This is a genomic window from Dorea sp. AM58-8 (assembly GCF_003464045.1).
Lineage (GTDB): Bacteria > Bacillota > Clostridia > Lachnospirales > Lachnospiraceae > Claveliimonas > Claveliimonas ammoniilytica.
Genome location: NZ_QSDM01000011.1, coordinates 1 through 57,671, shown reverse-complemented (window position 1 = coordinate 57,671; position 57,671 = coordinate 1). Strand labels below are relative to the sequence as shown.

At 42.9% G+C, this 57,671-nt stretch carries 60 protein-coding genes and 4 pseudogenes (1 of these 64 running past the window's edge); 61 read left to right on the top strand and 3 right to left on the bottom strand.

What is annotated here, in order from left to right; translation table 11 throughout:
* The 23 genes and pseudogenes from DXA18_RS09440 to rnfB form a co-directional block, all read left to right on the top strand.
* On the top strand, positions 1-317 hold the 3' end of the coding sequence (locus DXA18_RS09440) for a sugar ABC transporter ATP-binding protein (RefSeq protein ID WP_118383729.1). Its footprint begins 1,177 nt before the window's first position; the window shows 317 of its 1,494 coding nt (coding positions 1,178-1,494); its start codon lies beyond the left edge, outside the window; it ends in the stop codon at positions 315-317.
* A complete protein-coding gene (locus tag DXA18_RS09435; RefSeq protein WP_118383728.1) occupies positions 317-1,318 on the top strand; it encodes an ABC transporter permease in 1,002 nt (333 codons plus the stop codon). The genes DXA18_RS09440 and DXA18_RS09435 overlap by 1 nt, the downstream gene beginning before the upstream one ends.
* A 15-nt stretch (positions 1,319-1,333) precedes the next feature.
* Positions 1,334-2,317, top strand: coding sequence for an ABC transporter permease (locus tag DXA18_RS09430; RefSeq protein ID WP_118383727.1), 984 nt, complete (start codon positions 1,334-1,336; stop codon positions 2,315-2,317).
* Between the two features lie 15 nt (positions 2,318-2,332).
* Positions 2,333-3,343 (top strand): dihydroxyacetone kinase subunit DhaK, encoded by a 1,011-nt coding sequence (locus DXA18_RS09425; RefSeq protein ID WP_118383726.1) that lies wholly within the window; start codon positions 2,333-2,335, stop codon positions 3,341-3,343.
* Between the two features lie 18 nt (positions 3,344-3,361).
* Positions 3,362-3,985: a dihydroxyacetone kinase subunit L gene (locus tag DXA18_RS09420; RefSeq protein WP_118383725.1), complete on the top strand. Its 624-nt coding sequence runs from the start codon at positions 3,362-3,364 to the stop codon at positions 3,983-3,985.
* Between the two features lie 77 nt (positions 3,986-4,062).
* Positions 4,063-4,527, top strand: a complete 465-nt coding sequence (locus tag DXA18_RS09415; RefSeq protein ID WP_118383724.1) for an ureidoglycolate lyase — start codon at positions 4,063-4,065, stop codon at positions 4,525-4,527.
* A gap of 19 nt (positions 4,528-4,546) precedes the next feature.
* Entirely contained in the window at positions 4,547-6,097 is a 1,551-nt protein-coding gene (locus DXA18_RS09410; protein ID WP_118383723.1) for an FGGY-family carbohydrate kinase, read from the top strand.
* A 56-nt stretch (positions 6,098-6,153) separates the two neighbouring features.
* A complete protein-coding gene (rpe, locus tag DXA18_RS09405) occupies positions 6,154-6,801 on the top strand; it encodes a ribulose-phosphate 3-epimerase (protein WP_158567113.1) in 648 nt (215 codons plus the stop codon).
* A gap of 139 nt (positions 6,802-6,940) precedes the next feature.
* Entirely contained in the window at positions 6,941-7,207 is a 267-nt protein-coding gene (rpsO, locus tag DXA18_RS09400; RefSeq protein WP_118383721.1) for a 30S ribosomal protein S15, read from the top strand.
* Positions 7,208-7,471: 264 nt separating this feature from the next.
* A pseudogene (locus DXA18_RS17420) lies at positions 7,472-9,557 on the top strand (polyribonucleotide nucleotidyltransferase).
* Between the two features lie 247 nt (positions 9,558-9,804).
* Positions 9,805-9,963 carry a hypothetical protein gene (locus tag DXA18_RS15820; RefSeq protein WP_199665564.1) on the top strand — a complete coding sequence of 53 codons (159 nt, stop codon included), beginning with the start codon at positions 9,805-9,807 and terminating at the stop codon, positions 9,961-9,963.
* Positions 9,964-10,136: 173 nt separating this feature from the next.
* Positions 10,137-10,640, top strand: coding sequence for an SEC-C metal-binding domain-containing protein (locus tag DXA18_RS09390; RefSeq protein ID WP_118383720.1), 504 nt, complete (start codon positions 10,137-10,139; stop codon positions 10,638-10,640).
* Positions 10,641-10,697: 57 nt separating this feature from the next.
* Positions 10,698-11,618, top strand: coding sequence for a MurR/RpiR family transcriptional regulator (locus DXA18_RS09385; protein ID WP_118383719.1), 921 nt, complete (start codon positions 10,698-10,700; stop codon positions 11,616-11,618).
* A gap of 2 nt (positions 11,619-11,620) precedes the next feature.
* Positions 11,621-12,850, top strand: coding sequence for an NAD(P)/FAD-dependent oxidoreductase (locus tag DXA18_RS09380; RefSeq protein WP_118383718.1), 1,230 nt, complete (start codon positions 11,621-11,623; stop codon positions 12,848-12,850).
* A 14-nt stretch (positions 12,851-12,864) separates the two neighbouring features.
* Positions 12,865-13,542: a (d)CMP kinase gene (gene cmk, locus DXA18_RS09375; protein ID WP_118383717.1), complete on the top strand. Its 678-nt coding sequence runs from the start codon at positions 12,865-12,867 to the stop codon at positions 13,540-13,542.
* Entirely contained in the window at positions 13,539-14,393 is an 855-nt protein-coding gene (ispH, locus tag DXA18_RS09370; RefSeq protein WP_118383716.1) for a 4-hydroxy-3-methylbut-2-enyl diphosphate reductase, read from the top strand. The genes cmk and ispH overlap by 4 nt, the downstream gene beginning before the upstream one ends.
* Complete coding sequence (gene rpsA / locus DXA18_RS09365) at positions 14,374-15,456, top strand: 30S ribosomal protein S1 (RefSeq protein ID WP_118383715.1); 1,083 nt, start codon at positions 14,374-14,376, stop codon at positions 15,454-15,456. Before ispH ends, rpsA begins: the two co-directional genes overlap by 20 nt.
* A gap of 213 nt (positions 15,457-15,669) precedes the next feature.
* Positions 15,670-16,992, top strand: coding sequence for an electron transport complex subunit RsxC (gene rsxC, locus DXA18_RS09360; protein WP_118383714.1), 1,323 nt, complete (start codon positions 15,670-15,672; stop codon positions 16,990-16,992).
* 24 nt (positions 16,993-17,016) lie between these two features.
* Positions 17,017-17,970 (top strand): RnfABCDGE type electron transport complex subunit D, encoded by a 954-nt coding sequence (locus DXA18_RS09355; protein ID WP_118383713.1) that lies wholly within the window; start codon positions 17,017-17,019, stop codon positions 17,968-17,970.
* Positions 17,970-18,554: an RnfABCDGE type electron transport complex subunit G gene (locus DXA18_RS09350; protein WP_118383712.1), complete on the top strand. Its 585-nt coding sequence runs from the start codon at positions 17,970-17,972 to the stop codon at positions 18,552-18,554. Before DXA18_RS09355 ends, DXA18_RS09350 begins: the two co-directional genes overlap by 1 nt.
* Positions 18,555-18,570: 16 nt before the next feature.
* Positions 18,571-19,287: an electron transport complex subunit RsxE gene (rsxE, locus tag DXA18_RS09345; RefSeq protein ID WP_118383711.1), complete on the top strand. Its 717-nt coding sequence runs from the start codon at positions 18,571-18,573 to the stop codon at positions 19,285-19,287.
* 5 nt (positions 19,288-19,292) lie between these two features.
* Positions 19,293-19,868, top strand: a complete 576-nt coding sequence (locus DXA18_RS09340) for an electron transport complex protein RnfA (RefSeq protein ID WP_118383710.1) — start codon at positions 19,293-19,295, stop codon at positions 19,866-19,868.
* A 12-nt stretch (positions 19,869-19,880) separates the two neighbouring features.
* Positions 19,881-20,678, top strand: a complete 798-nt coding sequence (gene rnfB, locus DXA18_RS09335; RefSeq protein ID WP_118383709.1) for an RnfABCDGE type electron transport complex subunit B — start codon at positions 19,881-19,883, stop codon at positions 20,676-20,678.
* 172 nt (positions 20,679-20,850) lie between these two features.
* Here the strand turns inward: rnfB and DXA18_RS09330 are convergent, their stop codons facing one another.
* A complete protein-coding gene (locus DXA18_RS09330; protein WP_118383708.1) occupies positions 20,851-21,840 on the bottom strand; it encodes an FAD:protein FMN transferase in 990 nt (329 codons plus the stop codon).
* Between the two features lie 157 nt (positions 21,841-21,997).
* Here DXA18_RS09330 and DXA18_RS09325 point away from each other — a divergent pair, with 157 nt between their 5' ends.
* The 20 genes and pseudogenes from DXA18_RS09325 to DXA18_RS09235 all read left to right on the top strand — a co-directional run bounded on the left by DXA18_RS09325 (position 21,998) and on the right by DXA18_RS09235 (position 39,062).
* Positions 21,998-22,378 (top strand): NusG domain II-containing protein, encoded by a 381-nt coding sequence (locus DXA18_RS09325; protein ID WP_243007079.1) that lies wholly within the window; start codon positions 21,998-22,000, stop codon positions 22,376-22,378.
* Between the two features lie 9 nt (positions 22,379-22,387).
* Positions 22,388-22,882, top strand: a complete 495-nt coding sequence (locus tag DXA18_RS09320; RefSeq protein WP_118383707.1) for a Gx transporter family protein — start codon at positions 22,388-22,390, stop codon at positions 22,880-22,882.
* Between the two features lie 32 nt (positions 22,883-22,914).
* Positions 22,915-23,523, top strand: a complete 609-nt coding sequence (ruvA, locus tag DXA18_RS09315) for a Holliday junction branch migration protein RuvA (RefSeq protein WP_118383706.1) — start codon at positions 22,915-22,917, stop codon at positions 23,521-23,523.
* 15 nt (positions 23,524-23,538) lie between these two features.
* A complete protein-coding gene (gene ruvB, locus DXA18_RS09310; RefSeq protein WP_118383705.1) occupies positions 23,539-24,537 on the top strand; it encodes a Holliday junction branch migration DNA helicase RuvB in 999 nt (332 codons plus the stop codon).
* 86 nt (positions 24,538-24,623) lie between these two features.
* Positions 24,624-25,037, top strand: a complete 414-nt coding sequence (gene zapA / locus DXA18_RS09305; RefSeq protein WP_118383704.1) for a cell division protein ZapA — start codon at positions 24,624-24,626, stop codon at positions 25,035-25,037.
* An 84-nt stretch (positions 25,038-25,121) separates the two neighbouring features.
* Positions 25,122-27,266 carry a U32 family peptidase gene (locus DXA18_RS09300; RefSeq protein WP_118383703.1) on the top strand — a complete coding sequence of 715 codons (2,145 nt, stop codon included), beginning with the start codon at positions 25,122-25,124 and terminating at the stop codon, positions 27,264-27,266.
* A gap of 7 nt (positions 27,267-27,273) precedes the next feature.
* Positions 27,274-28,758, top strand: coding sequence for an FtsW/RodA/SpoVE family cell cycle protein (locus tag DXA18_RS09295; RefSeq protein WP_118383702.1), 1,485 nt, complete (start codon positions 27,274-27,276; stop codon positions 28,756-28,758).
* Positions 28,759-28,795: 37 nt separating this feature from the next.
* Positions 28,796-30,133: a penicillin-binding transpeptidase domain-containing protein gene (locus DXA18_RS09290; RefSeq protein ID WP_199665567.1), complete on the top strand. Its 1,338-nt coding sequence runs from the start codon at positions 28,796-28,798 to the stop codon at positions 30,131-30,133.
* Between the two features lie 12 nt (positions 30,134-30,145).
* Complete coding sequence (locus DXA18_RS09285) at positions 30,146-30,469, top strand: hypothetical protein (RefSeq protein ID WP_118383700.1); 324 nt, start codon at positions 30,146-30,148, stop codon at positions 30,467-30,469.
* 1 nt (position 30,470) lies between these two features.
* Positions 30,471-31,514 carry a DUF2953 domain-containing protein gene (locus DXA18_RS09280; RefSeq protein WP_158567112.1) on the top strand — a complete coding sequence of 348 codons (1,044 nt, stop codon included), beginning with the start codon at positions 30,471-30,473 and terminating at the stop codon, positions 31,512-31,514.
* Between the two features lie 18 nt (positions 31,515-31,532).
* Positions 31,533-31,922, top strand: coding sequence for a GerW family sporulation protein (locus DXA18_RS09275; RefSeq protein WP_118383698.1), 390 nt, complete (start codon positions 31,533-31,535; stop codon positions 31,920-31,922).
* 269 nt (positions 31,923-32,191) lie between these two features.
* Positions 32,192-32,332 carry a hypothetical protein gene (locus DXA18_RS15815; RefSeq protein WP_199665563.1) on the top strand — a complete coding sequence of 47 codons (141 nt, stop codon included), beginning with the start codon at positions 32,192-32,194 and terminating at the stop codon, positions 32,330-32,332.
* Between the two features lie 129 nt (positions 32,333-32,461).
* Positions 32,462-32,650, top strand: a complete 189-nt coding sequence (gene rpmB, locus DXA18_RS09270; RefSeq protein WP_118383697.1) for a 50S ribosomal protein L28 — start codon at positions 32,462-32,464, stop codon at positions 32,648-32,650.
* Between the two features lie 231 nt (positions 32,651-32,881).
* Complete coding sequence (locus DXA18_RS09265; RefSeq protein WP_118383696.1) at positions 32,882-33,241, top strand: Asp23/Gls24 family envelope stress response protein; 360 nt, start codon at positions 32,882-32,884, stop codon at positions 33,239-33,241.
* Between the two features lie 15 nt (positions 33,242-33,256).
* Positions 33,257-34,916, top strand: a pseudogene (locus DXA18_RS09260) (DAK2 domain-containing protein).
* 4 nt (positions 34,917-34,920) lie between these two features.
* Complete coding sequence (gene recG / locus DXA18_RS09255) at positions 34,921-36,951, top strand: ATP-dependent DNA helicase RecG (RefSeq protein WP_118383695.1); 2,031 nt, start codon at positions 34,921-34,923, stop codon at positions 36,949-36,951.
* Between the two features lie 78 nt (positions 36,952-37,029).
* Positions 37,030-37,236, top strand: coding sequence for an alpha/beta-type small acid-soluble spore protein (locus tag DXA18_RS09250; RefSeq protein WP_118383694.1), 207 nt, complete (start codon positions 37,030-37,032; stop codon positions 37,234-37,236).
* 93 nt (positions 37,237-37,329) lie between these two features.
* The gene (rsmD, locus tag DXA18_RS09245) at positions 37,330-37,929 is read left to right on the top strand and encodes a 16S rRNA (guanine(966)-N(2))-methyltransferase RsmD (protein WP_278337069.1); all 600 of its coding nucleotides are present in this window, start codon (positions 37,330-37,332) and stop codon (positions 37,927-37,929) included.
* A 29-nt stretch (positions 37,930-37,958) separates the two neighbouring features.
* Positions 37,959-38,444 carry a pantetheine-phosphate adenylyltransferase gene (gene coaD / locus DXA18_RS09240; protein WP_118383692.1) on the top strand — a complete coding sequence of 162 codons (486 nt, stop codon included), beginning with the start codon at positions 37,959-37,961 and terminating at the stop codon, positions 38,442-38,444.
* Positions 38,445-38,447: 3 nt separating this feature from the next.
* Positions 38,448-39,062, top strand: coding sequence for an ATPase (locus DXA18_RS09235; protein WP_118383691.1), 615 nt, complete (start codon positions 38,448-38,450; stop codon positions 39,060-39,062).
* On the opposite strand, the gene DXA18_RS15545 is transcribed toward DXA18_RS09235, so the two are convergent.
* Positions 39,056-39,373, bottom strand: a complete 318-nt coding sequence (locus DXA18_RS15545; RefSeq protein ID WP_147345590.1) for a hypothetical protein — start codon at positions 39,371-39,373, stop codon at positions 39,056-39,058. The genes DXA18_RS09235 and DXA18_RS15545 overlap by 7 nt on opposite strands.
* 269 nt (positions 39,374-39,642) lie before the next feature.
* Positions 39,643-40,011 (bottom strand): hypothetical protein, encoded by a 369-nt coding sequence (locus tag DXA18_RS09225; protein ID WP_118383689.1) that lies wholly within the window; start codon positions 40,009-40,011, stop codon positions 39,643-39,645.
* Between the two features lie 118 nt (positions 40,012-40,129).
* Here DXA18_RS09225 and DXA18_RS09220 point away from each other — a divergent pair, with 118 nt between their 5' ends.
* The 18 genes and pseudogenes from DXA18_RS09220 to DXA18_RS17610 all read left to right on the top strand — a co-directional run bounded on the left by DXA18_RS09220 (position 40,130) and on the right by DXA18_RS17610 (position 57,527).
* Positions 40,130-41,566, top strand: a complete 1,437-nt coding sequence (locus DXA18_RS09220) for an aminoacyl-histidine dipeptidase (protein WP_118383688.1) — start codon at positions 40,130-40,132, stop codon at positions 41,564-41,566.
* Between the two features lie 54 nt (positions 41,567-41,620).
* Complete coding sequence (locus DXA18_RS09215) at positions 41,621-42,310, top strand: M23 family metallopeptidase (RefSeq protein WP_118383687.1); 690 nt, start codon at positions 41,621-41,623, stop codon at positions 42,308-42,310.
* A 70-nt stretch (positions 42,311-42,380) separates the two neighbouring features.
* Positions 42,381-43,775 carry an RsmF rRNA methyltransferase first C-terminal domain-containing protein gene (locus tag DXA18_RS09210; RefSeq protein ID WP_118383686.1) on the top strand — a complete coding sequence of 465 codons (1,395 nt, stop codon included), beginning with the start codon at positions 42,381-42,383 and terminating at the stop codon, positions 43,773-43,775.
* Between the two features lie 32 nt (positions 43,776-43,807).
* Positions 43,808-44,517, top strand: a pseudogene (locus DXA18_RS09205) (pseudouridine synthase).
* On the top strand, positions 44,514-45,188 hold the full coding sequence (locus tag DXA18_RS09200) for an HAD family hydrolase (protein ID WP_118383685.1): 675 nt from the start codon (positions 44,514-44,516) through the stop codon (positions 45,186-45,188). Before DXA18_RS09205 ends, DXA18_RS09200 begins: the two are co-directional and overlap by 4 nt.
* Before the next feature lie 2 nt (positions 45,189-45,190).
* Complete coding sequence (locus DXA18_RS09195) at positions 45,191-47,095, top strand: YgiQ family radical SAM protein (RefSeq protein ID WP_118383684.1); 1,905 nt, start codon at positions 45,191-45,193, stop codon at positions 47,093-47,095.
* A 41-nt stretch (positions 47,096-47,136) separates the two neighbouring features.
* On the top strand, positions 47,137-47,715 hold the full coding sequence (locus DXA18_RS09190; protein ID WP_118383683.1) for a hypothetical protein: 579 nt from the start codon (positions 47,137-47,139) through the stop codon (positions 47,713-47,715).
* Between the two features lie 55 nt (positions 47,716-47,770).
* Positions 47,771-48,745, top strand: a complete 975-nt coding sequence (locus DXA18_RS09185) for an RluA family pseudouridine synthase (RefSeq protein WP_118383682.1) — start codon at positions 47,771-47,773, stop codon at positions 48,743-48,745.
* 26 nt (positions 48,746-48,771) lie between these two features.
* The gene (locus DXA18_RS09180) at positions 48,772-49,314 is read left to right on the top strand and encodes a Holliday junction resolvase RecU (RefSeq protein WP_118383681.1); all 543 of its coding nucleotides are present in this window, start codon (positions 48,772-48,774) and stop codon (positions 49,312-49,314) included.
* Positions 49,315-49,389: 75 nt separating this feature from the next.
* Positions 49,390-50,640 (top strand): ATP phosphoribosyltransferase regulatory subunit, encoded by a 1,251-nt coding sequence (hisZ, locus tag DXA18_RS09175; protein ID WP_118383680.1) that lies wholly within the window; start codon positions 49,390-49,392, stop codon positions 50,638-50,640.
* Between the two features lie 28 nt (positions 50,641-50,668).
* Positions 50,669-51,304, top strand: coding sequence for an ATP phosphoribosyltransferase (gene hisG, locus DXA18_RS09170; protein ID WP_118383679.1), 636 nt, complete (start codon positions 50,669-50,671; stop codon positions 51,302-51,304).
* Between the two features lie 45 nt (positions 51,305-51,349).
* The gene (gene hisD, locus DXA18_RS09165) at positions 51,350-52,648 is read left to right on the top strand and encodes a histidinol dehydrogenase (RefSeq protein ID WP_118383678.1); all 1,299 of its coding nucleotides are present in this window, start codon (positions 51,350-51,352) and stop codon (positions 52,646-52,648) included.
* Positions 52,649-52,681: 33 nt separating this feature from the next.
* Positions 52,682-53,269, top strand: a complete 588-nt coding sequence (gene hisB, locus DXA18_RS09160) for an imidazoleglycerol-phosphate dehydratase HisB (protein WP_118383677.1) — start codon at positions 52,682-52,684, stop codon at positions 53,267-53,269.
* 11 nt (positions 53,270-53,280) lie between these two features.
* Complete coding sequence (gene hisIE, locus DXA18_RS09155) at positions 53,281-54,564, top strand: bifunctional phosphoribosyl-AMP cyclohydrolase/phosphoribosyl-ATP diphosphatase HisIE (RefSeq protein ID WP_118383676.1); 1,284 nt, start codon at positions 53,281-53,283, stop codon at positions 54,562-54,564.
* A gap of 67 nt (positions 54,565-54,631) precedes the next feature.
* The gene (locus tag DXA18_RS09150; protein ID WP_118383675.1) at positions 54,632-54,937 is read left to right on the top strand and encodes a hypothetical protein; all 306 of its coding nucleotides are present in this window, start codon (positions 54,632-54,634) and stop codon (positions 54,935-54,937) included.
* A 22-nt stretch (positions 54,938-54,959) separates the two neighbouring features.
* Positions 54,960-56,057, top strand: a complete 1,098-nt coding sequence (locus DXA18_RS09145) for a hypothetical protein (RefSeq protein WP_118383674.1) — start codon at positions 54,960-54,962, stop codon at positions 56,055-56,057.
* A 228-nt stretch (positions 56,058-56,285) separates the two neighbouring features.
* Positions 56,286-57,082: pseudogene (hdhA, locus tag DXA18_RS09140) on the top strand (7alpha-hydroxysteroid dehydrogenase).
* Positions 57,083-57,413: 331 nt separating this feature from the next.
* Entirely contained in the window at positions 57,414-57,527 is a 114-nt protein-coding gene (locus DXA18_RS17610; protein ID WP_118383774.1) for a hypothetical protein, read from the top strand.
* The last annotated feature ends 144 nt before the right edge of the window (positions 57,528-57,671 follow it).

Sequence of the window (57,671 nt, the reverse complement as noted above, 5' to 3'; positions counted from 1 at the left end):
CAATCCGTACATTATCCGGTGGTAATGCACAGAAGGTTGTTATTGCAAAATGGCTGAATACGGATCCTGAGCTGATTGTTCTGAACGGACCTACAGTGGGTGTGGATATCGGATCAAAGAGTGAGATTTTCGAAATTTTGCACAAGCTTGCAAAGGATGGTGTTGGAGTAATCGTTATTTCTGATGACTTGTCTGAGCTGGTTCAGAACTGTAACAAGATCCTTGTTATGAGAAATGGTAAAGCTGTTGCTCATATCGATGAAGAGATCAGCGAGAATGAACTGTACAAGCTGTTCAGCGAAGGAGGAGAGAGTTAATGAAACAATCAAAATGGAAAGAGATTCTGACTTCGAATCAGATGTTTATTGTTTATATTATTGTTGTCCTTTGCATTGCGATTAGCATGAAGACACCAGCGTTTGCAGAGGTTTCGACAATTATTACACTTGCCAGAGCACTTCTGGTAACACTGTGTTTTGCTATCTGTGAGATGGTGGTTATTATTTCGGGAGGTATCGATGTTTCTTTCCCGGCAATTGCGTGTGCATCTCTTTATATTCCAATCTGTGTATTTAAAGAGAACGATATTGACAATGTAGTTCTTGCGTTTGTATTTGCGGCAGCTATCGGGCTGGTGATTGGTATTATCAATGCGGTACTGATTTCATTGCTTCAGATTCCGCCGTTGATTGCTACTCTTGGTGTGAGCAGTATTACACAGGGCATGCTTCTTACGTTCTTTGGCACCAGACAGATCTCAAGACTGCCAAGTACGATTGCAGCACTCAATAAAGTTTATTTGTTTACGTATCAGAGTAAAGCGGGTAATAACTATAGTATGACCGCATTGATTCTGGTCCCGATTATTCTTTATATTGTTATATATATTGTTTTGAAATATACAATGCTTGGACGTGGAATCTATGCAATCGGCGGAGATGCCAATGCAGCTCGTATTGCCGGATTTAACGTAGTAAGACTTCAGTTTATTGTGTACATGTTCTCGGGCGTTATGGCTGGTATCGCCGGAATGATTTATTGTGTACTTAATAAGGCGGCGAACCCATTGAATCTTATGGGAAGTGAAATGATGATCATCGCTGCTGTTGTTGTAGGCGGAACCCGCATGAGTGGCGGACATGGTACAGTGCTCGGAACGATTCTCGGTGTTGTGCTGATCGGTCTGATCCAGAACAACCTGATCATGCTTGGCGTACCTACATATTGGCAGACGTTCGTAGTCGGTGCTGTAATCGTAGTTGGTACAGCAATCACTTCGCTGAAAGAACTTGCTGTTCAGAAGAATCAAAAGGTATAAAGGGAGGAATGTACAATGAAGCTTTTGAAGAAAATAGACCATAACATTCTTTCTTTATTAGGAATGTATGCAGTCGTATTAATTGCGATGGCGATTTTGAACCCGTCAACCTATTATTCAACATTGAATATCAAATCATGGTTTTACCTGTTTCCGGAATACGGTATCCTTACATTTGGCATGATGCTGTGTATGATCTCCGGAGGAATCGATCTGTCTCTGGTTGGTATTGCCAATCTCGTAGGTGTTGTAGCATCGTATATGATGGTTAATATCGGCGGTGGAAAAGAATGCGGTATGGGTATGATTATTGGTGCGATTATTGTGGGTCTGATCATCGGTGTGCTGTGTGGTGCGTTTAACGGTTTCCTGATTGGATTTCTGCACATTCCACCGATGCTGGTTACACTTTGTGGTCTGCAACTTTACACAGGTATTGCTATGATCGTTACAACAGGTCCTGGTATCACTGGCGTACCACAGTCATACATTAATATTGCAAATGGAACGATTGCAGGTATACCGCATACATTGCCTATGTTCATTATTGTTACACTGGTGATGTCATTCCTGTTGAAGTCTACTACATATGGACAGAAAGTATATTTCCTTGGAAGTAATGAAGTCGCATCTAAGTATTCAGGAATCAACAACTTTAAAGTTATCATGACAACATATATGATTTCCGGTTTCCTGGGAGCAATCAGCGGTATCCTGACATCTTCACATTATGGATCCGGTAAATCTAACTACAATACATCTTATACACTGCTTTCACTGCTGATCGTAGTATTGGGTGGCGTTCATCCAGATGGTGGTAAAGGTAAGGTGATAGGAGTTACACTTGCAATCGTATTATTACAGCTGATTTCTTCTGCATTCAGTGTCCTTCGTATCGATACGGTTATTACAGACCTCGTATACGGACTGATTCTGATCGCAGTACTGGTTATTACAAACATTGCAGCTAAAAGAGCAACTAAGGTGAAAACAAAATAAAGGGAGGACTTAGTTATGAAAAAAATCATTAACAAACCGGAAAATTATGTGGACGAGATGTTGGAAGGTCTTTATGCAGCGCATCCTGATTATATTACTTATACAGCGGATGACTTGCGTTGCCTTGTAACATCTAATAAGGTCGCTGGAAAGGTTGGTATCGTTACAGGTGGCGGTTCAGGACATTTGCCATTATTCCTGGGATATGTAGGAAAAGGTATGCTGGATGGCTGCTGTGTAGGCGGTGTGTTCCAGTCACCAAGCCCGGAACAGGTATTTAATGTTACAAAAGAAGTAGATGACGGAGCAGGTGTTCTGTATATTTACGGTAATTATAACGGAGATATTCTTAACTTTGACATGGGCGCAGAAATGGCTGATTTTGAAGAAGATATCCGTGTTGAGACGGTTGTTGCAGGTGAAGATGTAGCTTCTGCTGCACCGGCTGGCCCTGGAGAACCAAATCACAGACGAGGCGTAGCTGGTATTGTATTTGTATATAAATGTGCAGGTGCTGCAGCAGCTCAGATGAAAGATCTGGATGAAGTTAAGAGAATTGCTGAGAAAGCGGCAGCTAATGTAAGAACAATGGGTGTGGCTCTGACGCCGTGTACAATTCCGGAAGTTGGTAAACCGGGATTTACAATTGCTGACGATGAGATGGCTATTGGTATGGGTATCCATGGTGAGGCTGGTATTCGTAATGGTAAAATTGAGCCTGCAGATGCTATTGTCGATGAGATGTTAGAAAAGATTCTTCCAGATATTCCGTATGTAAAAGGCGATGAAGTAGCTGTTATGGTAAATGGACTGGGAGCTACTCCTCTGGATGAGCAGTATATTGTAACACGCCATATTGACAAGAGATTAAAAGAAGAAGGTATCAAAGTACATCGTTACTATGTAGGTGAGTTTGCTACAGCGATGGAAATGGCAGGATTCTCAATTTCCCTGTTCAAACTGGATGATGAGTTGAAGGAACTTCTTGATGCTCCGGCAGCAACACCGTTCTTTAAACAGCTTTAATATTAGGAGGAAATCATAATGAATTCATCATATATTGTAAAAATGCTGGCTGAGATCAGCACAATCATGAATGAGAACAAAGATCGATTGATCGAGTTGGACAGTGTAGTAGGAGATGGAGACCTTGGACTTACAATGACTAAGGGATTTGCAGCAGCGTCTGAATTTGCAGCAGGATCTGATGAAGCGGATGCTGGCAAGATGCTTTACGGCGCTGGAAAAGCAATGTCAAGTGCGGCGCCATCTACTATGGGTACGCTGATGTCTATTGGACTTATGCAGGGAGGAAAGGTCCTGAAGGGTAAGACAGAACTGAGCAACGAAGATGTTGTGGAATTTCTTGCTGCATACGAGAATGGAATTATGACAAAGGGTAAAGCAAAACTTGGAGAGAAGACATTCTTAGATGGATTTGATCCGGGAGTTCAGGCACTGAAGGTTGCTGTGGAAGCTGGCGAGGATCTTGCGGCAGCGACTGCAAAAGCAGCTGTGGCTGCGGAAGAAGGATTCAACGCAGCTACTAATATGAAGGCTGTACATGGTAAACCAGCAGTAAAGGGCGATGCTTCCATCGGTATGGTTGATCCGGGAGCATGCGTTGCAATGCTGATTTTTAAAGCAATTGCAAAAGCCTCTGTATAACAGTAAATAATTAGATCTGATTACACTTATTAGGCCTTGCCGAATAAGTGTAATCTTTTAAGAAAGAAGGATTTGTTATGAAGAAGATTAAAGTAGAGCAGCTTACAAAAGAAGCATTTGCAGAATTTGGCGAAGTATTATCTTATGAAGGAAGAGAAGACTGTGGAGCAAAAGGCTCTCATACATGGTATCCACAGGTTGTAGTCAGAGACACTCCTACATCCATCAATTTGATGGAAGTGTTCCGTAAGCCATTTACAGTGAAGAAATTTGAAGCACATGATCATACGGAGGAAAATTTATTTGCAATGACTGGCGGTATTATCGTTCCATTTGCACCGGCTGGCAAACCGGATCCGGACAAGGTTCGTGCATTCTATATTCCAAAGGGAATGGGAATCAGCTGTAAACCTGGCGTATGGCACTGGGCTCCGAATACACTGGACGATTCCGTACATTGCCTGGTTATTTTCAAGAATAACACAAGCCATGAAGATATATACTTCGATGAACTTCCTGAGGAGATTGGACTCGAACTTTAATAAAACGGAGGAAAATAAGATGCGTAAAATAGATTGTGTATTAGGTGTTGATATGGGTACTGGCGGAGCTAGGGTTGGTATTTTTGATCTGAAAGGTAATCCAATTGTATTTTGTGAGGAACCATATCCATTGTATACGCCAGCTTCCGGTCGCGCAGAGCAGAAGCCAAGCGAATGGTGGGATTCTATCTGCAAGGCATCAAAGAGAGCGATGGCAGAAAGCGATATTGACCCTGCTTGCATCAAAGGTATGAGCGTAGATACAACATGCTGTACTGTTGTCCTGTCAGGGGATGATATGGAGCCTCTTCGTGATGCGATTATGTGGATGGATGTGCGCGCTTCCGAACAGGCAAAGCGTATCTACGAATCCGGACATGATGCATTGAAGTACAATGGATACGGAATGGTATCTGCAGAATGTCTTCCGGCTAAGGCTCTTTGGTTAAAAGAAAATGAACCAGAGACTTATAATAAGGCTACAAGATTTTATGAATGTACAGATTGGCTGATGTATAAATTGACAGGCGAATATACAGCAAGTATTAACTGTGCATCCGTTCGCTGGTATTATAACAATGAAGAAGGTGGATACCCGGTTGACTTCTATAACACGATCGGACTGGATGATCTGGTTGAAAAGCTTCCGGAGAGGGTGTTGCCGTTAGGAGAACTTGTTGGAGGATTGACAGAAAAGGCTGCTGAGGATATGGGGCTTATTCCAGGTATTCCGGTTGGCGAAGGAGGTGCCGATGCGTTTGTTGGCGTTATCGGACTGAATGCACACCAGCCTGGCAAGCTGACATTAATTACCGGATCTTCCCATTTGCATGTTGCCCAGTTTAAAGACCCTATTCACAGAAAAGGAATGTGGGGAGCGTATCCGGATGCTATTGTTCCTGGACTTCGTATGGTTGAAGGCGGACAGACATCGACAGGTTCAATTGTTAACTGGTTCAAAAATCAATTATGTGGTACAGTGAAAATGCAGGCAGAAAAAGAAGGCTGCAGTGTATATGATATTCTAAACCGTGAGGCTGCAAAGCTTCCGATAGGAGCAGAAGGTCTGGTAGCACTAGATTTCTTCCAGGGCAATCGTACACCGCATGTAGATCCGGATGTCAGAGGTATGTTTTACGGATTGTCTTTGGGACATACACCGGCGCATATGTATCGTGCGATTATTGAGAGTATCTGCTATGGTACAGAAGCAATTCTCGAAGTATTCCGCGAAGCTGGATTTGTACCGAAAGCAATGGTTGTATCAGGTGGAGCAGCAAAGAGTGATTTCTGGCTTCAGGCTCATGCAGATGTAAGCAATTGTCCGGTTGTTGTACCGAAATGCAGCGAAGGTCCTGTGCTTGGTTCAGCAATCCTTGGTGCTGTAGCTGGTGGAGTATATCCGGATATTGATACTGCCGCAGAGGCTATGACGGATGTAGAATATACGGTTGAGCCTAATCAGGAAAGACATGAAGAGTATATGTTCTACTTTGAAAAATATAAAGAGATTTATGCAATTGCAAAAGATTGGATGCATTCAGTGACAAATCATGTAACACAGAAATAAAGGATATTCAGGTGGGTATGGTGACATGCCCACTTGCTTATAACAGGAGGAAAACTATGGCAAAGGTATCAGCATCAATCCTTGCGTGTGATCACACAAAGATTGGGGAACAGGTATTAGAAGCAGAAAAGGCAGGTGCGGATATTGTACATATCGATGTGATGGACGGTGTTTATGTGGAGAATGTTACTTTTGGACCACAGCTTGTAGCGGATCTGAAGAAAATTACGAAGCTTCCGCTTTCTGTACATATGGAACTTGTCAGACCAGAGACATTTCTTCCAATGTTTGCAAAAGCAGGTGCGGATATCATTACATTTCAACTGGATGCATGTCCGAACCCGCTTCATATGCTGCGCGAAGTAAAGAAAGCTGGTATTAAGGCGGGACTAGGCATAGGACCGTCTTATGATGTGGAAAGACTTCGTTACCTGCTTCCGCATATCGATGGGCTGATTCTTATGAGTGTAGAACCGGGATATGGAGGACAGCCGTTTGAAGAGAGTATCTATGAAAAGGTGAAAAGATCAGTAGAAATCATGGATGAAACTGGAATACATGTTCCGATCAGCATAGATGGCGGTGTGAATACGGTGACAGGCAAGAAGCTTGTAGAAGCCGGAGCGGATATACTGATCGCGGGAAGTTCTGTATTTGGTGCAGACTCCATTACAGATGCTGTTAAAAGCTTGAAAGCTTTATAGAAAGATACAAAAGGGGGGTTTACATGGACCTCCCTTTTGTGTTATACTACGATTCGTGTAAAACAACCGGTGTTCGGTAGCTGGAGGACTCCAACCGCTACTTAATGTCGGCAGTGTAAAGAATAAGGAGGAAAAAGACATGATAACAAAAGAGCAGAAAAGTCAGATTATCGCAGAGTATGGAAGAGGAGAAGGAGATACAGGTTCTCCGGAAGTTCAGGTTGCTATCCTGACAGCAAGAATCAATGACCTGACAGATCATTTCAAAGCTAATCCGAAAGATCACCACTCAAGAAGAGGACTTCTTAAGATGGTAGGTCAGAGAAGAGGACTTCTTGCATACCTGAAAGAGAAAGATATCGAAAGATATCGTGCACTGATTGAGAAACTTGGACTGCGTAAATAATTATCGCATTTTGAGGATTGAAGAAGTGAAACAAGAGCATCGGGATAACCGGTGCTCTTATTTTGATGCTGTTAAAAAGAAAAATAAAAGATAGCCTTTTTATATAATGTATGCTATAATAAACAAGATTGCGAACAGAGACATATATTCCGAGACCACTGAAAAGTGTATTTTGCGAAATATGTTTTTCAGTAGTTTCGGTGGTTTCTGATTGCGCATAGATGAAATAAGTTTAAGAGATGAATTTGAGAAAGGAATACTACCATGTTTAAACAATTTGAAATGGAATTGGCTGGCAGAACACTGCGAGTTGATGTAGGAAGAGTTGCAAAACAGGCAAATGGTGCAGTATTAATGCACTATGGTGATACAACTGTGCTGTGTACAGCAACAGCATCCGAGAAACCGAGAGAAGGAATTGATTTCTTTCCGTTAAGCGTAGAATATAATGAAAGAATGTACGCTGTGGGTAAGATTCCGGGAGGATTTAACAAGCGTGAAGGTAAGGCATCTGAGAATGCTGTTCTGACAGACCGTGTTATCGACCGTCCGATGCGTCCGCTGTTCCCGAAGGATTATCGTAATGATGTTACATTGGAGAATCTTGTACTTTCTGTAGATCAGGATTGTTCGCCGGAACTTACAGCAATGCTTGGTTCTGCAATTGCAACTACAATTTCTGACATCCCGTTTGACGGACCGATTTCTACTACTCAGGTAGGTCTGGTTGATGGCGAATTTGTATTTAACCCGACAGCTGTTCAGAAGGAAGTGTCTGACATGGCTTTGACAGTTGCGTCTACACGAGAGAAGGTTATCATGATTGAGCTGGAGCTAATGAAGTTCCGGAAGCACAGATGATCGAAGCGATTTATGCTGCTCACGAAGTAAACCAGAAGGTTATCGCATTTGTAGATACAATTGTTGCAGAATGTGGCAAGCCAAAGCATGATTATCAGAGATTTGCAGTCCCGGAAGAACTTTTTGCAGCTATTAAAGAGATTGTTCCGCCGGAAGAGATGGAAAAAGCAGTATTTACTGATGAAAAGCAGGTTCGTGAGGAGAATATCCGCCAGGTAACAGAGAAGCTGGAGGAAGCTTTTGCTGATAATGAAGAATGGCTTGCTGTACTTGGAGAGCTGTATATCAGTATCAGAAGAAGACGGTACGTAAGATGATTCTGAAAGATCACAAGCGCCCGGATGGAAGAGCAATTGAACAGATTCGTCCGCTTGCGGCAGAAGTAGACCTGATCCCACGTGTACACGGTTCTGCTATGTTCACCAGAGGACAGACACAGATCTGTAATGTCTGCACACTGGCACCACTGTCGGAGGCACAGAGACTTGATGGATTAGATGAGAAAGAGACTACGAAGCGTTATATGCATCACTATAACTTCCCTTCATACTCTGTAGGTGAGACAAGACCATCCAGAGGACCGGGACGTCGTGAGATTGGACACGGAGCTCTTGCGGAGCGCGCACTTGTACCAGTTCTTCCAAGTGAATCTGAATTCCCATATGCGATCCGTACTGTATCAGAGACATTTGAGTCTAATGGATCTACATCTATGGCTTCTACCTGTGCATCTTGTATGTCTCTTATGGCTGCAGGTGTTCCGATTAAAGCTATGGTTGCAGGTATCTCATGCGGACTCGTGACCGGAGATACAGATGATGATTATCTGGTACTTACTGATATTCAGGGCCTTGAAGATTTCTTTGGAGACATGGACTTTAAGGTAACCGGTACAAAGAAGGGTATCACGGCAATCCAGATGGATATCAAGATCCACGGACTTACAAGACCGATCGTTGAAGAAGCAATCGCACGTACAAGACAGGCTCGTCTGTTTATTATGGATGAGTGTATGTCGAAGGCAATTGCAGAGCCTAGAACAGAGGTTGGAGAATTTGCACCTAAGATCATTCAGATGCAGATTGATCCACAGAAGATTGGCGATGTAGTTGGTCAGCGTGGAAAGACAATCAATGCGATCATTGAAGAGACAGGCGTTAAGATCGATATTACAGATGATGGCGCTGTGTCTATCTGTGGTACTGATGCAGCTGGAATGGCTCGTGCAAAACAGCTGATCGAGATTATTGTAACTGACTTTGAAGCGGGACAGGTTCTAGAAGGAAAGGTTGTCAGCATCAAAGAGTTCGGTGCATTCCTTGAATTTGCACCTGGAAAAGAGGGAATGGTGCACATTTCTAAGATTTCTAAAGAAAGAATCAAACAGGTTGAGGATGTACTTACCCTGGGTGACGTGGTTAAGGTTGTATGCCTTGGCAAGGATAAGATGGGACGTCTTTCATTCAGCATGAAGGATGTAGTTGAATAGGATATAATAATTAAGGGGCCGGATTTTCTGGTCCTTTTTTATTAAAGCAAACTTAAGATTCAGGTTATTAATTCTTTAGATTCTATACACATCCATGTCACATATCTCCGTTATGCTAAATATAGTTGGAAAGGAAAGCCGGAATTAGTCATATTGCAGGGGGAGACGCAATATAATAATAAAGTCGGCAATCCAATCAGACTTACAGATGAGTATAATTAAAACAGAAAGATAGGAGGAGATTTGCATGGATAAGGGGACATACAGAGATAACTATCAGGAAGTTATATCGATGGAAGAGTATCTGCTCAGAAGGCAGCGTATCCGGGAAGCCGGACGTAAGAACCAGCAGTCTGACGTTGTGGAAAATAGTCCCGCCTGGTTCATGGCAGAACTTTATATTTAACCCACATACATAAGAATTTTAAAGAAAGAGCTGCACGGAACAATCTGTGCGGCTCTTTTGCAAATAAATAAAGTAAAGACTTTGAAAAAAAGTATTAAATGGTATATAATATTGTGAGCGGATTAGGCATGCCTGCCGTCTGCAATATTTTAACAGACAAAGGAGAAACAAAAATGGCTGGATTATTAGATCAGTGGCGTAAAATCGCATATAACGAACAGGCAGACAGAACCGAGCTTCAGAATTTCTGGGCTAATTATTTTAATATTGAAAAGGACATTTATGAGCAGCTGTTATCGGATCCGGATACAGAAGTACGCGGAACTGTAAAGGAACTGGCTGAAAAGTATGGTCAGGATGTTATGACTATGGTTGGATTTCTGGATGGAATCAACGAGAGTCTGAAAGAAGAGAACCCGATCGAAGATCTGTCAGAAGATACACAGGTGAACCTGGTATTTGATAAGGCCCTTCTGTATAAGAATATGGTGGCTGCCAAGGCTGACTGGCTGTATGAACTGCCGCAGTGGAAAGAAATCTTCTCTGAGGAAGAATTAAAGGCGCTTTACAAGGAGCAGAGAGATTCCGGTACAGTTCGTAAACCAAAGAAAATCGGAAGAAATGATCCATGTCCATGTGGAAGTGGCAAGAAGTACAAGAAGTGCTGTGGTAGATAATAATTCTCTGTTTGTATGATCATATGACAGGGGAATGGAAAAGGAAATGGAACTGTTATGGGAATAAATAATGAACTGCTCCAGAAGATTGATGAGAAGTATCCCAGATTAAGCAAGGGGCAGAAGAAGCTTGCCGATTACATCCGGCAGGAATACGATAAGGCTGCGTTTCTTACAGCCGCTAAAATGGGAGAAGTGGTAGGTGTCAGTGAATCGACGGTTGTTCGTTTTGCTATGACTCTTGGATATAAAGGGTATCCGGAATTTCAGAAAGCATTGGAAGAACTGGTGCGGACCAAGTTGAATTCTATACAGCGGATGGAAGTGACCTATGGAAGGATCAGTCAGGGAGAGATCCTGACGTCGGTTCTGCAGGCTGATATTGAAAAGATTAAGCTTACCATGGGAAGTATGGATCAGGAAGCGTTTGAGATGGCGGTGGATACGATTCTGAAAGCAAAGAGAATCTATGTGATCGGTATTCGGAGCTGTGCTCCGTTAGCCAGCTTTCTGAGTTATTATCTGCAGTTGATCTGTGAAGATGTGACGCTTGTTAATACCAACAGTTCCAGTGAAATATTTGAACAGTTGATTCGTATCGGACAGGATGATGTAGTGATTGGTATCAGTTTTCCACGTTATTCCATGAGGACTTTAAAAGCACTTGAATTTGCGAATAATCGCAATGCCAAGGTGATTACATTGACGGACAGTGTTCATTCACCGATGAATCTGTATTCGTCCTGCAATCTGATTGCACGAAGTGATATGGCGTCTATTGTAGACTCTCTGGTGGCACCTTTGAGTGTGATCAATGCGCTAGTAGTAGCTCTTTGCATGAAGAAGCAGAAAGAAGTAGTGGCAACACTCGAAACACTGGAGAAGATCTGGGACGAGTATCAGGTATACAGTAAGGATGAACTGAATATGGTTACGGATAAGGTGGAATTTTCGAATCTTGGCGGAGATGATATTTAGTTATGAGTAAAGTGATTATTATAGGAGGCGGTGCTGCAGGTATGTTTGCGGCAGTACATGCGTCTGATAAAGGACATGAAGTACATCTTTTTGAAAAGAATGAGAAGCTTGGTAAAAAGTTATATATTACCGGAAAGGGAAGATGCAATATTACCAACGCCTGTGATGTGGAGGAACTTTTTCAGGCAGTAATCGGCAATCCGAAGTTCCTTTACAGCAGTTTTTATACGTACACGAATCAGAATGTGATTGATTTTTTTGAAAATGAAGGCCTTGCTACGAAGATTGAGCGAGGCAACAGAGTATTTCCGGTATCTGATCACTCTTCGGATGTAATCCGTACTTTGTCAGAGGCTATGAGGAAACGTGGTGTTCAGATACACTTGAATCAGAAAGTAGAAAAAGTGCTGCAGAAAGATGGAACGTTTGATGGGATTGTTCTGGAGGATGGTAAGACAGTAAAGGGCGACAGCTGCATTATCGCGACAGGAGGTCTTTCCTATCCATCTACTGGTTCCACCGGTGATGGATACAGATGGGCAGAAGCACTTGGACACAAGGTGACGGAGCGGAGTCCAGGACTGGTTCCGCTTGAGACAAAAGAGCCATGGGTAAAAACACTTCAGGGATTGTCGCTTAGAAATGTTAATGTCACTGTTTTAGATGGACGTAAGAAATATTACGAAGAGTTTGGTGAACTTTTGTTTACACATTTTGGCGTGAGTGGTCCGACTGTGATCAGTGCCAGCAGTATCGTAGGACAGATGTTGAAAAAGAAAGAACTCACACTGACAATTGATCTGAAACCGGCACTTTCTGAGGAACAGCTTGATAAGAGGTTGCTGAGAGATTTTGAAGAACAAAAAAATAAACAGTTCAAAAATGCACTTGGTGGTTTGTTTCCTTCCAAACTGATCCCGGTTATGGTAGAACTCAGTGGGATTTTGCCGGAGAAGCAGGTGAATGCTATTTCTAAAGAAGAACGCCGCAGTCTGGTACGTTTAATTAAGAATTTTGCAATGACACTTACTGGAATTCGTGGATATAATGAGGCAATCATAACCAGAGGTGGTGTATCAGTCCGGGAGATTGATCCTGGTACTATGGAGTCAAAGAAAGTTAAAAATCTTTATTTTGCAGGTGAAGTTCTGGATCTGGATGCAGTGACAGGAGGATATAATCTGCAGATTGCCTGGTCTACCGGATACATGGCAGCACAGGAAATACGATAGAAAAGGTGAAAAATATGGGATTTAATATAGCAATTGATGGACCGGCAGGTGCCGGAAAAAGTACAATAGCCAAGTTGGTGGCGGCCAGACAGAATTGCATCTATGTGGATACGGGCGCAATGTACCGTGGCCTTGCTGTACATTTTCTCGGAAAACAGATTGATCCATCAGATATCAATGCGGTAATTGATGCCTGCCGGGATGCGGATGTAAGTATCCGTTACGAAGACGGTATGCAGCAGGTGTATTTGAATGGAACGAATATTACCGGACAGCTTCGAAGTGAAGAAGTCGGCGATATGGCGTCTAAGACATCTGCGATTCCTGAAGTTCGCACAAAACTTCTGGAACTGCAGCGCACTATGGCAAGAGAACATGATGTAGTGATGGATGGAAGAGATATCGGAACCAATATCCTGCCAGATGCAGATGTGAAGATATATCTGACTGCAAGTGTGGAAACTCGTGCTAAGCGGAGATTTGATGAGCTTCAGGCAAAAGGACAGGAATGTGATCTGACTAAGATTCAGGAAGACATCAGAGCGCGGGATCACAGGGATATGACGCGAGAGACTGCGCCGCTCAAACAGGCAGACGATGCAGTGCTGGTGGACAGTTCTGATATGAATATAGAAGAAGTAACAGATGCGATTCTTGCGATATGTGCAGATAAGCAGAAGGAGACGGTATGAAAGTTCTGTTAGCTAAGACTGCCGGTTTTTGCTTTGGAGTGAAACGTGCGGTTGATACCGTATACCAACAGGTAGAAGAGAATAAAGACTGTAAGATCTATACGTTTGGTCCGATCATTCATAACGATGAAGTGATCAAGGATATGCAGGCGAAAGGTGTGACTGTACTGGAGGGAGAAGAAGATCTTCCAAAGGCAAAGAACGGGATTGTGATCATACGATCCCACGGAGTGCCGAAACGCATCTGTGACCGAATGGATGAACTGGGGATTCAGTACGTCGATGCGACCTGTCCATTTGTGAAAAAGATTCATAAAATTGCAATGGAAAAAGCAGAAGAGGGCGCATTTCTTGTGGTGATAGGCAATCCGGTACACCCGGAGGTAGAAGGCATTATGGGCTGGGCTGGGGAAGATGCGGCTGTTATTTCTACGGCAGAGGAAGCGGAGCATCTGACGGTGCCAGAGGACAGGAAAATATGTGTTGTTGCACAAACGACATTTAATTACAATAAATTCAAAGAATTGGTTGAAATTATTTCGAAAAGGCGTTATGATATAAGTGTTTTGAATACGATTTGCAGTGCGACGAAAGAGCGGCAGACTGAAACCGCCCGTATTGCAGACAGGGTCGATGCGATGATCGTTATTGGAGATAAACGAAGTTCCAATACCCAGAAGCTATTCGAGATATGCAAGAATGCATGTAACAATACGTACTATATACAGACACTTGACGATTTGAATGTGAATCAATTAAGGTCCGTGGAAACAGTAGGTATTACAGCAGGGGCATCCACGCCCAATAATATAATTGAGGAGGTTCAAAATTATGTCAGAATTAACTTTTGAACAAATGCTAGAAGATTCGTTGAAAACAATTCACAACGGAGAGGTGGTTGACGGTACGGTCATTGACGTTAAGCCAGATGAAATTATTTTAAATATAGGTTACAAGGCTGACGGAATCATTACAAAGAGTGAGTACACGAATGAGGCCGGTGCAGATCTTACAACTATGGTATCAGTTGGAGATTCAATGACAGTTAAAGTATTAAAGGTAAATGATGGCGAAGGTCAGGTATTATTGACATACAAGAGACTGCTTGCTGAAAGAGGAAATGAAAGACTGAAAGAAGCTTTCGAGAACAAAGAAGTACTGAAAGCACCAGTTGTTCAGATCCTTGGTGGTGGATTAAGTGTTGTTGTTGATGAAGCAAGAGTATTTATCCCGGCAAGTCTGGTATCTGATACTTATGAAAAAGATCTCAGCAAATATCAGGGACAGGAAATTGAGTTCGTAATCAGTGAGTTCAATCCTAGAAGAAACCGTGTGATCGGTGACAGAAGACAGCTTCTGGTTGCTGAGAGAGCAGAAAAGCAGAAAGAACTTTTCGCAAATCTTCATGTTGGAGATACAGTAGAAGGTGTTGTAAAGAATGTTACAGATTTTGGCGCATTCATCGATCTTGGTGGAGTAGATGGTCTGTTACATATTTCAGAGATGTCCTGGGGACGTGTTGAGAATCCTAAGAAAGTATTCCAGGTTGGCGAAAAGCTGAAAGTACTCGTGAAAGATATTCACGATACTAAGATCGCACTCAGCCTGAAATTCCCAGAGACTAATCCATGGGCTAATGCTGCAGAAGATTATGCAGTAGGTAAAGAGATCACAGGTAAGGTTGCAAGAATGACAGATTTTGGTGCATTCGTTGAACTCGCTCCTGGAGTAGATGCTCTGCTTCATGTTTCACAGATTTCTCGCGCACATGTTGAAAAACCATCTGACGTACTTTCAGTTGGACAGGAGATTACTGCTAAGATTGTAGATCTGAACGAAGCTGAGAAGAAGATCAGCCTGAGCATGAAAGCACTTGAGAAACCGGAAGAGGCATCTGAAGGTGAAGAGGCTTAATTACTGATAAGAACAGACTTGATATATATGAAAAAGATAGCAAAGATAGGGACACGAAAGTGCCTCTATCTTTCTGTGTTGTTATGCCTAAAATGTTAAATAATAGGCAAGCTGTATTGAAAAATGTACAACGAAACATCCTACATTTATGGAAAATTAGGAGATTTTTTTGTATATTATATATAATAAACTAAAAGGAAGGAAGGAAAAGGAATGGCACTGTTAACATTTAAGGGTGGTATTCATCCGGATGACGGCAAGAGTCTGGCAAAAGATAAGGCGATTGTTGATGTGAAGCCAAAAGGAGATCTTGTATATCCGCTTTCGCAGCATATCGGTGCTCCGGCAACTCCAATTGTTGCCAAGGGAGATCACGTGCTGAGAGGACAGAAGATTGCGGAAGCTGGCGGATTTGTTTCTGCTCCGATTTATGCTTCAGTATCCGGAACGGTAAAAGCAATTGAACCTCATTTTAATCCTACTGGGGCAAAGGTGAACTGCATCGTAGTAGAGAATGACGGAGAGTACAAGGAAGTTGAATATGCTCCAGTAAAACCGTTGGAGGAAATGACAAAAGAAGAGATATTGAATGCGATCGGTGAGGCCGGTGTTGTAGGTATGGGTGGAGCTGGATTCCCTACTAAGGTGAAGCTTTCGCCAAAAGAGCCGGAGAAGATTGACTATATTATAGCAAACTGTGCGGAGTGTGAGCCATATATCACTGCCGATTACAGACGTATGATGGAGACGCCGGAACGCCTTGTTGGTGGTATGAAGGTTGTCCTTTCACTGTTTGAACATGCAAAAGGTATTTTTGGCGTGGAAGATAATAAGCCAGATTGTATCGAGAAGCTGAAAGAACTTACAAAAGATGAGCCTCGTATGGAAGTTATGGCATTAAAGACCAAATACCCTCAGGGTGGTGAGCGTCAGCTGATCTATGCTACAACCGGGCGAGCAATCAACTCTACTATGCTTCCGGCAGATGCGGGATGTGTTGTAGATAACGTTGAGACTATGATCAATATTTACCAGGCAGTTGTAGAAGGAAAGCCTTCTATTGAACGTATTGTTACTGTCAGTGGTGATGCGATCAATGAGCCTGGTAACTTCCGCGCACCATTTGGTATGAATCAGATGGAACTTGTAGAGCAGGCTGGTGGATTTAAGGAAGAACCAGAAAAGGTGATTTCCGGTGGTCCGATGATGGGATTTGCCATGTTTACTGTAGATGTACCTGTTACGAAAACATCTTCTTCAGTTCTGGCATTTGTAAAAGATTCGGTTAAGAGACTGGAAGAGACCGCATGTATCAACTGTGGACGTTGTGTGGATGCCTGTCCAAGCCGTATTATTCCGTCTCGTCTGGCTGATTATGCACAGCATCATGATGCGGAGACATTTGAAAAAATGAACGGTATGGAATGCGTAGAGTGTGGATCATGTAGTTACGTCTGTCCAGCTAAGAGACCGTTGAAACAGTCAATCGGTTCCATGAGAAAGATTGTTCTGGCTAATCGCAGAAAGAAAAAATAACAAGAGAGGAAGAGGTGAACAAAAGTGGAGAATCAGTTAAATATTTCATCTTCACCACATATACGTTCCAAAGTTACTTCCAGCAATATTATGCTCATGGTAACAATTGCTCTGTTGCCGGCATCTGCATTTGGAGTATATAATTTTGGAATGGATGCACTGCTGATGCTGATCGTTACGACTGCAACAGCTGTGCTTACAGAGTTTATTTATGAAAAGCTTATGCACAAGAAGATCACAATCGGTGATTTCAGTGCTGTTGTAACAGGACTTCTGCTTGGACTTAATATGCCACCTACAGCACCGTTGTGGATGGGAGCACTTGGTAGTGTATTTGCTATCCTGATCGTCAAGCAGCTGTTCGGAGGTCTGGGACAGAACTTCATGAACCCGGCACTTGGAGCAAGATGTTTTCTGTTGATTTCTTTTGCAGGACAGATGACCAAGTTCGTTTATGATGGAGAGACAGGACCGACACCACTGGCATATCTGAAGGAAGGAGCACTGTCAAGTGTGAATTCTATGGACATGCTGATCGGACGTATTCCAGGTACGATTGGTGAGACATCTGTGATCGCAATCATTATTGGCGCGATTTTCCTGATTATGTTGGGAATTATTGATCTTCGTATTCCTGGTACATATATTGTAACATTTGTATTGTTTATTGGTATCTTCGGACAGTTCTCTGATGCAAATGTAGGATTTTTTGATCCTCAGTTCATCACTGCAGAGTTGTGTGGAGGTGGTCTGATGTTAGGTGCATGGTTCATGGCAACTGACTACGTTACATCACCGATCACCAAATCCGGTCAGATCGTATACGGTATTGTACTTGGACTTCTGACTGGTCTGTTCCGTCTGTTCGGTGGATCATCAGAAGGTGTATCCTATGCGATCATCATCAGTAACCTTTTAGTTCCACTTATTGAGAAGGTTACTCTTCCGAAACCATTTGGCAAAGGAGGAGAAAAATAATGAACAAGATTATTAAAAATACAGCGATCCTTACAGCAATCACTCTGATTGCAGGACTTTTGCTGGGACTGGTATATGAAGTAACTAAGACTCCGATTGCTCAGACTCAGGAAGCGGCTAAGAGAGAAGCCTGGTTACAGGTATTCCCTGAAGCAAGTGAGGATGATTTTGAAGCAGTGGATGTAGATCAGAAGGTTGCTGATCAGGTAATCAAAGAACTCGGCATCAAGGGAAGCATTGATGAGGTATGTTCCGTAAAAGGCGGAGAGGCCGGATATGTTATCACAGCTACCGATGGCGAAGGTTATGGCGGTGATATCCAGATCACAGTAGGTATTACAGCAGATGGAACAATCAGTGGAGTTGCATTCCTGAGTATCAGCGAGACAGCAGGACTTGGTATGAAAGCAACTAACAGTTCTTTCTATTCACAGTATGTGGGTAAGCAGACAGATAAATTCTATGTATCAAAGGATGGCGGCGAAGGTGAGCCGATCGATGCCATCAGTGGTGCAAGCTTTACATCACGAGCTGTAACAGGTGCCGTGAATGCAGCACTTGCATATTTTCACAGTGCATTTTAGTCGGGAGGTAGTGTAGATGAATTCATGTGGAGAAAGACTGAAAAATGGTCTTATTGATGAAAATCCGATTTTCGTCCTGATGCTTGGTATGTGTCCGACACTTGCGGTAACTACTTCGGCTATGAACGGTATCGGTATGGGACTTTCAACAACGGCGGTACTTGTAATGTCCAACATGTTGATTTCCATGTTACGTAAGATTATACCGGATTCTGTCAGAATGCCGGCATTTATCGTGGTTGTTGCGTCATTCGTAACAATCGTTGACTTCCTTATGGAAGGATATACACCGTCACTTTATGATTCACTTGGAATTTATATTCCACTGATCGTTGTTAACTGTATTATTCTTGGCCGTGCAGAGAGCTATGCTTCTAAGAACCCGGTTCTTCCGTCTATTTTTGACGGACTTGGTATGGGACTTGGATTTACCGTAGGTCTTCTTGCAATCGGTGCTGTACGTGAGATCATTGGAGCAGGACAGATTTTTGGCAAACAGATTCTTCCGCTCGCTGATTCTACAATGGGCAAGGCAGGATATACACCAATTACAATCTTTATTCTGGCACCTGGAGCATTCCTGGTACTTGCAGGTCTTGCAGCAATCCAGAATAAGGTAAAGATTAACATGGAGAAGAAAGGCAAGGATGCATCTAAGATTCAGTCAGGATGTGGTTCTGATTGTGCAACCTGTGCCGGATGTGCTTCTACAGCAGATAAAGGAAAGGAATAGGAAAGATGGGAAATTTGATTTTAATCGCAGTCGGTTCTGCGCTTGTAAGTAACGTCGTACTTAGTCAGTTCCTCGGTATCTGTTCTTTCCTGGGTGTTTCCAAGAAGACAGAGACAGCTGCCGGAATGGGCGGAGCCGTTATTTTCGTAATCACTCTGGCATCATTAGTTGCCGGAATATTACATCAGTTTATTCTCAAACCACTGGGATTTGAGTACTTGAACACAATCGTATTTATCCTTGTAATCGCAGCACTTGTACAGATTGTAGAAATGTTCTTGAAAAAGTTCGTGCCTTCATTGTACAATGCTCTTGGAGTATACCTTCCACTGATCACAACAAACTGTGCAGTGCTTGGTGTAGCTCTGAATAATGTACAGGATGATTACAATATTCTCGAAGGCGTAGTGAATGGTTTTGCAACAGGTGTTGGTTATCTGATCGCCATTGTACTGCTTGCCGGTATCAGAGAAAAGATGGAATATAATGACATTCCGGAATCCTTCAAAGGTATGCCGATCGTACTGCTGACATCAGCACTCATGTCAATCGCATTCTTTGGATTCTCAGGACTTATTTAGGAGGAAGACAATATGAGTATGACAGGAATTATTTTGGCTACAGTCATTGTAGGCGGTACCGGATTATTCATTGGTATTTTCCTCGGGCTGGCAGACAAAAAGTTTGCAGTTGAAGTAGATGAAAAGGAAGAAGCTATTCTGGGTGTTCTTCCAGGTAATAACTGTGGTGGTTGTGGTTATCCGGGATGTTCCGGACTTGCAGCCGCAATTGCAGCCGGCGAAGCTCCGGTCAATGCCTGTCCGGTCGGTGGTGCACCAGTAGGTGCTAAGGTAGCCGAGATTATGGGACAGGAAGCAACAGAGCAGGTGCATGAAGTTGCATATGTAAAATGTGCAGGTACCTGTGATAAAGCTAAGACTGATTATGAATATCAGGGAGTTTCTGACTGTATTATGATCAATATGATGCAGAATGGTGGACCAAAGACATGTAACTATGGATGTATCGGTGAGGGTACCTGTGTGAAAGCCTGTCCGTTTGATGCAATCCATATTGTGGACGGAGTTGCAGTAGTAGATAAGGAAAAATGTAAGGCATGTGGTAAATGTATCGCAGTATGTCCAAGACATTTGATCGAACTGATTCCATATGAACAGAAACATATGGTACAGTGCAGCTCACAGGATAAAGGTAAGGATGTAATGGCAGCTTGTGCCGTTGGTTGTATAGGATGCAGAATGTGTGCGAAAGTATGCCCTGCAGAAGCAATAACCGTAGAAAACAATATTGCACATATTGACTCCACTAAATGTGTAAATTGTGGCGCCTGCGCTGAGAAGTGTCCGAAGAAGATTATCCGGATTCAATAGTTACCAATCTTCTCAACCAACTGTTAATTAAGGAGATCTTGGTCGAGATATAGATCGGACATTACATCATACAAGATATGTTGACTCAATGCATAACATTGGGATCCGCGGAAGCGGAAGGTGAAAACGACAGGGGTGATTACGAAAGTAATCACCCCTGTCGTTTTGTATATTATTTTGGAAAATTATCTGAGTAAGTCAGATTATTATCTGTATCGATGAATACGGCTTCTACGCCATCCAGACTGTTGATTAAATCCATTCCCTTATCCGGACCAAGAAGAAAAGTTGTGGTACTCAGTGCATCTGCTGTGAGAGAAGAATCAGTGAGAATCGTAACACTGTTCAGCCCATTGTTGCACGGCATACCATCGGAAGATTGTAATATGTGATGGTAGAAATCACCGTCTTTTTCAAAGTATCTCTGGTATGTACCAGAAGTAACAGCGGCCTGATCATTCAATTCTATGGATGCGATTGGCTCACCACGGTCGTCAAAAGGTTTCTGAATGCCGATCAGAAAACTGCTTCCATCTGGCTTGTCTCCGATAGCAAGGACATTACCGCCAAGATCAATCAGTGCGTGTTCTACGCCTTCGCTTTTCAGATATTCTTTTAATTTATCAGCAATAAATCCTTTGGCAATGGCTCCGAGATCTATTTTAGATTCGGGATCGGAGAGGCGTACCAGATTACCGTCAATTTCTATTTTGTGATAATCGACGTGTGTCACGGCCTCTGCAAGAACTGAGGCATCCGGTACCTGTGGATCATCGGATTTGAAATCCCACAGCTCAGTGACAGTCCCAATGGTAATGTCGAAAGCTCCATCAGATAATTCGCTGTAATGCAATCCTTCCCGGATTAATTTGAGAGTATCATCAGAGACCTCGGTATAAGCACCTTCTGCGTGGTTAATCTGCCAGATCTCACTGCCTTCTCTGGTACGTGACAGCCTGGCTTCATAATCGTCGCAGATCTTCTGACATTTAGTTAGAAGATTATTATCCTGTGAATCGTAAATCTTAATACTAATTACGGTGTCAAGTGCCGTCCCGGTATAGGAAATGGGATCTGTGTTGGCAGAACTCCCGGAACATCCGGTAAGACCAAGCAGCAGAGACGCTGTGCCAAGTATAGCTAGTTGTCTATGCCATTTCATAAGTGTACTCCTTTATCAATAACTGCAATGGCAGTTAGTATTTTAAACAGATTTAGTATAGCACAGAGAAACAAAGGGTTTCAACCTTTATCGAACGTGTGGTTGCGATGGTGGAGTGGTTGTGATAGAATAGGTAAGAATTATAAAAGACTGGAAAGTGCAGAAGTGTGAAGATGGGATTAAAGAAAAAAGATCTGGTGTTAATGGGGATAATTCTCTGTATTGCTGCAGTGTGCAGCTGGTACATCATTTTACCGGAGAAGCGGGGAAAGGCATAGTGGCAATCAAAGTGGATGGAGTGACAGAAGGGACATATGTACTGACGGAAGATCGCAGGATAGAGATTAATCATGGAACCAATATACTTGAGATTAAGAATGGAGAGGCTTCTATGATTGAAGCTGACTGTCCGGATCAGATATGTGTGCATGAGAAAGCAATATCTGCCGATGGCGAGTCAATTATCTGCCTTCCTAATAAAATCGTAGTTGAGGTGGAGTCTGATAAAGAGAGTGAACTGGATGCAGTAATGAAGTAGGAGGCAGTTGTGAAGAACCGAGTAGCATATTTTGGTGTGTTTGTTGCGCTGGCATTGATATTCAGCTATGTTGAAACAATGATTCCGTTTCAGATTGGTATTCCCGGTGTTAAGCTGGGACTGGCAAACCTGATCGTAGTTATAGCATTGTACAAAACGGATGTAAAGGAGGCGCTGCTGTTATCAGTAACAAGAGTGGTTTTATCCGGATTTATATTTGGTAATCTGGCAAGTATTCTATATAGTCTTGCCGGAGGACTGGTGAGTCTTGCGGTAATGGCATTGCTGAAAAAGTATGCGGATCTGAGCATTATCGGAGTCAGTGTGGCCGGTGGTGTATTTCACAATATAGGACAGCTTGTAGTGGCAGCTATTGTGGTTGAGACTTATAGCGTAACCGGATATCTGCCGGTACTTCTGGTGGCAGGACTGATTACAGGATTTGTGATCGGTACGGTGGCAACGGAAATGATACGACGGCTGAGAAACATAGATCTGCGTTAAAATCAATCTGGAATAGAAGGGGGAGAGACGGAATGATTGCATATATAAAAGGCGAACTTGTAATACTGGAAGAAGACAGGGTGATCGTTGATGTCGGTGGCGTGGGATATGGCATCTATATGCCGGGAAGAGCGATGTCTGCGCTTCCGCCGATAGGTTCGGAAGTGCTTGTTCATACATATCTGAATGTAAAGGAAGATGCGATGCAGCTTTACGGATTTCTTACGAGAGACGACCTTGCAGTGTTTCGCAAAGTGATCACAGTCAGTGGAATCGGGCCAAGAGGAGGACTCAGCATTTTGTCTCAGCTTTCGGCAGATGATCTGAGATTTGCTGTTATGTCAGGTGATGCCAAGGCAATTTCGGCTGCACAGGGAATCGGGAAAAAGACGGCCGAGAAGCTGATTCTGGAATTAAAAGACAAACTCAGTATGCCGGATCTGGATCGTTATGCGGCTTTAGAAGATACATCTGCTGTATCGGCTGCGACAGGTGGAATCCAGCAGGATGCGGTATCGGCACTGGTGGCACTTGGCTATGGCAATACAGAAGCTTTGAAGGCAGTACGTCGGGTAGAACTTACAGAAGGCATGAATGTAGAAGATGTGCTGAAACAGGCTTTGAAATATATGATGTTTTAGTAGCAGAGGGGTATCATGGGAAGAAGAATTATCACAACAGAGAATCTGGAAGAAGATCAGAAAATAGAGAACCATCTCAGACCGCAGACACTGGATGACTATGTGGGGCAGGAAAAAGCGAAAGAGATGTTGAAAATATATATATCTGCGGCAAAGGACCGAGGAGAGCCGTTAGACCATGTATTGTTTTATGGGCCGCCGGGACTTGGTAAGACAACACTTGCCGGGATTATTGCCAATGAGATGGGCGTGAATTTAAAGGTTACATCCGGTCCGGCAATTGAAAAGCCGGGAGATATGGCGGCAATATTGAACAGTCTGCAGGAGGGAGATGTACTTTTTGTGGATGAGATCCATCGCTTGAACCGTCAGGTGGAAGAGGTACTTTACCCAGCTATGGAGGATTTTGCCATTGACATTATGATTGGTAAGGGTGCAAGTGCCAGATCGATACGTCTGGATCTTCCTAAGTTTACACTGGTCGGAGCAACCACCAGAGCGGGTATGCTGACAGCTCCGCTTCGTGACCGTTTTGGCGTGATTAATCGCCTGGAGTTTTATACGGTAGAAGAGCTGCAGACGATCATACAGAGATCAGCAACAGTTCTGGGTGTGGAGATTGATGAACGTGGTTCTGCGGAACTTGCAAGAAGATCCAGAGGTACGCCGCGTCTTGCCAATCGTTTGCTGAAACGGGTACGTGACTTTGCACAGGTGAAGTTCGATGGCGTGATTACAGGAGACGTAGCAGATTTTGCACTGGATCTCTTAGATGTAGATAAATATGGTCTGGATCATGTCGACAGGAATCTTCTGTCTACAATGATCACAAGATTTGCCGGGGGACCAGTTGGTCTGGAGACACTTGCGGCATCTATAGGTGAAGATGCCGGAACGATAGAGGATGTCTATGAACCGTATCTTTTGAAGAATGGATTCCTGCTCAGAACACCGAGAGGAAGGGTCGCAACAGAGCTGGCATATGGACATTTGGGAATTTCCCTTTCAAAATAGTGAAAAACTGTTGGTTTTTATGGAACTATCGTTTATAATATATCTATATTGTTTATGTATGAATTTAGGAAATGTTGGAGGTTGCAATGGCATCATCAAAGAATTTTACAGAAGTATTAATTGGTGGAAAGGTATTTACTCTGAGTGGATTTGAGAGTGAAGAATATCTGCAGAGAGTGTCTACATATCTGAATCATAAATTAGAAGAGTGCTCCAGCAGTGATGGCTACAGAAAGCAGAGTGCAGAGACGAGAAGTATCCTTCTTGCGCTGAATATTGCAGATGACTATTTCAAGGCTAAGAAGCAGGGCGGTACATTAGAAAGTGATATCGAAGCAAAAGATAAAGAGATGTATGATCTCAAGCATGAGTTGATTTCAGTACAGATTAAGCTGGAGAACGCGGACAAAGCACTGGACAAGCTGAAAGAAGAGAATAAAGCATTGCAGATGAAGATTGTACAGTTAGAAACTGAGATGAAGAATAAAAAGAGTAAATAGCTGTCATATGACAGCCTATCTGCTTTATATGATCGTTTATATAAACAGAATTCGGAATGAATGGATATTTTCAAAGGAGTTTAGATGGAACGAATGCCAGAAATTCTTGCACCGGCAGGTGATTTTGCTACACTGAAAGCAGCTGTATCAGCCGGAGCAGATGCAATATATCTTGGCGGGGAGCAATTTGGAGCTCGCGCCTTTGCAAAAAATTTTACAGAAGAAGAACTGTGCTCAGCAATTGATTATGCACATCTGCATGGCAGAAAGATATATTTGACAGTTAATACGCTGGTCAAGGAACGTGAATTTGATCAGTTATATGGATATCTTCTCCCATACTATAAGCAGGGGCTGGATGCAGTAATTGTACAGGATATGGGTGTGATGGAATATATTCGTTGCCAGTTTCCTGAGATGGATATCCATGCCAGTACGCAGATGACGGTTACGAATGCAATTTCAGCAGAATGGCTGGAGAAGCAGGGCGTGGTACGAGTGGTTCCGGCAAGAGAGCTTTCGCTTCCGGAGATTAAGGAAATACGTGACAGGACCAATCTTGAGATTGAGTGTTTTGTACATGGAGCTCTTTGTTATTGCTATTCCGGACAGTGTCTGCTCAGCAGTCTGATTGGGGGACGAAGCGGTAATCGCGGACAGTGTGCGCAGCCATGCAGACTGCCTTATCGGGTGAATGGAAAGAAGCCGTCGGATATTATGAGTCTGAAAGATTTGTGTACGATTGAGTATATTCCTGATCTGATTGAACATGGAATTGATTCCTTTAAGATTGAAGGACGGATGAAGCAGCCTGCTTATGTAGCAACAGTGACTGATGCATATCGCAGATACCGGGATTACTATCTGGAAAAAGGAAGAGAAAATTATCGCGTTAAGAAAGATGATTTAAACCGGCTTATGCAGGCTTATCAGAGAAGAGGATATTGTAACGGTTATTACTATGTTCATAATGGAAAGAATATGATATCTCTGGAGCGCCCAAAAGCGGAAATGCAGTCAGAGGATACACTAAATATGGTCTGTCAGGAAAAAATTACAGGTGTGTTAAGGGCTGTATGTGGAAAACCGGCAGAATTTTCAGTAAGTTGTGGTGAGACAGAAGTATGTATAAAAGGTGCAGATGTACAGCGTGCTGAAAAAGTTCCGATGAGCAGGGATCGTCTGGAGAAGCAGATGAAGAAGACCGGCAATACGCCATTTGTGTTTGAGCAGCTGGATATTCAGATGGATGAGGATATCTTTCTCCCGGTGCAGGCATTGAATGAACTTCGCCGTCAGGCGTTGGGGATGCTGGAAGCAAAACTTCTGGAATCAGGAAAAAGAGAAGAACCGGAGCGGTTAGCCATTTGCTCAGACACAGAAAATACAGCAGATACGAATAAGGAAAAGGCATCGGAGCTTACTGTGTCGGTTGAGACTATAGAACAGTTTGAAACAGCAGCTGGATTTACAGGAATTGCACGTATTTATGTTGAAGATACCCTTTGGGATGGGCAGAATGCAGACCGAATGAAACAGATCATTCGAATCGCACGAGAGAATGGAACAGATGTATATTTCGCTATGGCACGGATTTACAGAGAAGAGTCAAAGTTATATTATAATAAGCACCTGGAAGAATTGATGGAGACCTTTGATGGCGTACTGGTACGGAATCTGGAGAGCCTGCTTCTTATACGTAAAAAGAGTGCGGATTATCCGGTGGTTACGGATAGCAGTATATATCTGTGGAATCATAGGGCTAAGAATTTCTTGCGGCAGTTTAATCTTAAGGCAGGGACTGCACCTGTAGAACTAAACAGCTGGGAATTAGAGGAACTGGGCATACAGGAGATGGAACTTGTAGTATATGGATATCTCCCGGTTATGGTATCGGCGGGATGTGTGCGTAAGAATACATCCGGTTGTACAGGAAAACCAGGGGAACTTATCCTGACAGATAGACAGAAGAAGAATATGACAGTAAAAAATGTCTGCAGATACTGCTATAATGTAATGTATAATACATCTCCATTATTGCTGGCAGATCAGCAGATGAAGATTATGCGTCTCCATCCGCGTGCACTGCGCCTGGCGTTTACGACAGAAAATGGAGAGGATATGCAGAAGATACTTTGCATGTTCAGAAATATCTATGTAGAGAATACAGAATGTCCGATCCCAAAGATGGATTATACAAGAGGACATTTTAAACGAGGAGTAAAGTAGGTGGAAAATGGTTAATATCATAGTTGAGCTTTCAAAATATCTGATCATCACGATCATTATCATGTATACCTATTTGTGTTTCCGTATCTTCGGATATCAGGATGCCGAGAAAAAGCAGCGTATGCTGAAGCGGCAGAATACATTAATGTTTATGCTTCAGCTTATTGCCTTTATGGTATTATATCTGGAAATGGATGACATTAAGATACTGGGACTGTATCTTGCACAGATGGCACTTTTTCTGGCAACAATCCTGTTGTATACGCACATTTACCCGAGAGTATCAAGACTTGTGGTAAATAATATGTGTATGCTGCTGTGTATTGGTCTGATCATGCAGACCAGACTGTCTTACAGTAAGGCGATGAAACAGTTTGTGATCGCTGCCTGTGCGATAGCATTGAGTCTAGTGATTCCGATTATTATCCGCAAGTGTAAATTTTTGTCAGAGTGGAGAAGAATCTATGCGATCATAGGTTTGATTTCGCTTGGAGTGGTAGTAGTCATCGGTCAGGTATCCTACGGCGCCATGCTTGGGTTTACGATCGCGGGAATTAATATCCAGCCATCAGAGCTGGTGAAGATTGTATTTGTATTTTATGTGGCGGCGAGTCTGAAAGTATCCAGGGAATTTAAAGATATTGTGGTTACGACAGCCATTGCCGCGTTCCATGTGCTGATACTGGTAGTCTCTAAAGACCTTGGAGCTGCACTTATTATTTTTGTAGTATATCTGGTCATGCTGTACGTGGCGACCAGACAGCCGTTATATATACTGGCCGGGCTTGGAGCTGGAAGTGTGGCATCGGTAGTAGCATATTATTTGTTTGGTCATGTACGTACAAGAGTTATCGCATGGAAGGATCCATTTGCAGTATATGACAGTGGCGGTTATCAGTTGGCACAGTCTTTATTTGCGATAGGAACCGGCGGCTGGCTCGGAATGGGACTTTGTCAGGGACAGCCGGATAAGATTCCGGTAGCGGCTGAAGATTTTATTTTTTCAGCAATTGCGGAAGAACTTGGAATCGTATTTGCCATGTGTCTGATTTTAATCTGCCTGAGCTGCTATATTATGTTTCTTAATATAGCCATGCAGCTTCGCAATCAATTCTATAAGCTGGTTGCATTGGGACTGGGAACCTGTTATATTTTCCAGGTATTCCTGACAATTGGCGGAGTGACCAAGTTTATTCCATCTACAGGAGTTACGCTGCCACTGGTTAGCTATGGAGGAAGTTCCCTTTTAAGTACTTTAATTATGTTTGCAATTATTCAGGGGCTCTATATCCTGAGAGAAGATGAGGAAGAGATCATTGAAAGAAAGAAGAAAGAACAGCAAATACGACAGTTACGAGCTGAAAGAAGCAGAAAACAGAGAACGCAGGAAGCGCGAAAGAGAGCAGTTAAGCCGGAAAGAGCGCCGGAGCGCCAAAAAAGAAGACAAGCACCTGGAAAAGAAAAAGCGCGCCCGCAACAAAGAGTTCGCTAGAGTTACGTATGTATTTGTTGCGCTGTTTCTGGTTATGATGGGATATATCGGATATTTTACAGTGGTCAAGAGCAAAGACATTATCAGCAGTCCATATAATCCGCGTCTGGATTCCATGGCAGACCGTGTGGTACGAGGTAAGATCCTGGACAAAAGTGGTAATGTATTGGCTGAGACAGATACAGCTGATGATGGCAGTGAGTATCGATACTATCCATATGGTGAAATATTTGCTCATGTGGTAGGTTATTCTTCCCAGGGTAAATCCGGTCTGGAATCTACACAGAACTTCAATCTGCTGACATCAGATGCATTTATTCTGGAAAAACTGGTAAAGGAATTTCAGGATCAGAAAAATATCGGTGATAATGTGGTGACTACTCTGGATGTAGATCTTCAGAGCGCTGCATATAATGCACTTGGCGATAACAAGGGTGCGGTAGTGATCATGGAGCCAAGTACTGGAAAGGTGCTCGCTATGGTATCAAAGCCGTCCTTTGATCCGAATTCGGTTGCGGCAAATTGGGATGCGTTGAATTCCGATGAGAACAGCGTTTTGCTTAACCGCGCAACACAAGGGCTGTATGCACCGGGATCTACATTTAAAATTGTAACTACACTGGAATATATGCGTGAGCATCCGGAAGATTATAATTCCTATAGTTATAACTGTACCGGATCGATCACTTATGGGGATACAACGATTCCGTGTGCGAATCATGCAGTGCATGGGGCAGAGGATCTCGCATCTTCCTTTGCAAATTCCTGCAATTCTTCATTCTGTAATATTGGTATGAATCTGGATGTAAAAAAATATCAGGAGACTGCCGAAAATCTGCTGATCGGCTCAAAACTTCCGGGTGATTTTGCAACTGGAAAGAGTGAATTTCAGCTAACAGAAAATGATTCTACAGCAGAGAAAATGATGACTGCGATGGGACAGGGCAAAACACAGGTGAGTCCTTATCAGATGGCACTGATCACATCAGCAATTGCTAATGGCGGAACTCTGATGCGTCCATATCTGGTAGATTCAGTGACAAATTATACAGGAACGATTATTTCTGAGACGACACCGGAAAAATATAAAGATCTGATGACATCTGCGGAGGCTTCACAGCTTAAAACATATATGGAAGGTGTAGTCAGCTACGGAACAGGTTCCGTGCTGAGTGGTCAGTCTTATAGTGTGGCAGGAAAGACAGGTACGGCAGAATATAGTATGGATTCTTCCAGCCAGAATCATTCCTGGTTTGTAGGATTCAGTAATGTAGATAATCCGGAACTTGTAGTCAGTGTAATCGTAGAACAGTCAGACGGTAATACCAAGGCCGTTAATGTGGCCAAATCAATATTTGACAGTTATTACTATTAAAGAGGTGTGCCGGTGAAATATTATAGCAATCTGTATGTCTCAGAAAGACTTAAAAAAAAGAAAGATAAAGTGATCGCCAGATTGGAACGAAGAAAGATCCAGCCGGATCTGCATGTGATCCTGTTACCGGAATGCGATCATAATCAGTTGGAGATTGTAAATGCAATGTATCTGCTGCAGCCTGGTTATCCGAGAGAAGGCCGGATGGTAGTGGGGATTGCAAAAGGGTTTGAGGAAGCGGTAGAACTGGTAGAGGAGATCAGCCGGGAAGTGTATGATGCGACCGGAGATCTGGAGCTTAGAAACTATATTCAGGCAAAGGAACAGGAAGATTGATATGCTACATATTCTTTTTCTGATATTAAAAATAATAGGGATTATATTGGCAGTGATATTGGGACTGATTCTTTTGGTAATCTGTATTGTTCTCTTTGTGCCAATTTGCTATAAAGCTGATCTGCATGGGAGCGGAAATGCAAGAGAACTGACGGTACATGCAAAAGTAAGCTGGCTGTTTGGATTGATAAAGGCAGTATTTGCTCTGGAAAATGGTAAAACAGATTTATCAGTACGAATTGCCTGGAAAAAGCTTTGGGATAGCAATCCGGTTGAGGATAAAGCTGAGGATAGGGCTGAAGAAAAGCCAACGCTGGAAAAGAAAGCAGTAATGCAGGAGAAACAGGTCATACAGGGAGAGGAGAAGCAGGATGACACGACGAATCGAATTACAGATAAATCGGTTGAAGATGAGTCTGAAAAGACTGAAACATTGGAAAAAATGGAGAAGGTGCCTGTATCGGATTCAGAGAAGATTCCAGAAGAATCCAAAGTATCTGAACGAACTACAGAAAAATCTGAGCAGTCTGCAAAGATTCATCCGGAGAACACTGAAAAGAAACAGCGCAAGAAGAAAGATCGAAAAGAAGATTCGGATTCAGCTTCAAAGATTGAACAGATTACGGAAAAGATAAAATGTACATACCATAAATTCTGTGATAAAATAAATGAAATCACAGAAAAAAAAGATAAGATCAGTGATTTTCTTACGGATGAGACGCATAAGAATGCTTTTCTTAAATTAAAAAACGAAGCGTTTCATCTACTTAAAAAGCTTAAGCCAAAGAAGATACAGGGTGAGATTACATTTGGATTTGAAGATCCGTCACTGACTGGCAGGCTTCTGGCATGGATCAGTATGATCTATCCATGGATTGGCGAACACACAGATATTACGCCGGATTTTGAACATCGTACGTTAAGTGGTGATTTGAGTATACGCGGCAGATTATATGTGATAACGCCGGTGGTGACAGCCATTCGTCTGATCTTGAGTAAAGCGGTACGCAGATCATTTAAAGATATCAGAAATTTCAAATTATAAAGCAGGAGGTTTGCAGTTATGGGAGAGAATAACAAGCTGAAAGGGACAGTAGAAGAGCTGTTTCGCGGAATGGATGGAGTGATTTCTTCCAAGACCGTTGTGGGAGATGCAATTCATATTGGAGATACGATCATACTTCCGTTAATTGATGTGTCATTTGGTATGGGAGCAGGCTCATTCAGTGGTGAAAAGAAAGAAAAAGGCGGTGGAGGTCTCGGTGGTAAGATGACTCCATGTGCGGTTCTGGTAATCCAGAATGGTAATACCAAACTTGTCAATATCAAGAACCAGGATACGATCACTAAGATTCTTGACATGGTTCCAGATGTGGTTGACCGTTTTGCATCACGTGGTGAAACGAAAATGACTGAAGAAGATGTGGTAGACATTCTTAATGAATCAGAATAAAATCAGGATAATACGTAACCATGCAGGTATTGTCGCATATAATATCATGATGTTGGGGTCAAAAGCCCCAACTATGATGCCTGCGGATTGTTCCGTGCTATGCACTCCCACAATCCTCCCAATTATTCGCATATCGTGGGATTAACATCCCACTTTTAGGCTCATATTGGGGCGGGTCCCAAGGTCTTTCATCCACTTATGAGCGAGCTCATGTGGATTTAGACCTTTTGACCCTGGCATCATATCATAAGGTTATATGCGGAGGCAGTATGAGAAGAGTAACAGGATTTATATTATTTTGGATGGCAATGGGCATGATCGTTAACATGTTATTACCGAATCTTTTTGTCCAGATCTTGTGCATCTGCCTGTGTATTCTGATCGGGTATGAATTGTATCGTTGTGACTAAAAGAAAACGTTAAAATAAAATGATAAGAAATTCATAAATAATACTTGCATTTGCTTTATTCTTCTGATACAATAACTATTGTTGTGAGTCTGTATAGCAGACTATATCGGAGCGTTAGGAGGTGCAGTCATGGCTAAATGTGCTATTTGTGATAAGGGTGCTCACTTTGGAAATCATGTAAGTCACTCACATAGAAAAACACCAAAAATGTGGAAATCAAATGTAAAGTCAGTTCGTGTAAAGACTGAGAGTGGAGCTACAGAAAGAATGTATGTATGTACTTCTTGCTTAAGATCCGGAAAAGTTGAGCGTGCATAATAATGGTAACACTAAAACCTGGATTCAGAAGAATCCAGGTTTTTTTGTGTCACGACGAGCCAAAGTCTGAACTTGCTCGAGACCTTGGCGACCGTGGATAATCCCGGAATGTGCAATAAGCCGTTGAAAAATTTTGTTGTAAATAAAAAAGAAACAGAGTATAATACATTTGTTAAATTATGTTTTGTAACATGAAAAACAACATTCATATAAGAATTGGAGGATATAACTATGAAGGGAAGTATGAGTACGGATCTCGGAACAATTACAGTCAGCTCTGATGTTATTGCCAAATATGCAGGTACTGTAGCTGTAGAATGCTTCGGTATTGTCGGAATGGCTGCTGTTAATATGAAAGATGGAATCTACCGCCTTCTCAAGAAAGAGAATCTTACACATGGTATTCAAGTTACTATTTCAGAAGATAATCGTATTAAGATCGATTTTCATGTAATTGTAGCTTTCGGTGTAAGTATTTCTGCTGTTACAGAGAATTTGATCAGCAATGTTAAGTATAAAGTGGAAGAATTTACCAGAATGCCGGTCGATAAGATTAATATTTACATCGAAGGCGTCAGAGTGATTGATTAAGGAGGAACTTCGAAAGTGGCTACAAAGACTATTAATGTAGATATGCTTGCCAAAATGTTCCTGGCAGGTGCACAGAATATTGAAGCAAGAAAAGAGTATATTAATGAATTGAACGTATTTCCGGTTCCGGATGGAGATACAGGTACGAACATGTCTATGACGATCATGTCAGCGGCAAAAGAAGTAACAGCACTGGATCATCCGGATATGAAGACCCTGGCTAAAGCTATTTCTTCCGGATCACTGCGTGGAGCCAGAGGTAACTCCGGTGTTATTCTTTCACAGCTTCTCAGAGGATTTACAAAGGTTGTGAAGGAACAGAAAGAGATTGATGTGACGGTTCTTGCTGCAGCATGTATCCGTGCGAAAGAGACTGCATACAAGGCAGTTATGAAGCCGAAGGAGGGTACAATCCTTACAGTTGCCAAGGGGATTGCAGAAAAAGCAGCGGAGATGGAGCTGGAGACAGATGATCTGGAAGTGTTTATACCAGCTGTTATTGAATATGCAGAAGAAGTTCTGGCGAAAACACCAGAGATGCTTCCTGTATTAAAAGAAGCCGGTGTTGTGGATTCCGGCGGACAGGGACTGTTAGAGGTTTTGAAGGGCGGATATGATGCATTCCAGGGCAAAGAGATTGATTATTCTGCAATTACTCCAAGTGAAAGCAGTGCAGTAACTAAAATTTCAGCAGAAGCAACGGCAGATATTAAATTTGGGTACTGTACAGAGTTTATCATTCTTACAGATCGCGAATTTACAGAGAAGGACGAGCAGGAATTTAAAGCATATCTGGAGTCTATCGGTGACTCTATCGTATGCGTAGCGGATGATGATGTGGTTAAGACACATGTTCACACCAATGATCCGGGACTTGCGATCCAGAAGGCTCTTACTTATGGGCAGTTATCTCGCATGAAGATTGATAATATGCGTGAAGAACACCAGGAGAAGCTGATCAAAGATGCTGAGAAGATGGCTCGCGCTCAGGAAGAAAAAAAGAAAAAAGAGCCGGCGAAGCCTATGGGATTCATTACCGTATCGATTGGTGATGGATTGAATGATATTTTCCGTGAACTTGGCGCTGATTATATCATCGAAGGCGGACAGACCATGAACCCAAGTACAGAAGATATGCTGAATGCGATCGATAAGGTCAATGCAGAGACTGTATTTATCCTTCCGAATAACAAAAACATTGTTCTTGCAGCTAATCAGGCTAAGGCACTGGTTGAAGATAAGAAGATCGTGGTTATTCCAACCAAGACAGTACCGCAGGGTATTACAGCAATCATCAACTTTATGCCAGATGCAGATGCAGCGGCTAATGAAGAGGCAATGCTGGAAGCTATTCAGAATGTAAAAACCGGACAGGTACTTATGCAGTCCGTGATACTAAGATTGATGACAAAGAGATCCATGAGGGAGACATCATGGGTATCGGTGATGCAGGTATTATAGCTGTTGGAACAGATATCCAGAATACAGCTAAGGAGATGCTTGCAGCTATGGTAGATGAGGATTCAGAGCTTATCAGTCTGTACTATGGTGAAGAGATTTCAGCTGAGGATGCGGAAAGCTTTGCAGCAGAGATTGCAGAGTTGTATCCGGATATGGATATTGATGCGCAGTTTGGCGGTCAGCGATCTATTATTATGTAATGGCGGTAGAGTAAATAAATGAATGAGAGAACAGGTATTGGCGAATTAAAGGGCATTGGAGAAAAGACAGAAAAGCTTTTCCATAAGCTTGGTGTCTATACGGTAGGAGATCTTCTGAGACATTATCCGAGAGGATATGACATATATGAAGCACCCGTACCGATTGATGATCTTACAGAAGGCAGAATCCAGACAGTATCCGGTTTATTATCCGGAGCTGTTCAGGTATCACCGAATCGCAAAATGCCGGTTACAACTGTAAAAGTAAAGGATGCATCCGGGACTATAAAAGCAATATGGTTCCGGATGCCTTTTTTAAGGAGCACATTGGCGGCAGGTGGACCAATCATTCTGCGTGGACATGTGGTGCGAAGAAAAGATGGTCTGATACTGGAGCATCCTGAGATCTTTTATCCGGCGGATTCTTATCAGCTGAAAATGGGTACACTGCAGCCACAGTATCCGCTGACGGCAGGACTTTCCAATAATCTTACGGTAAAAGCGATCCGTCAGACGGTAGAACAGCTGAATCTGACGAAAGATAGGCTGCCAGAGGAACTCCGTATGAAATACGAACTGGCAGAGTACAATTATGCAATTCGCGGTATACACTTTCCAGAGGATAAAGAAGTATACTGTCGTGCAAGAGAACGGCTGGTGTTTGAAGAATTTCTGGAATTTATTCTGTCTATACGAAAGCTGAAAGAAAATAATGAACGTATGAAAAATGATTTCGATATCATACCAACGAAAGAAACAGACAGAATGCTCCGGTCATTGCCGTATGAACTGACAGGTGCACAGATGCGTGTGTGGAAAGAAATAATGCAGGATATGCAGGGGGAATACGTGATGTCGAGACTGGTACAAGGAGATGTGGGGTCCGGTAAGACAATCGTAGCGGCACTTGCCCTTCTCACTGTCGTAATGAATGGATACCAGGGAGCGATGATGGCTCCGACAGAAGTGCTCGCGAAGCAGCATTTTGAATCATTAACAGAACTTTTTGACACTTGTCATATTTCGATAAAAACGGAACTCCTGACTGGATCAATGAAAGCAAAAGAGAAGCGGGAAGCGTATGCAAGAATTGCATCTGGAGAATCACAGATTATTCTTGGTACGCACGCATTGATTCAGGATAAGGTCGACTATCATAACCTGGCACTAGTGGTGACTGATGAGCAGCATCGATTTGGTGTACGCCAGCGGGAGATATTTGCGGAAAAAGGAACAAATCCACATATTCTCGTTATGAGTGCAACACCGATTCCACGGACACTGGCAATTATTCTGTATGGTGATCTGGATATTTCGATCATTGATGAGCTTCCTTCTAATCGTCTGCCGATCAAGAACTGTGTGGTAGACACCGGATACCGTGATACAGCATATCGATTTATTAAGAATCAAATTGTTGAAGGACGGCAATGTTATATAGTGTGTCCGATGGTAGAAGAAAGTGAACATCTGGAAGTTGAAAATGTAACGGATTATGCGGTAATGCTTCAGCATGAACTTGGCAATGCGGTTAAGGTAGATTATCTTCATGGGAAAATGAAGCAGTCTGAAAAGGATGAGATCATGAATCGTTTTGCGGCAAACGAGATTCAGGTACTGGTATCAACAACGGTAATCGAAGTGGGGATAAATGTACCAAATGCCACAGTGATGATGGTGGAAAATGCTGAACGCTTTGGTCTTGCGCAGCTGCATCAGCTTCGTGGACGTGTGGGGCGCGGTAAATATCAGTCATATTGCATTTTTATGAGTGGTTCAAAATCAAAAGATACGAAAAAAAGATTGGAAATTCTGAATAATACCAATGACGGATTTAAAATTGCGAGTGAAGATCTGAAGCTTCGTGGTCCGGGAGATCTGTTTGGTATCCGGCAGAGCGGACTGATGGATTTTAAGCTTGGAGATATTTATCAGGATGCAAAGCTTCTGCAATATGCATCGGAAGCAGCTGAATGGATTATGACCAATCACCAAGACTGGATACAGGATCTGGAAAAGAACGAAAAAAATACCAGTGTAATATTATAAAACCTCCATATACTATGGGTGTAACTTAAGACAGGGTTACAGACAAACAGTAAAAGGATACAAAAGGAGGAAAATAAAATGGCAAGTCGTTCAACAAACAGAACAGCAGTGCCTGAGGCAAAGGGCGCACTGGACAAATTTAAATACGAGGTAGCAAGTGAATTGGGAGTACCGCTTTCAGATGGCTACAATGGAGATTTAACATCCAGACAGAACGGATCTGTAGGTGGATATATGGTAAAAAAGATGATCGAAGAACAGGAAAAGCAGATGGCAAATAAATAATCAGACAAATGCTGAAAGAGACCTCGGAAAAATCCGGGGTTTCTTTGTATTTTCTGGGATTCCGTGTTGACATTTTTGCTACTTATTTATATAATTAACAAGGTAAAGTATTATGTATACAAGAGGAGAAAGAATATGCGTGTTATCGGAGGACGGGCAAAGCGGTTACAGTTGAAGACACTGGAAGGGATGGATACCAGACCGACGACAGATCGTATTAAGGAGACACTTTTTAATATGATCGATCCGTGGATTGCTGACTGTGACTTTCTGGATCTGTTTGCCGGAAGCGGCGGAATCGGGATTGAGGCTGCCAGCCGGGGAGCGAAGGAAGTAGTATTTGTAGAGAAGAATCCTGCTGCTATGATGATTATCCGGGAGAATCTGAAGCACACAAGCCTGGAAGATGCAGCTGTTACGATGCAGTCTGATGTGATGACTGCAATCCGTTCACTGGATGGACGAAAGCAGTTTGATTACATTTTCATGGATCCACCGTATGATCACAGCCTGGAACGTCAGGTGCTGGAGCTTCTCAGAGAACATCGTATCCTGCGTGATGATGGCATGGTGATCGTAGAGGCATCGCTTGATACATCCTTTACATATCTGGAGGAATGTGGATTCCGCCTGGTAAAAGAAAAGATATACAAGACTAATAAGCACATGTTTATTGAGTATCAGCAAGATTAGATGAGACATAGATTACAGGAGGATTTTTTATGAGAGCGATTTATCCGGGAAGTTTTGATCCGGTTACATTTGGACATCTTGATATTATCTGCCGTTCATCAAAGATTGCGGACGAGTTAATTATCGGAGTATTGAAGAATAATGCAAAAAGTCCGTTGTTTTCCTTAGAAGAACGTGTTAAAATGTTGGAAGAGGTCACAAAAGATTATCATAATGTGAAGGTTGTTCCCTTTGAGGGATTATTGGTAGATTTTGCAAAGAATATGAAGGCAGATATTGTCGTCCGGGGATTGCGGGCGATCACAGACTTCGAGTATGAGCTGCAGATGGCGCAGACCAACCATAAGCTGGAAGAGAATGTTGAGACGATATTCCTTTCCACCAGACTGGAGTACTCTTATCTGAGTTCTACGATTGTAAAAGAAGTGGCGTCTTTTAATGGGGATATATCTCAGTTTGTACCGAAAGTGGTAGAACAGAGAATACGGGAGAAAATACAAAAAAGGAGAGTGTAAATTATGAGCAGCCGTATTGAACAGATTATTGAAGAGATTGAAGAGTATATTGATTCCTGTAAGTTTCAGCCTTTATCTACAACTAAGATCATTGTAAATAAAGATCAGCTGGATGAACTTCTTCGCGAACTGCGTATGAAGACACCGGATGAGATTAAGAGATATCAGAAGATCATTGCGAATAAAGATGCGATTCTGGCAGATGCACAGGCAAAGGCAGATAATATGATTGAAGAGGCACACATTCAGACGAATGAACTGGTCAGCGAGCATGAGATCATGCAGCAGGCATATGCGCAGGCCAATGATATTGTTACTGCGGCTACTGAGCAGGCGCAGCAGATTCTGGATAATGCAACACGTGATGCTAATGATATCCGTATCGGCGCTATGCAGTATACAGATGATCTCCTTGCTAACGCAGAAAGCATTATCGGTCATACACTGGACAGTTATACAGCGAAGTATGATGGACTGATCAATTCACTTCAGGAGTGTTTTGATATGGTACGTAATAATCGTTCTGAACTTGAGATTCCAGAACAGCCACAGCCGGATGCTAACGAATATGTTGAGCCGGAAGAGGACGATTTCCTTGACACGGAATTAGATCAGTAATTAATTATAATAAGATATAGATATGCCAACAGGCTGGTTACCGTCATGGTAACCAGCTTTTCAGCTATATATGGGATCATTTTAAGTCCGGATCTTTGAACCATGGACATGGTCTGCAGAATGGAAGAGATTCCACCAAACGAGGTCAGCGCGAGCATAATCAGATAACGGATGTTTCGCGAAATAGCGAGACCAGACAGCAGTTCAAGACCTGTAGTAATCTCAAAAGTGGACAACAGGATAGTCTTACCAACACTGTCTGTAAGAATAATCTGATCTAACATATGCATCCATATGGATGCAAGCATCATATAAAGCGCTACCCGTATGATGGCATCGGCACTTTCGGTAATGCTGGTATTTAAGATTGTGCCAAAGGAATGACTTGCGGGTTGCACGGATGACCCGATTGCGCAAGTCCGATACTCTTCAGAATGTATCCTGGGCTTGTGGGTATAATAGAGTCTGAACATCTGGCTGCAGAGCAGCGGAGAACCTGTTAATATCAGGAAAAATGGAAGATGCAGGGCATGTTCGGGAATATAATTGCGAAAAAGCACACCCAGAATAAACATGGGACTCATATTATTACAAAAAGAGAGCAGAAATGCACCCTCATCTGGCTGATACGTTCGCTGACAGTCAGGTCTGCGGTCACCTTGGCACCCATCGGATAACCGCACAGGAAACCGGCGATGACTGCAAAAGAGCCATATCCCGATACGCCTGGAAAAAGACGCATGAAAGATTCTGTAATCCGGCTGACAAGATACACAGTGTCTGTCTGCATCATCATCTGTGTCAGGATCATAAATGGGAGAAGCGTGGGAAGCACATAGAGGTACCACAATACAAGTCCTTCCAAAGCACCGGAAATGACTGCATTCCTGTAAAACAAAAAGAGAAAAAAGACAGATAACAGCAGTGCAGAAAGAATCTTTCGCTTCATAGTATCACCTGATATATAAGTTATAATTAATGTACGCGTCCGGTTGCTTTTTCATGTGGAATATGACAAAATAAATGATGTTGGAGATAAAATAATGAAGAGAGGATAGCGAGAAGATATGTCAGTATTAAGTGAATTGGAACCAAAGAAAGTATTTCATTATTTTGAAGAACTGTGTAAAATTCCGCATGGCTCTTACAATACAAAAGCGATCAGCGACTATTGTATGCAATTTGCAGCAGATAGAGGGTTGGAAGCAGAACAGGATGATACTAATAATGTGATTATCCGCAAGAATGGAACGGCAGGTTATGAGGAATCTGCGCCGGTTATTATTCAGGGCCATCTGGATATGGTATGTGAGAAGATGCCTGAAGTAGAGCATGATTTTGAAAAAGATCCATTGGATCTTCAGATTGAGGATGGATTTGTTACTGCCAACGGAACCACTCTTGGTGGAGATGATGGAATTGCGATCGCCATGGCACTGGCGGTTCTGGACAGCGATAATATTCCACATCCACCGATTGAGGCGGTATTTACCACAGAAGAAGAGGTGGGCATGGAAGGTGCCCGTAATCTTGATTTCTCTAAGATTAAAGGTAATATGGTGATTAATATTGATTCCGAAGAAGAAGGCATTCTGACTGTAGGATGTGCCGGTGGTTTTCGTTTTGATGCGATGCTTCCGGTTGCATATGAGCCGGTCAATGGAACGGTGTTATCCGTTCACATCCATGGATTATCCGGCGGACATTCCGGAGCGATGATCCATCTGCAGCGTGGAAATGCTAATAAGCTGATGGGACGTCTGTTAAATCACATTCGTCTGCAGCAGTCTGTACGTCTCGTAGAGCTTGGCGGCGGTAATAAGGACAATGTAATTTCTGCTGATCATACAGCTAAGATCGCAGTGACGGATGCAGAAGCAGTGAAAGCACTGATCTGTGAGATGGAACAGATCTGGAAACAGGAATTTGGCAAGGATGAACCGGGACTTACAGTAGATATCACAGAGACCGCTGCGGATCAGATGATGGATGAGACGAGTACAGACCGCGTGATCGCGTATCTGGATCTGATGCCGGACGGAGTGGCTGCGTTTGAGCGTGAGATTGAAGGTCAGGTTGAGACTTCTCTGAATGCCGGTGTCGTGAAGACAGAGGCAGAGCAGGTTGTGGTAACACATCTGGTAAGAAGTTCTGTAGAGTCGAAGAAAGCAGAATTAAAGGAACGTCTGTACCGTCTGGTACGTATGCTGGGTGCAGACGGAATCGATCGCGATGAGTATCCGGCATGGGCTTACAAGGCAGAAAGTGTACTCCGTAGACGGATGGTTGAAGTATTCAAAGAAGTATACGGCAAAGAGCCACAGGTAGTAACTATCCACGCAGGACTGGAGTGTGGTATTTTCATGGGCAAGTGTCCGGAACTGGACTGTGTATCGATCGGACCGGATCTGTTCGATATTCATTCCTATAATGAACGCATGGATATTAAATCAGTAGAACGCACTTACAAATATCTGCTGGAAGTTCTGAAAGCAATGAAATAATGCATAGGATAATAAAAAAGGCTGGACATCGGATTGAGAAAAAGGAACTTGAAGATGTTCAGGATTCTGTTGATCCTGGCATTTGTCTGTACGAACGGGGCGCATGCCCTGTATGAAAAAAGTAAGATCAATACAAGAGAAAATCTGGGAATAGAAGACGCAGAGTATCGGCGTGAATTCTGTTCTCCGGGGATGAAAGAGGACAGGGATGAATGGTCAGATTCCTGTCTTTCTTTTTTGGAAAAAGTAGAACGCGACAGTGTTTATTTTCCGATACCGGAGTCTGTGGCCGATCAGACGCTGACCGTATCATACGTTGATTCCTGGATGGCCAACAGAGAATATAAGGGTAAGAGCAGGCATGAAGGCACGGACATTATGGCAGATAAGAATGAGCGGGGACTCTATCCGGTGATCAGTATCTCGGATGGTATGATCACGAACCTTGGATGGCTGGAGAAGGGCGGATACCGGATCGGGATCACATCGCCTTCCGGTGTCTACTATTATTATGCGCATCTGGAATCCTATGCGGAGATTAAAGAGGGTGATCAGGTACAGGCAGGAGAAATGCTTGGATTTATGGGTGATTCCGGTTATGGAGAAGAAGGAACTACGGGACAGTTTCCGGTACATCTGCATCTTGGGATTTATGCCTTTGAAAATGGGAAAGAAATCAGCGTGAATCCCTATTATCTTCTACGTGCGCTGGAAGACAAAACGTTGAAATATTACTACATATAGAGTATAATATGACGGTATATACAAAGGATGCCGTATCATGTATTTCACCGGCATCTGAATGGAGGAAACGATGTATTTACCGGAAAAGTTTGAAAGAAAAATGCAAGATATCCTGGGAGATGAATACCAGGAATATGTAGATTGTTATGAAGCACCCCGCTATTATGGGCTGCGTGTGAATACGAAGAAGATATCAGTGGAGGACTTTGTCCGGATCTGTCCATTTGAAATCCGTCCGATACCATGGATTGAGAATGGATTTTATTACGATGGAGCACAGATCTCGCCGGCAAAGCATCCATATTATGCAGCGGGATTATATTATCTGCAGGAGCCAAGTGCTATGACTCCGGCGAACCGTCTGCCGGTCGAACCGGGTGACCGTGTATTGGATGTATGTGCAGCACCGGGAGGTAAAGCGACGGAACTTGGAGCAAAGCTTCAGGGACAGGGAGTACTGGTGGCCAATGATATCAGCAGTTCCAGAGCAAAGGGACTATTAAAAAATATAGAAATGTTTGGGATTGGCAATGTACTGGTACTCAGTGAAGAACCAGGCAGACTTGTAGAGTATTTCAGAGGATATTTTGATAAGATCCTGATCGATGCACCATGCTCCGGTGAGGGTATGTTCCGAAAAGATAAAAAGATGGTCAAAGCCTGGGAAGAACACGGACCGGAGTTTTTCAGCAAATTACAGCGCAGTATTATTACGCAGGCTGCTGAGATGTTACGACCTGGCGGAATGTTGCTTTATTCCACCTGTACCTTTGACGGATTGGAGAATGAAGGAACGATCGGTTACCTGTTAGAACAGTATCCGGAGTTTACAATCGAAGAGATTCGCCCATATGAGGGATTCTGTGCGGGAATGCCAGGACTCTGGAGGAAGGATATTCCGGATCTTAAGAAGACAGTCCGTATCTTTCCACATAAGATGAAGGGCGAAGGTCATTATATTGCGCTGCTGAGAAAGAACGGGGAACATGAGATGATGTCTGGCGGCAGTAAGAAACGACCGAAGAAACTAGCCGAAGAGTTGGAAGCATTTCTGGCACAGGTGAACTGGGAAAAAGCAGGCATTGATTTTAAGCGGGAACAGTTAGAATTTCATGGCGAGCGCGTGTACTATATGCCGGAGAATCTGCCGGATATGGCAGGGATCCGTTTCTTACGTACCGGGCTTCTTATGGGTGAACTTAAGAAAAATCGCTTTGAGCCGAGCCAGGCACTGGCAATGTGTCTGAATATGGATGCGTATGGAGACTGCATTTCGCTTCCGGTGGATGATGACCGTGTGGTGCGTTACCTGAAAGGCGAGACACTGGATGTGGAAGATGTAACCGGAATGAAGAAAAAGGGATGGCATCTGTTCTGCGTGGACGGTTATCCGTTAGGTTGGGGCAAGCTTGCATCCGGGACGCTTAAGAATAAATATCTGCCGGGCTGGAGATGGCAGTCCTGACAGAGAGATAAGTAAGATAAGGATGGAATCCGATGATAAGACTGGATAAATATCTGGCAGACATGGGGATCGGTACCCGTTCTGCGGTAAAGCAAATGATCCGGAAAGGCAGGTGCAGGTCAATCAGGAGACTGCTGCCAGACCAGAGTTAAAGATTGATGAACAGAATGACAAAGTGCAGGTAAACGGACAGACGATAGGCTATGCAGCCTTTGAATACTATATGCTTCATAAGCCTGCAGGAGTTGTGTCCGCAACAGAAGATAAGCGTGATAAGACGGTCATTGATCTGATCGAGAGCCGGAAGCGGAAAGACCTGTTCCCAGTAGGGAGACTGGACAAAGATACAGAAGGGCTGCTTCTGATCACCAATGATGGTGCTCTGGCACACCAGCTTTTGGCACCGAAGAAGCATGTAGACAAGGTCTACTATGCAAAAGTGCATGGATGGGTTACAGAGGATACGGTCAGTCAGTTCGCAAAAGGACTGAATATTGGCACTGACGATGCAGAGGAATGGACAAGACCAGCAAAGCTTGTAATTGTACAGGCCGGTGATGATTCGGAGATTCGACTGACGATCCAGGAAGGCAAATTTCATCAGGTGAAACGTATGTTTCAGGCAGTTGGCATGGAAGTAACCTATCTGAAACGGGAGTCTATGGGAAGCCTTGTGTTGGATGAGACATTAAAGCCTGGTGAATATCGGGAGCTTACAACAGAAGAACTGGAGAATTTATGAATAAATACGAAGAGATTATGAAAAATACAGATGCCGTGCTGTTTGATATGGATGGAACACTGATTGATTCCATGTGGGTATGGGCTACAGTAGATGAAGAATTTTATGAGAGATACGGTCTGACAGAGCCGGACGACTTCTATGAGCAGATGGAAGGCAAGAGTTTTACAGAAGTTGCAAAGCTTTATCTGGACGCATTTCCGGAGATACCATTTACACTGGAAGAACTGCAGCAAGAATGGACCAGAATGGCATATGAAAAATACACAACTGAAGTGCCGTTGAAAGAAGGCGTGAGAGAATTTATCACCTCGCTGAAAGAACGGAACGTCAAGCTTGGAATCGGTACAAGCAATGGAAGAGAGCTTGTAGATGCAACGCTTCAGGCGTTGGATATTGAGCAGTATTTTGATTCCGTACATACATCCTGTGAAGTGGAGACAGGAAAACCATCGCCGGACATCTACCTGCTGGTGGCAGAGGATCTGGGTGTGGATCCGTCAAGATGTCTGGTGTTTGAGGATGTGCCGAACGGAATTCTTGCAGGGAAGAATGCAGGCATGCGTACCTGTGCAGTTTATGATCAATATTCCCGTGATCAGGAAGATAAGAAAAAAGAAATGGCCGATTATTATATTGATAGTTACATGGAACTTGGGAGTGCAGAGTAGTTATGGGACAGGGATTTTTACCGATTTGTAAAGAAGATATGGAAAAACGTGGCTGGACACAATTGGATTTTGTCTATGTGTCTGGTGATGCTTATGTTGATCATCCATCTTTTGGACCTGCGATCATTACCCGTATACTGGAATCCTATGGCTATAAAGTTGGCATTATCGCGCAGCCGGACTGGAAAGATAAGAACAGTGTGACGATCCTTGGAGAGCCGAGACTTGGTTTTTTAGTTTCTGCCGGCAATATGGATTCTATGGTAAATCATTACTCTGTATCCAAGAAGCGGAGAAGAACGGATGCGTATACGCCAGGTGGCGTGGCCGGTCACAGACCGGATTATGCGGCTGTAGTCTACGGCAATCTGATCCGTCAGACATACAAGCATACGCCGATCATCCTGGGCGGAATCGAAGCAAGTCTCCGGAGAATGGCACACTATGATTACTGGTCCAACAAATTAAAACGCTCCATATTGCTGGATTCCGGTGCGGATATCATTTCGTATGGGATGGGAGAACGGTCGATCATTGCAATCGCAGAAGCACTGGATGCAGGACTGGATGTAAAAGATATCACCTATATTGATGGCACCGTGTGTAAAGTGAAGGATCTGGACAGTGTCTATGATTATATCAGGCTTCCGTCTTATGAAGATCTGAAGACAGATAAGTTGGAATATGCCAGAAGCTTTTATACACAGTATTGCAATACAGATCCGTTTTCTGGAAAACGTCTGGTAGAACCATATAACGATCACCTGTACGTAGTGCAGAATCCGCCGTCCAAGCCGTTAACTATGGAGGAAATGGATCAGGTCTACAGCTATCCATATATGCGGACATGGCATCCGTCTTATGATGCAGCGGGTGGAGTTCCTGCGATTCAGGAAGTAAAGTTCAGCCTGATCAGCAACCGTGGCTGCTTTGGCGGCTGTAGTTTCTGTGCATTGACGTTCCATCAGGGACGGATTATTCAGACCAGAAGCCACGAATCACTGGTCGAAGAAGCGAAGATGATGACGCAGGATAAGGATTTTAAAGGATATATCCATGATGTCGGAGGACCGACTGCTAATTTCCGTGCACCATCCTGTCAGAAGCAGTTGACAAAGGGTGTGTGTCCGAATAAGCAGTGTCTCTTTCCGAAACCATGTAAAAATCTCCGTGCAGACCACAGAGATTACATAAAATTATTACGTGAACTTAGAAAAATTGACGGAGTGAAGAAAGTATTTATCCGGTCAGGAATCCGATTCGATTATGTGCTGGCAGATCCGGATGATACATTTTTAAGAGAGCTATGTGAATATCATGTCAGCGGCCAGTTAAAGGTAGCACCGGAGCATGTGTCTGATCCGGTATTGCAGAAAATGGGAAAACCGGAATACAGCGTGTATCAGAAGTTTGTGGAGAAATACAATCAGATGAATAAAAAGCTCCGCAAAGATCAGTATCTGGTACCGTATCTGATGTCATCGCATCCAGGTTCTACATTAAAAGAAGCAGTAAATCTGGCAGAGCATCTGCGGGACTTTGGCTATATGCCGGAGCAGGTACAGGATTTTTATCCGACACCGTCCACTCTTTCTACCTGTATGTATTACACAGGCGTGGATCCGCGGAACATGCAGCCGGTATATGTGCCGAAGAATCCTCATGAAAAGGCAATGCAGCGAGCGCTGATCCAGTATCGTGACCCGAAGAATTATGATCTGGTCATGGAAGCACTAAAAAAGACCGGACGCATGGATCTGGTAGGATATGACAAACGCTGTCTGATCCGTCCGGAAAAGGGGAAATCCAGCAGTTGGTCAGAGAAGGGCAAGTCAGGAAAGAATGCGCGTGATAACACACGGAAGAAAAAGCATATTCGTAATGTGCATAAACGCAAAAAGAAATAACATAGCAAATAACAGAATCAATCAGGGAGTGACAGGGGAATATGAAGAAAGTAACAAAAGGAAAAGCAGGATATCTGGCTGAAAAGAAAAAAAGATTAGGATTGCAGGCACTGGCGGAATTTGCCGTGGTTGCGTTGATCCTGATCATTGGATATGTAATTACAAAAACAAGACTAAATATATTTACGGTAGTTGCAATCGTAGGCTGTCTTCCGGCAGCGCGTGTGCTGGTGGAGTTTATCGCGATGTTTCCTTATAGAAGCATTGAGGGAAAAGTACAGCATGAAATAGATGAGAAAGGAGCACTGCTTACCAGAGCGTATGATATGGTGATTACAGATGGAGAGCATATCATGCCGGTCAGTGCAGTGGCAATCTCCAATCACAAGGTATTTGGTTATGCGCCAAATCCAAAGACAGATCCTGAGATGGCTGCGGCGTATATCAAACAGATCCTGAAAAATACAGGTCTGGAACCATCCACAGTAAAAGTATTTGCTGAGTATGTGCCCTTTCTTTCCAGGGTAGAAGGCCTGAACAGCATGATGGAGATCAGCCAGTCTGCAGATCAGCAGTTGGAGAGACGTATCCGCCGCAAGATACTGAATGTATCCATGTAATGAAAACACTGCTTTTGACACAATATTAAAATATCAGAATCATGACAGGTGACGAATGAGAGAATTAATCATATCGAAAAATGAAGCGAATCAGCGACTGGACAAGTATCTTGCCAAATATCTGAATCAGGCTCCGACAAGCTTTATCTATAAAATGTTAAGGAAAAAGAATATCGTTCTGAATGGTAAGAAAGCTGCCGGAAAGGAAAAGCTGCAGGCAGGGGATTCGGTGAAATTATTTCTTGCGGAAGATACGATTGAGAAGTTTATCGAGCAGAAACATACTGTACGGAAGAGACTTCCGGGACATATGCCGGAAGTGATCTATGAGGATGCGGACGTTTTGCTGTTAAATAAGCCTGCAGGTATGTTGTCACAGAAAGCGAATCCATCCGATGTATCGGTAGTGGATTATATTACGGAATATCTGTTGCGGAGCGGACAGGTTACTGAAACAGATCTTCATACGTTTCATCCTGGAATCTGTAACCGGTTGGACCGGAATACATCCGGACTTATTGCAGCGGGTAAGAGTCTTGCAGGTCTGCAGGAGTTAAGCCTGGGCTTTCACGACCGGACATTCCGCAAGTATTACCATTGTCTGGTAAAAGGAAAGGTAGACAAGCAGATCCATCTGAACGGCTATCTGAAGAAAGATCACCGGACGAACCGGGTTACGGTAATACAAGAGTCTGAAACGGATGCACAGCCAATTGAAACAGAGTATCGACCACTGGAATCTAATGGAAAGTATACGCTTCTGGAGGTACACCTCATCACGGGTAAGACCCATCAGATCCGTGCGCATCTTGCATCGGCAGGACACCCACTTATCGGTGATTATAAATATGGAGATCGGTCATTGAATGACCGGTTTCGTGAAAAATATGGGCTAAAATCACAGTTGCTACATGCATATCGTCTGGAATTTCCAGAGCTTGACGGGGCATTAAAAGAAGTCTCAGGCAGAGCTTTTATTGCAGAAGAACCGATATTATTCCAGAAAATTGCAAAAGACTGTATCAGATAAAATGACAGATAAGGATTATATAAATAATGGGAACATGGCATACTAGGGGGCTCAGAGGCTCCACACTGGAAGATATGGTTAACCGGACAAATGAGAGATATCTGGAACAGGAGCTGGCATTGATCCAGAAGATTCCCACACCGATCACGCCGGTGCGCATGGACAAGGAACATCGTCAGATTACATTGGCGTATTTCGAACAGCGCAGTACGGTGGATTACATCGGTGCCGTACAGGGAATTCCAGTCTGCTTTGATGCAAAAGAGTGCAATGCAGATACATTTCCATTGCAGAACATACATGAGCATCAGATCATATTTATGGAAAATTTGGAGAAACAGCAGGGGATTTCTTTCCTGTTAATCTATTATACTGCAAGAAATGAAATGTATTATATGCGTTTTGAAGAGGTGGCGAAGTTCTGGAACCGTGCAATGACCGGCGGACGCAAGAGCATTCGTCTTGAAGAACTTGATCCACGATTTTTCTTTGACATCCGTTCAGGCTGTTTTGTGCCATATCTGGATATGATTAATCTGGATCTGGAACTCCGGGATGAGAGGTCTTGACAGGTTCGGAAAAAATTCGTATAATTCAAAAATAGATTTTAACGTATTAGCAAGCTAAAGTGCAAGGAGATCAATATGAAGAAATTACAGCATACTCCGGAAGGTGTCCGGGACATATACAATATCGAATGCGGCAAGAAACTCTCACTGGAGAGCCGTCTGCATAAAGTTCTGCAAATGTACGGATATCACGACATCCAGACTCCTACGTTTGAGTTCTTTGAAGTGTTCCGCAAAGAAATCGGAACCATTCCATCCAAAGAATTATATAAGTTTTTTGATAAAGAAGGAAATACTCTGGTTCTTCGACCGGATATTACACCATCCATTGCAAGGGCAGCGGCTACGCTGTTCCCGGATAATGATATGCCGATCCGGCTTTGCTATACCGGTAATACTTTTGTGAATTATCCGCAGAGTTATCAGGGCCGTCTTCGTGAGAATACACAGATGGGTGCGGAATTGATCGGTGTAGAGTCTATTGAGGCGGACGCTGAGATGCTGGCACTGGTAGTGGATTGTCTTACGACAATCGGTCTGCGTGAATTCCAGATCAGTGTGGGTAATGTTGACTATTTCCAGAGCCTGATTGAAGATGCAGGACTGGGAGAAGAGTCAGAAGCAAGAGTACGTGAACTGATCGGTAATCGTAATTTTCCGGGTGTGGAAGAATATCTGGACAGTATCGAAGTGCGTCGTAGCTCCAGAGAGGCATTGGTAGCACTGGAAGATCTCTACGGTGGAGAAGAGGTGCTGGATCAGGCAGAAAATATTGCACCAAACTCCAAAGCCATCATGGCAGTCCGCAGACTGAAGCGGATCTATGAAGTGCTGAAGATCTATGGCGTAGAAAAATACATTAACTTTGATCTGAGTATGACGGGGTTATATGGATACTATACAGGAATTATTTTCAGAGGATATACCTTTGGAACAGGCGATGCTATTGTAAAGGGTGGTCGTTATGACCATCTGTTGGAGAAATTTGGTAAAAAATCACCATCTATTGGATTTGCGATCATAATTGACCAACTGATGAATGCATTGACCAGACAGCATATCCGTATTTCCTATACACGTAAGAACACACTGATCCTTTATGATGACGGACGTCAGAAAGAGGCAATCAGCCTGGCAAAAGAATTTCGTGAAAAATGCAAAAATACAGAACTGGTGAAACGTGCTCCGGGTAAGACGCTGGAGGATTATATCAGCTACGGTAAAGAAAACTATGCCGGCAATATGCTCTATATTCAGAGCGATAATCAGATTATTATGATCAATCTGGTAACCGGTGAGAAGAAAATGATCCATTCAGACAATTAGTTTAGAAATATTAAGATAGGAGCCTGCTATGAGATATCTTACATTTGCCCTGGGAAAGGGGCGTCTTGCCAGCCAGACGCTGGAATTATTTGAAAAAATAGGAATTACCTGTGAAGAAATGAAGGACAAAAAGTCCAGAAAACTGATATTTGTAAATGAGGAACTGAAGCTTCGCTTTTTCTTGTCCAAGGGTCCGGATGTACCGACTTATGTGGAATACGGTGCGGCTGATATCGGTATCGTAGGAAGAGATACCATTCTGGAAGAGGGAAGAAAGGTACACGAAGTGTTGGATCTTGGTTATGGTAAATGTCGCATGTGTATCTGCGGACCGAAAGAAGCGGAAGATCTGCTGAAACATCATGAACTGATCCGCGTCGCAACCAAATATCCAAATATTGCAAAAGATTATTTTTACAATGTCAAGCATCAGACAGTAGAGATCATCAAGTTAAATGGTTCTATCGAACTTGCTCCGATTGTGGGACTTTCAGAGGTAATCTGTGATATAGTAGAGACAGGATCCACACTGCGCGAGAATGGTCTGACCGTACTGGAAGAGGTATGTCCGCTGTCGGCACGCATGATTGTGAATCCGGTGAGTATGAGAATGGAAAGTGAACGGATCAAGGATCTGATCCAGAGACTGAGAACTGTGATATAAATATTGCATGATAAATAGAGATACAGACAGAAAGGATTGATCAGGATGAGAATACAGCATTTGGATTCCAGCACAAAAAAGAATCTTCTCGAAGATCTGCTACAGCGCAGTCCATCCAGCTATGGGCAGTATGAGCAGGCGGTGGCAGAGATTCTAAACAATGTTAAGATTGAAAAAGATAAAGCATTATTTGCATATACAGAGCAATTTGACCATGCCCATATTGACGCTTCTAATGTACGTGTAACAATGGAAGAGATTCAGGCGGCTTATGAAGAAGTTGGCGAGGAATTACTGCGTGTGATCCGCGGATCATTAGAGAGTATTAAGTCTTATCATGAGAAACAACGTCAGTTCAGCTGGTTTGACAGTAAGCCTGACGGAACAATCCTTGGACAGAAGGTAACTGCGCTTCAGCGGGTAGGTGTCTATGTACCGGGCGGCAAAGCAGCTTATCCATCATCTGTATTGATGAATATAGTTCCTGCACGTGTGGCCGGAGTGGATGAAATCATTATGGTTACACCTCCGGGAGCGGATGGGCGTGTCAATGCTAACACTCTGGTGGCAGCCTGTGAAGCAGGTGCAACAGCTATTTATAAAGTAGGTGGAGCACAGGCAATCGGAGCACTGGCATACGGAACAGAAAGTATTCCAAAGGTAGACAAGATTGTAGGACCTGGTAATATCTATGTGGCATTGGCGAAGAAAGCGGTGTACGGACATGTAAGCATTGATGCCATTGCCGGACCAAGTGAAATTATGGTAGTAGCGGATGAGACTGCTAATCCACGATATGTGGCGGCAGATCTGTTGTCTCAGGCGGAACATGATGAGATGGCGTCAGCGATTCTGGTTACGACCAGTGAAAAGCTCGCAAGAGAAGTATCTGATCAGATCGATGGCTTCTTAAAGGAACTGTCCAGAGCAGATATTATTCAGAAATCCTTAGATAATTATGGTTATATTCTGATCGCAGATACGATGGATGAAGTGATCGATACAGCAAATGAAATTGCGTCGGAACATCTTGAGATTATGACAAAGAATCCGTATGACACCATGACTCGTATCCGTAATGCAGGAGCTATTTTTATCGGTGAGTATGCAAGTGAGCCATTGGGCGATTATTATGCGGGACCGAACCATGTTCTTCCGACCAATGGAACAGCGAAATTCTTCTCACCGCTTTCGGTGGATGATTTTATTAAAAAGTCCAGCATTATCGGCTATTCCAGAGAAGCACTGGAACGTGTACACAAGGATATTGAAGCATTTGCGGAAGCAGAACATCTGACCGCGCATGCGAATTCAATTAAAGTCAGATTTGAAGAAAACAGATAGCAATATTATTAAAACAGATAAGGAGGTCTGTCTATGAGTAGAACTGCTTCTTGCACCCGCAAGACAAAGGAGACAGATATTACCCTGTCGCTGAATCTGGATGGACAGGGTAAAAATGATATACATACCGGCATAGGATTCTTTGATCATATGCTGGATGGATTTGCAAGACATGGACTGTTTGATCTGGAGCTTCATGTGAATGGAGATCTGGATGTGGACTGTCATCATACCATAGAGGATGTAGGAATTGTATTAGGTGGTGCAATCCGTGAGGCATTGGGAGATAAGGCTGGCATTAAGCGATATGGAAGTTTTCTGCTTCCGATGGATGAGACGCTCGCCATGTGTGCCATTGATCTCTCTGGCAGACCATATCTGAATTATCAGGCAGAGTTTACCTGCGAGAGACTTGGAACGATGGATACAGAGATGATCCGTGAATTTTTCTATGCGGTATCTTACGGCGCAATGATGAATCTGCATCTGAAGATTCTGGATGCAGGCAACAACCACCATATGGCGGAAGCTTTGTTTAAGAGCTTCGGAAAGGCGCTGGATATGGCGACCGGAATGGAGCCTCGTATCAAAGAGGCGTGGACAACAAAAGGCAAATTATAAGGGGAGCAGATATGAGTTATAAAAGAGTAATACCATGTATATTTATCGATTCGGGAAAGGCAGTGCGCTGGTATGATGACCGGACGGTGATCAGTAAAGATGTAGTCTCGCTGGCGCGTTACTATAGTGAAAATGGTGCAGATGAACTGTTGGTATTTGACCTGTCCGAGTCAGATGAAGACCACGAAGAAGCTATCAACCTGATGCGCAAGATCAACCGTGTGATCCGGATTCCAATGGTTGCGGGAGGGAATATCAAGCGTCAGGAAGATGTAAAGAAGATTCTTTATGCAGGAGCAAAACGCGCCATGCTGAACTTTTCCAAAAAGGACAGTATTGAAATGATGGAAGCGGCAGCGCTTCGCTTTGGCAAAGAGAAGATCGCAGTATCATTAAATGATTTTGATTCACTCTTCAAACAGCAGCATGTGATTAATGAAAACTGCAGTGAGATTGTATTTATGCACCGACTGGATCTGGATTCAGTGATGAATATTACCGATATTCCGTGTGTGATCGTGACCGATTCTATGGAAGAACCGGAACTTATCAATATATTAAAGTGTCCGGGAGTAAAAGGACTGTCAGGGCGCTATGTAAGCCAGACAGATATGAAATTCAGTGAATTTAAGAAACGTTGTGAAGACGAAGAGATTAAGATGACTTCATTTGAGAGCATCATGGAATTCTCAGAATTTAAGCTGAATGAAAATGGACTGATTCCGGTTGTCGTACAGGATTATAAGACACAGGAAGTTCTGATGGTTGCATATATGAACGAAGAGGCATTCTATAATACGATCAAGACCGGACGGATGACCTATTACAGCAGAAGCCGCAAGTGCCAGTGGGTGAAAGGTGAAACCAGCGGACATTTCCAGTATGTGAAGTCACTGACCATTGACTGTGACAAGGATACTTTGCTTGCCAAAGTAGAACAGATCGGAGCAGCCTGCCATACAGGAAATAAGACCTGTTTCTATCAACCGCTTGTTGGAACAGATTATGATGAGAAGAATCCGCTTCAGGTATTTGAATCTGTGTATGCGGTAATCGAGGATCGTAAAGCAAATCCAAAAGAAGGCTCATATACAAATTACCTGTTTGATAAAGGAATTGATAAGATTCTTAAGAAGGTTGGAGAGGAAGCCGCAGAGATCATTATTGCAGCAAAGAATCCAAATCCGGAAGAGGTAAAATACGAAATGGCTGATTTTCTTTATCATGCTATGGTATTGATGGTAGAAAAGGGACTTACCTGGGATGATATTGTGGGTGAGCTTGCCGACAGATAAAATCAGGGATATATAGCAGATGAATTTCATAGACTGATATAAGAACGATAATGGAGAGGTTCAGTCTGTGAATGAATCAGAAAAAAGAAGAAGAGAATTATTGCGTTCAGCCAGAGAAATGTATGGAGATTCCCATATGCCGCCTGCGGTACATCCGAGATTTCGAAATATATATGGGGATTTATATGAATCAGAGGAACAATCATCCGGATTGCAGACACGCCTTTTGATCGGATGTGTATTGTTCCTGGTATTTGTGCTGATGGATTATTTTCATTTAGAGATTGCTCAGGTAGACAGTGAAGAGGTTGTGCAGATGGTAGAACAGGATGCCAATGCGGTAGAAAGCTGGAGTGATCTGATTATTAAGTAAGAAAGAATAAGAGGGCAAACGAATGAAAAAGAGGAGAATGTTGTGTGCATTGTGCCTGCTGCTTGGCCTGATGATGTTATGTAGCGGTTGTGAAAAGAAAGAGTCGGCAGATGATTATCTTGGCCGTTTGATTACTCGTGCCAAGGAAAATGAGGGCGAACTGCAGAGTGTTTTAGAAACGGGAATTGCGGATGCCAAATCATCCAATGATTTTGTGATTGATTTTCCAGATGAATTAAAGGAATCCTATGAAGCATTTCTTAAGGAAGCACTGAATCAGGTACAGTTTGAACTTAACAAAGCAGACAAGGAGTCTAATGATACCTATATCATTCGTGTAACTTATGAACCGATTGATATTGCAGCTACGACCAAAGAAACGGATGCCGGATATGTAAAGAATATATCAGGCACAGATTTTACAACAGAGGTGAAAAATCTTCTGGAAGAGGATACGAAGCTTTTAAGTAATGCCACAAAACAGCAGAAAAAGAGCAGAACCATTACTGTAAAGAAGTCCGGAGACAGCTATAAAGTATCGAAAAAGGATATCACGGCATTGTTGCAGGATGCACTTCAGGGGTATATGGCTCCTTATGAGGCAGTCGGTACCGTGTTTGATTTCCGTGATTTTATGCAGGCATACCTGGATGCATATTTTAAGGGAGATACTGAGCGCTACTGTATGCATACAGGTGAGAGTGCAGAAGAAGCTGCTGCCTGGTATGAGGAATCGTTTAACAGTTTTCGGCTGGATGATCTGACAGATGATCAGAATACGAGGTTTATTAATGCTATAAAAGCAATATATAAGAATTGTCAGTACACATTAGGTGCGATGCGGCAGGTATCGCTTACAGAGTATCAATTTGATCTTACCGCGACACCGAACACAAGTATTGTAAATGCGGCAAGTGAACTGGATGCAGGTACTTATTACAGTACTGCCGAGGTGGCAGATGCATTTTTGAATATCTATGATAAATATGCAGCAGCACCGTCATATGGTACAGAGACAACAGTTACGATTAACTGGAACAGTCTGAATATGGCGTCCAGCAATGCATCAGCGGATGAGAATTTTAACCGTCTGGTGGAAACAATCATTCCATCAGAATAAGAGAAGTTTGAATGTATTCATTTTGAATAATGCGATTAGAAAGAGCTTTGTACTTGTGTACGGAGCTCTTTTTTGTGAGAAAAGTCGTGCAATACTTTGTGAAAAATTAGAATAATAAGAAAATGATAGAAAAAATTCAGCTTATGTCCATGTTTGTTTGTTGAAATGTGATAAAATAACAAACAAATATTTCATAAAGACTGATTATATGGAAAGGAGCATGGGATTATGAGATTAGATGGAAAAGTAGCAATTGTAACTGCATCTACAAGAGGAATCGGACTTGCCTGCACACAGCGTCTTGCACGAGAAGGAGCAACTGTATATATGGCCGCCAGAAATATGGAGCGTGCAGAGAATCGTGCAAAAGAACTGAATGATGAAGGATGCAACGTAAAAACCGTATATAACGATGCAACTGAAAAGGAAACTTATACTTCTATGGTAGAAGAAGTATTCAAGAATGAGGAAGAATTGATATTCTGGTAAATAATTTCGGAACATCTAATCCACAGAAAGATCTGGATATCAAAAATACAGAATATGACGAGTATATCCGTACTGTTGATATTAATCTTGCCAGTGTATTTATGACCAGCCAGGCTGCAATTCCACACATGGCAGCAAATGGCGGTGGAAGTATTATCAACATTTCTTCCATCGGAGGTCTGCGTCCGGATATTTCCCAGATTGCATACGGAACCAGTAAGGCAGCAATCAATTATCTGACCAAACTTATTGCAACGCAGTGCGCAAGAGATAACATCCGTTGTAACGCCGTATTACCGGGAATGACAGCAACAGAAGCTGTATCAAACAATCTGACACCGGAATTCCAGGAATTTTTCTTGAAACACATTCCGATCAAGAGAATGGCAACGCCTGAAGAAATTGCGGGAGCAGTTGCATATTTCGCAAGCGATGATGCGGCATATACGACAGGACAGATCATGGATGTATCCGGCGGATTCGGAATGCCGACACCAATCTTTGGTGATATGATCGCGATGAAGAGTAAGAGATAAATAGAATGACTTAGAGGAAGACAGTGATTATGCTGTCTTCTTTTTTTGTAACGAATTTTTCTCCTTGATGAAGATGGAATAATCTGTGTTTCAGGTTCGGGAGCATCTATATATCGGCTTGATATGGAGGGCAAATACATAGAAACCATTTCTACGTTAAAAAAGTGCTGTTATCACAAGGCTTTTTGCAAGCAAAAATGAAAAGGCTATATATAGGTAGCCTACAAAACTGGAAGTGCCCATTTGGGGCCTGATTTAAAGAATAGTGTCCTAACAGAGACCAATGGAATGACTCTCTGCCGGGGATTCAAAAGGAAAGGAAAAAATGATTATGGAAAAAATGATGAATACAAAAACAGAAGGGAACACATTTACAAAGAAAACCGGGCAGACAGTTTATGTTGTCCGTTATCATTTCTATGAAGCTGCAAAGGAAACAATGTAGGAGAAGATTAACCGGATGCTGGTTACAGAAGCAAGTCGACAGGCAGTGTATTAAAATTAGGTGGATGTAATTGAAGAAAAAATATGATATCATGTGAGTAACAAATCGGGAGTTGCAAAAGAGAATAATGAGAATTACTTAACT

Coding starts and splice junctions, on each gene's coding strand:
- DXA18_RS09435 (WP_118383728.1), top strand. CDS start 317: ATGAAACAATCAAAATGGAAAGAGATTCTGACTTCGAATCAGATGTTT.
- DXA18_RS09430 (WP_118383727.1), top strand. CDS start 1,334: ATGAAGCTTTTGAAGAAAATAGACCATAACATTCTTTCTTTATTAGGA.
- DXA18_RS09425 (WP_118383726.1), top strand. CDS start 2,333: ATGAAAAAAATCATTAACAAACCGGAAAATTATGTGGACGAGATGTTG.
- DXA18_RS09420 (WP_118383725.1), top strand. CDS start 3,362: ATGAATTCATCATATATTGTAAAAATGCTGGCTGAGATCAGCACAATC.
- DXA18_RS09415 (WP_118383724.1), top strand. CDS start 4,063: ATGAAGAAGATTAAAGTAGAGCAGCTTACAAAAGAAGCATTTGCAGAA.
- DXA18_RS09410 (WP_118383723.1), top strand. CDS start 4,547: ATGCGTAAAATAGATTGTGTATTAGGTGTTGATATGGGTACTGGCGGA.
- rpe (WP_158567113.1), top strand. CDS start 6,154: ATGGCAAAGGTATCAGCATCAATCCTTGCGTGTGATCACACAAAGATT.
- rpsO (WP_118383721.1), top strand. CDS start 6,941: ATGATAACAAAAGAGCAGAAAAGTCAGATTATCGCAGAGTATGGAAGA.
- DXA18_RS15820 (WP_199665564.1), top strand. CDS start 9,805: ATGGATAAGGGGACATACAGAGATAACTATCAGGAAGTTATATCGATG.
- DXA18_RS09390 (WP_118383720.1), top strand. CDS start 10,137: ATGGCTGGATTATTAGATCAGTGGCGTAAAATCGCATATAACGAACAG.
- DXA18_RS09385 (WP_118383719.1), top strand. CDS start 10,698: ATGGGAATAAATAATGAACTGCTCCAGAAGATTGATGAGAAGTATCCC.
- DXA18_RS09380 (WP_118383718.1), top strand. CDS start 11,621: ATGAGTAAAGTGATTATTATAGGAGGCGGTGCTGCAGGTATGTTTGCG.
- cmk (WP_118383717.1), top strand. CDS start 12,865: ATGGGATTTAATATAGCAATTGATGGACCGGCAGGTGCCGGAAAAAGT.
- ispH (WP_118383716.1), top strand. CDS start 13,539: ATGAAAGTTCTGTTAGCTAAGACTGCCGGTTTTTGCTTTGGAGTGAAA.
- rpsA (WP_118383715.1), top strand. CDS start 14,374: ATGTCAGAATTAACTTTTGAACAAATGCTAGAAGATTCGTTGAAAACA.
- rsxC (WP_118383714.1), top strand. CDS start 15,670: ATGGCACTGTTAACATTTAAGGGTGGTATTCATCCGGATGACGGCAAG.
- DXA18_RS09350 (WP_118383712.1), top strand. CDS start 17,970: ATGAACAAGATTATTAAAAATACAGCGATCCTTACAGCAATCACTCTG.
- rsxE (WP_118383711.1), top strand. CDS start 18,571: ATGAATTCATGTGGAGAAAGACTGAAAAATGGTCTTATTGATGAAAAT.
- DXA18_RS09340 (WP_118383710.1), top strand. CDS start 19,293: ATGGGAAATTTGATTTTAATCGCAGTCGGTTCTGCGCTTGTAAGTAAC.
- rnfB (WP_118383709.1), top strand. CDS start 19,881: ATGAGTATGACAGGAATTATTTTGGCTACAGTCATTGTAGGCGGTACC.
- DXA18_RS09330 (WP_118383708.1), bottom strand. CDS start 21,840: ATGAAATGGCATAGACAACTAGCTATACTTGGCACAGCGTCTCTGCTG.
- ruvA (WP_118383706.1), top strand. CDS start 22,915: ATGATTGCATATATAAAAGGCGAACTTGTAATACTGGAAGAAGACAGG.
- ruvB (WP_118383705.1), top strand. CDS start 23,539: ATGGGAAGAAGAATTATCACAACAGAGAATCTGGAAGAAGATCAGAAA.
- zapA (WP_118383704.1), top strand. CDS start 24,624: ATGGCATCATCAAAGAATTTTACAGAAGTATTAATTGGTGGAAAGGTA.
- DXA18_RS09300 (WP_118383703.1), top strand. CDS start 25,122: ATGGAACGAATGCCAGAAATTCTTGCACCGGCAGGTGATTTTGCTACA.
- DXA18_RS09295 (WP_118383702.1), top strand. CDS start 27,274: ATGGTTAATATCATAGTTGAGCTTTCAAAATATCTGATCATCACGATC.
- DXA18_RS09290 (WP_199665567.1), top strand. CDS start 28,796: ATGGGATATATCGGATATTTTACAGTGGTCAAGAGCAAAGACATTATC.
- DXA18_RS09280 (WP_158567112.1), top strand. CDS start 30,471: ATGCTACATATTCTTTTTCTGATATTAAAAATAATAGGGATTATATTG.
- DXA18_RS09275 (WP_118383698.1), top strand. CDS start 31,533: ATGGGAGAGAATAACAAGCTGAAAGGGACAGTAGAAGAGCTGTTTCGC.
- DXA18_RS15815 (WP_199665563.1), top strand. CDS start 32,192: ATGAGAAGAGTAACAGGATTTATATTATTTTGGATGGCAATGGGCATG.
- rpmB (WP_118383697.1), top strand. CDS start 32,462: ATGGCTAAATGTGCTATTTGTGATAAGGGTGCTCACTTTGGAAATCAT.
- DXA18_RS09265 (WP_118383696.1), top strand. CDS start 32,882: ATGAAGGGAAGTATGAGTACGGATCTCGGAACAATTACAGTCAGCTCT.
- recG (WP_118383695.1), top strand. CDS start 34,921: ATGAATGAGAGAACAGGTATTGGCGAATTAAAGGGCATTGGAGAAAAG.
- DXA18_RS09250 (WP_118383694.1), top strand. CDS start 37,030: ATGGCAAGTCGTTCAACAAACAGAACAGCAGTGCCTGAGGCAAAGGGC.
- coaD (WP_118383692.1), top strand. CDS start 37,959: ATGAGAGCGATTTATCCGGGAAGTTTTGATCCGGTTACATTTGGACAT.
- DXA18_RS09235 (WP_118383691.1), top strand. CDS start 38,448: ATGAGCAGCCGTATTGAACAGATTATTGAAGAGATTGAAGAGTATATT.
- DXA18_RS15545 (WP_147345590.1), bottom strand. CDS start 39,373: ATGATGCTTGCATCCATATGGATGCATATGTTAGATCAGATTATTCTT.
- DXA18_RS09225 (WP_118383689.1), bottom strand. CDS start 40,011: ATGAAGCGAAAGATTCTTTCTGCACTGCTGTTATCTGTCTTTTTTCTC.
- DXA18_RS09220 (WP_118383688.1), top strand. CDS start 40,130: ATGTCAGTATTAAGTGAATTGGAACCAAAGAAAGTATTTCATTATTTT.
- DXA18_RS09215 (WP_118383687.1), top strand. CDS start 41,621: ATGTTCAGGATTCTGTTGATCCTGGCATTTGTCTGTACGAACGGGGCG.
- DXA18_RS09210 (WP_118383686.1), top strand. CDS start 42,381: ATGTATTTACCGGAAAAGTTTGAAAGAAAAATGCAAGATATCCTGGGA.
- DXA18_RS09200 (WP_118383685.1), top strand. CDS start 44,514: ATGAATAAATACGAAGAGATTATGAAAAATACAGATGCCGTGCTGTTT.
- DXA18_RS09195 (WP_118383684.1), top strand. CDS start 45,191: ATGGGACAGGGATTTTTACCGATTTGTAAAGAAGATATGGAAAAACGT.
- DXA18_RS09190 (WP_118383683.1), top strand. CDS start 47,137: ATGAAGAAAGTAACAAAAGGAAAAGCAGGATATCTGGCTGAAAAGAAA.
- DXA18_RS09185 (WP_118383682.1), top strand. CDS start 47,771: ATGAGAGAATTAATCATATCGAAAAATGAAGCGAATCAGCGACTGGAC.
- DXA18_RS09180 (WP_118383681.1), top strand. CDS start 48,772: ATGGGAACATGGCATACTAGGGGGCTCAGAGGCTCCACACTGGAAGAT.
- hisZ (WP_118383680.1), top strand. CDS start 49,390: ATGAAGAAATTACAGCATACTCCGGAAGGTGTCCGGGACATATACAAT.
- hisG (WP_118383679.1), top strand. CDS start 50,669: ATGAGATATCTTACATTTGCCCTGGGAAAGGGGCGTCTTGCCAGCCAG.
- hisD (WP_118383678.1), top strand. CDS start 51,350: ATGAGAATACAGCATTTGGATTCCAGCACAAAAAAGAATCTTCTCGAA.
- hisB (WP_118383677.1), top strand. CDS start 52,682: ATGAGTAGAACTGCTTCTTGCACCCGCAAGACAAAGGAGACAGATATT.
- hisIE (WP_118383676.1), top strand. CDS start 53,281: ATGAGTTATAAAAGAGTAATACCATGTATATTTATCGATTCGGGAAAG.
- DXA18_RS09145 (WP_118383674.1), top strand. CDS start 54,960: ATGAAAAAGAGGAGAATGTTGTGTGCATTGTGCCTGCTGCTTGGCCTG.
- DXA18_RS17610 (WP_118383774.1), top strand. CDS start 57,414: ATGGAAAAAATGATGAATACAAAAACAGAAGGGAACACATTTACAAAG.